The organism is Paenibacillus sp. cl130 (assembly GCF_900116035.1).
Taxonomy (GTDB): domain Bacteria; phylum Bacillota; class Bacilli; order Paenibacillales; family Paenibacillaceae; genus Paenibacillus; species Paenibacillus polymyxa_B.
In genome coordinates, this window is the sequence record NZ_FOYG01000004.1 from 230687 (window position 1) to 288357 (window position 57671).

The 57671-nt window shown below is 46.8% G+C and carries 44 protein-coding genes (2 of these 44 running past the window's edge); 24 read left to right on the plus strand and 20 right to left on the minus strand.

Annotated elements, in window-relative coordinates:
- Positions 1-516, minus strand: the 5' portion of a protein-coding gene (locus tag BM358_RS13455; RefSeq protein ID WP_028540865.1) for a PadR family transcriptional regulator. It extends 21 nt beyond the left edge of the window; only the first 516 of its 537 coding nucleotides appear in the window; its start codon is at positions 514-516; its stop codon lies beyond the left edge, outside the window.
- Between the two features lie 212 nt (positions 517-728).
- Between BM358_RS13455 and BM358_RS13460 the strand changes: the two genes are divergently transcribed.
- On the plus strand, positions 729-2000 hold the full coding sequence (locus BM358_RS13460) for an L-lactate MFS transporter (RefSeq protein ID WP_023990960.1): 1272 nt from the start codon (positions 729-731) through the stop codon (positions 1998-2000).
- A 36-nt stretch (positions 2001-2036) separates the two neighbouring features.
- The gene (locus BM358_RS13465) at positions 2037-3986 is read left to right on the plus strand and encodes an oxidoreductase (protein WP_023990959.1); all 1950 of its coding nucleotides are present in this window, start codon (positions 2037-2039) and stop codon (positions 3984-3986) included.
- A 172-nt stretch (positions 3987-4158) separates the two neighbouring features.
- Here BM358_RS13465 and BM358_RS13470 read toward each other — a convergent pair whose 3' ends face one another.
- On the minus strand, positions 4159-5700 hold the full coding sequence (locus BM358_RS13470) for a family 43 glycosylhydrolase (RefSeq protein WP_028540864.1): 1542 nt from the start codon (positions 5698-5700) through the stop codon (positions 4159-4161).
- Positions 5701-6102: 402 nt separating this feature from the next.
- Between BM358_RS13470 and hmpA the strand changes: the two genes are divergently transcribed.
- The gene (gene hmpA, locus BM358_RS13475; protein WP_028540863.1) at positions 6103-7332 is read left to right on the plus strand and encodes an NO-inducible flavohemoprotein; all 1230 of its coding nucleotides are present in this window, start codon (positions 6103-6105) and stop codon (positions 7330-7332) included.
- A gap of 104 nt (positions 7333-7436) precedes the next feature.
- Here the strand turns inward: hmpA and serS are convergent, their stop codons facing one another.
- Positions 7437-8726, minus strand: a complete 1290-nt coding sequence (serS, locus tag BM358_RS13480) for a serine--tRNA ligase (RefSeq protein WP_023990956.1) — start codon at positions 8724-8726, stop codon at positions 7437-7439.
- Positions 8727-9317: 591 nt separating this feature from the next.
- Here serS and BM358_RS13485 point away from each other — a divergent pair.
- The 4 genes from BM358_RS13485 to BM358_RS13500 all read left to right on the plus strand — a co-directional run bounded on the left by BM358_RS13485 (position 9318) and on the right by BM358_RS13500 (position 16769).
- Complete coding sequence (locus BM358_RS13485) at positions 9318-11870, plus strand: DUF2339 domain-containing protein (RefSeq protein WP_028540862.1); 2553 nt, start codon at positions 9318-9320, stop codon at positions 11868-11870.
- A 162-nt stretch (positions 11871-12032) separates the two neighbouring features.
- Complete coding sequence (locus BM358_RS13490; protein ID WP_013312591.1) at positions 12033-13382, plus strand: sodium-dependent transporter; 1350 nt, start codon at positions 12033-12035, stop codon at positions 13380-13382.
- A 276-nt stretch (positions 13383-13658) separates the two neighbouring features.
- Complete coding sequence (locus BM358_RS13495; protein WP_023990954.1) at positions 13659-15617, plus strand: acyltransferase family protein; 1959 nt, start codon at positions 13659-13661, stop codon at positions 15615-15617.
- Between the two features lie 195 nt (positions 15618-15812).
- Complete coding sequence (locus BM358_RS13500; protein WP_028540861.1) at positions 15813-16769, plus strand: polysaccharide deacetylase family protein; 957 nt, start codon at positions 15813-15815, stop codon at positions 16767-16769.
- A gap of 77 nt (positions 16770-16846) precedes the next feature.
- On the opposite strand, the gene BM358_RS13505 is transcribed toward BM358_RS13500, so the two are convergent.
- The 3 genes from BM358_RS13505 to BM358_RS13515 all read right to left on the minus strand — a co-directional run bounded on the left by BM358_RS13505 (position 16847) and on the right by BM358_RS13515 (position 21021).
- Positions 16847-17974: a glycoside hydrolase family 88/105 protein gene (locus BM358_RS13505; RefSeq protein WP_023990952.1), complete on the minus strand. Its 1128-nt coding sequence runs from the start codon at positions 17972-17974 to the stop codon at positions 16847-16849.
- Between the two features lie 49 nt (positions 17975-18023).
- On the minus strand, positions 18024-19556 hold the full coding sequence (locus tag BM358_RS13510) for an MFS transporter (RefSeq protein WP_028540860.1): 1533 nt from the start codon (positions 19554-19556) through the stop codon (positions 18024-18026).
- 112 nt (positions 19557-19668) lie between these two features.
- The gene (locus BM358_RS13515; protein ID WP_028540859.1) at positions 19669-21021 is read right to left on the minus strand and encodes a right-handed parallel beta-helix repeat-containing protein; all 1353 of its coding nucleotides are present in this window, start codon (positions 21019-21021) and stop codon (positions 19669-19671) included.
- 331 nt (positions 21022-21352) lie between these two features.
- Between BM358_RS13515 and lepB the strand changes: the two genes are divergently transcribed.
- On the plus strand, positions 21353-21973 hold the full coding sequence (gene lepB, locus BM358_RS13520) for a signal peptidase I (RefSeq protein ID WP_028540858.1): 621 nt from the start codon (positions 21353-21355) through the stop codon (positions 21971-21973).
- A gap of 60 nt (positions 21974-22033) precedes the next feature.
- Here lepB and BM358_RS13525 read toward each other — a convergent pair whose 3' ends face one another.
- Entirely contained in the window at positions 22034-23236 is a 1203-nt protein-coding gene (locus BM358_RS13525) for a GTP-binding protein (protein ID WP_028540857.1), read from the minus strand.
- Positions 23237-23563: 327 nt separating this feature from the next.
- Between BM358_RS13525 and BM358_RS13530 the strand changes: the two genes are divergently transcribed.
- Entirely contained in the window at positions 23564-25252 is a 1689-nt protein-coding gene (locus BM358_RS13530) for a methyl-accepting chemotaxis protein (RefSeq protein WP_028540856.1), read from the plus strand.
- Between the two features lie 104 nt (positions 25253-25356).
- On the opposite strand, the gene BM358_RS13535 is transcribed toward BM358_RS13530, so the two are convergent.
- Together BM358_RS13535 and BM358_RS13540 are read right to left on the minus strand one after the other, a co-directional pair.
- Positions 25357-26187: a carbohydrate ABC transporter permease gene (locus BM358_RS13535; RefSeq protein ID WP_013312583.1), complete on the minus strand. Its 831-nt coding sequence runs from the start codon at positions 26185-26187 to the stop codon at positions 25357-25359.
- Positions 26187-27083, minus strand: a complete 897-nt coding sequence (locus BM358_RS13540; RefSeq protein WP_013312582.1) for a carbohydrate ABC transporter permease — start codon at positions 27081-27083, stop codon at positions 26187-26189. The genes BM358_RS13535 and BM358_RS13540 overlap by 1 nt, the downstream gene beginning before the upstream one ends.
- A 122-nt stretch (positions 27084-27205) precedes the next feature.
- On the opposite strand from BM358_RS13540, the gene BM358_RS13545 reads away from it, so the two are divergent.
- From BM358_RS13545 to BM358_RS13560, 4 genes are all read left to right on the plus strand, one after another.
- Positions 27206-29065 carry a cache domain-containing sensor histidine kinase gene (locus BM358_RS13545; RefSeq protein ID WP_023990949.1) on the plus strand — a complete coding sequence of 620 codons (1860 nt, stop codon included), beginning with the start codon at positions 27206-27208 and terminating at the stop codon, positions 29063-29065.
- On the plus strand, positions 29058-30704 hold the full coding sequence (locus tag BM358_RS13550) for a response regulator transcription factor (RefSeq protein ID WP_028540855.1): 1647 nt from the start codon (positions 29058-29060) through the stop codon (positions 30702-30704). Before BM358_RS13545 ends, BM358_RS13550 begins: the two co-directional genes overlap by 8 nt.
- 106 nt (positions 30705-30810) lie before the next feature.
- Positions 30811-32115 carry an ABC transporter substrate-binding protein gene (locus BM358_RS13555; RefSeq protein ID WP_028540854.1) on the plus strand — a complete coding sequence of 435 codons (1305 nt, stop codon included), beginning with the start codon at positions 30811-30813 and terminating at the stop codon, positions 32113-32115.
- Positions 32116-32433: 318 nt separating this feature from the next.
- Entirely contained in the window at positions 32434-33462 is a 1029-nt protein-coding gene (locus BM358_RS13560; RefSeq protein WP_028540853.1) for an NADH:flavin oxidoreductase/NADH oxidase, read from the plus strand.
- A 392-nt stretch (positions 33463-33854) separates the two neighbouring features.
- Here the strand turns inward: BM358_RS13560 and BM358_RS13565 are convergent, their stop codons facing one another.
- The 3 genes from BM358_RS13565 to BM358_RS13575 form a co-directional block, all read right to left on the minus strand.
- On the minus strand, positions 33855-37448 hold the full coding sequence (locus BM358_RS13565) for a family 14 glycosylhydrolase (RefSeq protein ID WP_028540852.1): 3594 nt from the start codon (positions 37446-37448) through the stop codon (positions 33855-33857).
- Positions 37449-37767: 319 nt separating this feature from the next.
- On the minus strand, positions 37768-39936 hold the full coding sequence (locus BM358_RS13570) for an alpha-glucuronidase family glycosyl hydrolase (RefSeq protein WP_028540851.1): 2169 nt from the start codon (positions 39934-39936) through the stop codon (positions 37768-37770).
- A 35-nt stretch (positions 39937-39971) separates the two neighbouring features.
- Entirely contained in the window at positions 39972-42170 is a 2199-nt protein-coding gene (locus tag BM358_RS13575) for a glycoside hydrolase family 52 protein (RefSeq protein ID WP_028540850.1), read from the minus strand.
- 162 nt (positions 42171-42332) lie between these two features.
- On the opposite strand from BM358_RS13575, the gene BM358_RS13580 reads away from it, so the two are divergent.
- Positions 42333-43277 carry a helix-turn-helix domain-containing protein gene (locus BM358_RS13580; RefSeq protein WP_028540849.1) on the plus strand — a complete coding sequence of 315 codons (945 nt, stop codon included), beginning with the start codon at positions 42333-42335 and terminating at the stop codon, positions 43275-43277.
- Positions 43278-43336: 59 nt separating this feature from the next.
- Positions 43337-44044: an SDR family oxidoreductase gene (locus BM358_RS13585; RefSeq protein ID WP_023990938.1), complete on the plus strand. Its 708-nt coding sequence runs from the start codon at positions 43337-43339 to the stop codon at positions 44042-44044.
- 134 nt (positions 44045-44178) lie between these two features.
- Here BM358_RS13585 and BM358_RS13590 read toward each other — a convergent pair whose 3' ends face one another.
- Positions 44179-45357, minus strand: a complete 1179-nt coding sequence (locus BM358_RS13590) for an MFS transporter (protein WP_049828354.1) — start codon at positions 45355-45357, stop codon at positions 44179-44181.
- 156 nt (positions 45358-45513) lie between these two features.
- Here BM358_RS13590 and BM358_RS13595 point away from each other — a divergent pair, with 156 nt between their 5' ends.
- Positions 45514-45957 carry an Lrp/AsnC family transcriptional regulator gene (locus BM358_RS13595; protein ID WP_028540848.1) on the plus strand — a complete coding sequence of 148 codons (444 nt, stop codon included), beginning with the start codon at positions 45514-45516 and terminating at the stop codon, positions 45955-45957.
- Here BM358_RS13595 and BM358_RS13600 read toward each other — a convergent pair.
- The gene (locus BM358_RS13600) at positions 45943-47124 is read right to left on the minus strand and encodes a serine hydrolase domain-containing protein (protein WP_028540847.1); all 1182 of its coding nucleotides are present in this window, start codon (positions 47122-47124) and stop codon (positions 45943-45945) included. The genes BM358_RS13595 and BM358_RS13600 overlap by 15 nt on opposite strands.
- Positions 47125-47380: 256 nt before the next feature.
- Between BM358_RS13600 and BM358_RS13605 the strand changes: the two genes are divergently transcribed.
- From BM358_RS13605 to BM358_RS13615, 3 genes are all read left to right on the plus strand, one after another.
- Complete coding sequence (locus BM358_RS13605; RefSeq protein WP_028540846.1) at positions 47381-47884, plus strand: hypothetical protein; 504 nt, start codon at positions 47381-47383, stop codon at positions 47882-47884.
- 483 nt (positions 47885-48367) lie between these two features.
- A complete protein-coding gene (locus BM358_RS26490; protein WP_023990932.1) occupies positions 48368-48541 on the plus strand; it encodes a hypothetical protein in 174 nt (57 codons plus the stop codon).
- Entirely contained in the window at positions 48538-49143 is a 606-nt protein-coding gene (locus BM358_RS13615; RefSeq protein ID WP_028540845.1) for an ATPase, read from the plus strand. The genes BM358_RS26490 and BM358_RS13615 overlap by 4 nt, the downstream gene beginning before the upstream one ends.
- Before the next feature lie 192 nt (positions 49144-49335).
- Here the strand turns inward: BM358_RS13615 and BM358_RS13620 are convergent, their stop codons facing one another.
- The 5 genes from BM358_RS13620 to BM358_RS13640 all read right to left on the minus strand — a co-directional run bounded on the left by BM358_RS13620 (position 49336) and on the right by BM358_RS13640 (position 52881).
- Entirely contained in the window at positions 49336-50238 is a 903-nt protein-coding gene (locus tag BM358_RS13620; protein ID WP_023990930.1) for an AraC family transcriptional regulator, read from the minus strand.
- 134 nt (positions 50239-50372) lie between these two features.
- Positions 50373-50669 (minus strand): hypothetical protein, encoded by a 297-nt coding sequence (locus BM358_RS13625; protein WP_028540844.1) that lies wholly within the window; start codon positions 50667-50669, stop codon positions 50373-50375.
- 241 nt (positions 50670-50910) lie between these two features.
- Positions 50911-51258, minus strand: a complete 348-nt coding sequence (locus tag BM358_RS13630) for a KGG domain-containing protein (RefSeq protein WP_028540843.1) — start codon at positions 51256-51258, stop codon at positions 50911-50913.
- Positions 51259-51382: 124 nt separating this feature from the next.
- Positions 51383-52144 (minus strand): ABC transporter permease, encoded by a 762-nt coding sequence (fetB, locus tag BM358_RS13635; RefSeq protein WP_023990927.1) that lies wholly within the window; start codon positions 52142-52144, stop codon positions 51383-51385.
- Entirely contained in the window at positions 52141-52881 is a 741-nt protein-coding gene (locus BM358_RS13640) for an ABC transporter ATP-binding protein (protein WP_028540842.1), read from the minus strand. Before BM358_RS13640 ends, fetB begins: the two co-directional genes overlap by 4 nt.
- A gap of 243 nt (positions 52882-53124) precedes the next feature.
- Here BM358_RS13640 and BM358_RS13645 point away from each other — a divergent pair, with 243 nt between their 5' ends.
- On the plus strand, positions 53125-53724 hold the full coding sequence (locus BM358_RS13645) for a TetR/AcrR family transcriptional regulator (RefSeq protein WP_028540841.1): 600 nt from the start codon (positions 53125-53127) through the stop codon (positions 53722-53724).
- Between the two features lie 100 nt (positions 53725-53824).
- Entirely contained in the window at positions 53825-54466 is a 642-nt protein-coding gene (locus BM358_RS13650; protein ID WP_028540840.1) for an SDR family oxidoreductase, read from the plus strand.
- A 91-nt stretch (positions 54467-54557) separates the two neighbouring features.
- Here the strand turns inward: BM358_RS13650 and BM358_RS13655 are convergent, their stop codons facing one another.
- Positions 54558-55232: an SDR family NAD(P)-dependent oxidoreductase gene (locus BM358_RS13655; RefSeq protein WP_028540839.1), complete on the minus strand. Its 675-nt coding sequence runs from the start codon at positions 55230-55232 to the stop codon at positions 54558-54560.
- 153 nt (positions 55233-55385) lie between these two features.
- Here BM358_RS13655 and BM358_RS13660 point away from each other — a divergent pair, with 153 nt between their 5' ends.
- The 3 genes from BM358_RS13660 to BM358_RS13670 all read left to right on the plus strand — a co-directional run.
- Positions 55386-55940 (plus strand): TetR/AcrR family transcriptional regulator, encoded by a 555-nt coding sequence (locus tag BM358_RS13660; protein ID WP_023990922.1) that lies wholly within the window; start codon positions 55386-55388, stop codon positions 55938-55940.
- 195 nt (positions 55941-56135) lie between these two features.
- Positions 56136-56846: an MBL fold metallo-hydrolase gene (locus BM358_RS13665; RefSeq protein WP_023990921.1), complete on the plus strand. Its 711-nt coding sequence runs from the start codon at positions 56136-56138 to the stop codon at positions 56844-56846.
- Positions 56847-56945: 99 nt separating this feature from the next.
- On the plus strand, positions 56946-57671 hold the beginning of the coding sequence (locus BM358_RS13670; protein WP_028540838.1) for a glycosyltransferase 87 family protein. It continues 1035 nt past the right edge of the window; 726 of the gene's 1761 nt are visible here — the first part of the coding sequence; its start codon is at positions 56946-56948; its stop codon lies beyond the right edge, outside the window.

A 57671-nucleotide genomic window follows, 5' to 3' on the forward strand; every position in this document is an offset into this window, starting at 1 on the left:
AAAACTTTCTATCCATTGTATGGTTATAGTTTCGCGTAAAATAGCACCATCTAATACAAGATAATCGCCAAAATTATCACTATCAAGAGGAGGAATAGTTTCATAACGTTCTTTATTTTTGCGTAAATGTTCCAGCCTATCTTGATGTTGAAGCAGCTGATGTTCCAACAAATATAATCGGGTTGTTATATCCAGATGATTAGAAAAATACATTCTCAGCCTAAACACATCTTTGGGAGTGGGTTCAATAGGCTCTGCTTTTTTTAGCCATTGTAAAAAATCTTCTTTGCCATTCTCCGTAATCGAATACAATTTTTTTTCTAAAATTTCTCCGCTAATTTGGATCTCGTAGACGATAAGTCCCTCATTAAGCAGTTTTTTTAATTCTGGATAGATCTGACTATGCTTTGCAGTCCAAAATTCGCCTAAATCTTTACTGAATTCTTTACCTATATCATAACCAGTCATAGGTTCTTTATTTAACAAGCCCAGAATGGCATATTTTAAAGTTCTCATAAGGCACTCTTCCTAACATTTTCGTCGTTTATTGGTTAAGTATAACATATTTAGCGAGTCCACAATAAGATTGATATATTATTGAAAACATATTTAATAAAACATATAACTACATACATGTTCCTGTTGATATATTGCAAAGCACGTGTTAATATTATTTCGAAATATGTGAATGATTTCACAATACAACGACGAGGGAGAAGAAGATCTCAGTGGAACTTACAAAAAAGAGATGGATTATTCTGATTGCAAGCTGTTTTATTAATCTGTGTATTGGATCAATTTACGCGTGGAGTGTATTTTCTGCCCCAATGGCAGAATATTTGAGCAGCGTCACAGGACTTAGTTTAACACCGGGGAATTTGGCTATTGCATTTACGATTACAAATTCGGTAGGTCCTATCACGATGATTTCAGGTGGCTGGATTAATGATCGATTCGGGCCCAAGAAAGTGATCTTTGTAGGGGGCTTGCTATTTGGAGGCGGTATGATTTTATCAGGATTTGCAACATCTGTAGGTTACCTGGTATTGGCTTACGGTATCGTACTCGGCCTAGGAACGGGAATGGTTTACGGATGCACAATTAGCAACTCTATTAAGTTTTTCCCTGACAAAAGAGGATTAGTTGGCGGTATAACAACGGCTGCTTATGGAATAAGCTCAGTTATTATACCTCCTATTGCCAATAGTTTAATCAGTAGGTCTGGTGTGACATCAGCATTCATTATCATCGGTATAGCATTTCTTATTATTGTATGTGCTGCTTCTTTCTTCATTGAGAAATGTCCATCTGACTTTGTTCCTGCAGGATGGACACCCAAGACTGTAAATGTTGGCCGTTCTATTCAGAACGACAAAGACTGGAAAGGCATGCTCTCAAGCCCTCTGTTTTATATCATGATCTTGTTATTAATGTGTGGTGCTTTTGCCGGACTCATGTGTACATCACAAGCTTCTCCTATAGCTCAGAAAATGATTGGTATGTCTGCGGCAGCCGCTACGACAGTTGTTTCCGTATTGGCATTGTTTAACACGGGCGGACGAATCGTTGCAGGCTATATTTCGGACAAAATCGGTCGAATCAATACCCTGGCTTTTTCTTCTGTCTTTTCGGTCATAGGGCTCACATTGCTTTATTTTTCAGGCGAAGGTAGTGTGTTGACATTCTATATTGGTATTTCAGTTATTGGTTTATGTTTTGGTGCACTGATGGGGGTATTTCCTGGATTTACTGCCGATCAGTTTGGTGTGAGAAATAATAGTGTGAATTATGGAATTATGTTTATTGGATTTGCAACAGCAGGATACTTTGGCCCATCGATTATGAGTCATGTTTACAGCACAGACAGTAGCTATCAGAGAGCCTTTGTCATTGCGGCCGTACTTGGCATAACCGGACTTGTTCTAACATTTGTATATAAGTTCACTACCCGAAAAAATCAGAAGATGGCTGTGGATATGAATCAGAAAGCTATCAATTAACCCATAGCAATAAATACAGATAAGGAGCATGAGATCATGCAAAGAAAATATCCCAATCTATGTAAACCAATTACAATTGGAAATGTGACTTTCAGAAATAGAATGTTTGGCTCTCCTATGGGAGGTACAGATATTACAGCTGACTGCACTATTGGACCGAAATCTACAGCTTTTTATGAATTAAGAGCAAAAGGCGGTGCTGCGTCAGTTACGGTCAGCGAAGTCGTGGTTCATCCTGAGACGGAAGCTTCCCATATGTACCATCTGGATCTGGGGACAGTAGATTCTCTTGCTAGTTTTACCTATACTGCAGACGCTATTCGCCGTCACGGGGCAATTGCCAGTGTGGAATTGTCTCATTCTGGACAGTATGCAGGAACTTATCTGACTGACAAAAATAAGAAACAAGGACTTGCTCAGTGGGGACCCAGTCCAGGAGTACGTCCAGACGGCAGAGAAGTAAAGGAACTTACGCAAGAACTAATTGCTGACATTGTAGCAGCTTATGGTAGATGTGCTGGACTGGCCAAGAGAGCAGGTTACGAAATGATTATGGTTCATGGCGGACATGGATGGTTAATTAATCAGTTTTTTTCTCCTTATTTCAACCGCAGAACAGACAAGTATGGCGGATCTTTGGAAAACAGGGTACGTTTTGCACAGGAGGTTCTTGACTGTGTTCGTAAAGCTGTGGGTTCTGGCTTCCCAATCGAGTTTAGAATGAGTGGCTCAGAGTTATTTGAAGGCGGCTATGGTCTGACAGAAGGTATAGAAATTGCTAAATTAATCGAATCAAGAGTCGACTTGCTTCATGTATCTGCAGGAACCTATCAGACAGGATTTGGTATCACACACCCTTCGATGTTCTTGCCTCATGGAAGTAATGTTTATCTTGCAGCAGAGATTAAGAAGCATGTAAGTGTTCCGGTTGCAACGGTCGGCGGATTAAATGACCCGGCACAAATGGAAGAAATCATTGCCAGCGGTCAGGCGGATGTTGTTGAAATGGCTCGCGCACTGCTTGCTGATCCAGAGCTTCCAAGAAAGGTGATGAGCAACCGCGACGAGGACATTATTAAATGTCTGAGATGCTTCACCTGTATGGCAGAACGTGCAGAAACATCCACAAGACGCTGTACAGTTAACCCATTAATTGGTCGTGAGATGGATGGAACAGAAATTTACCCTTCCCCTAATCCACGCAAGGTTTTAGTAGCCGGTGGAGGCCCAGGCGGGCTTTATGCAGCTCTTACTGCAGCCAAACGCGGACATAAAGTTATTCTATGTGAGAAGGCTGACGAGATAGGCGGTATTTTGAGGGGAGAGCAGGCGATTCCTTTTAAATATGAGATGTATGAATTAGGTGTTACTCTCGGAAAGCTGGCTAAAGACGCTGGCGTTGAGATCCGTTTGAATACACCTGTTACTAAAGAGTATGCAGAGAAAGAAAATGCTGATGCGTTAATTATCGCAGCTGGTTCCGCAGCAATTGTTCCTCCAATTCCTGGATTGAATGGTGATAACGTAGTCATTGTTAATAACTACTATCTGGAGAAGGATAGGGTCAGCGATAGCGTAGTCGTATTGGGAGGCGGTCTGGCAGGCTGTGAAGCAGCAATTCACCTTGCCCAGGAAGGTAAGACGGTTCATCTGGTAGAGATGAGAACGGAGCTGGCTCCGGATGCTAATATTAGACATCGTCCGATTATGCTAAAAGAAATCGAAAAGAATAACATTCAGGTTCATTTAGGATTTAAAGGGCTGAGTGTTACACAAGAAGGTGTTGCTTGCGCTGATCAAAATGGTGAAGAACATTTTGTTCCAGGTACTTCAGTTATTTGTGCGCTTGGACAACGTCCAAGAAGAAACGTAGTAGATGAGTTAATTGATTGTGCACCTTATGTTGCACAAATCGGAGATTGCGTTAAGGCATCTACTATCACGACTGCAATATATCAAGGATATCATGCAGCGCTTGATATCTGATTATCTGCGACTCACTATCATTGCCCGGCATGGGACACTTCAGGAGTCTAAGAGAGGTACTCGAACATAGCGGTTCAACACAAATTGCACAGCTCCTGCAAATGGGTACAACATTGCGCAAGAGCTGTGCGATATTTTTTTAAGGATTAAGGCAATATTCCAAGTGTGAAAGTTAATTGCCAAGCAATCTTACTTCATGCACCGTCGGGGTATACCAGTTGTTCGGGTTATTGAATAGCACTGCATTTACAAGGTTGATTCGCACGTAGCGAGCTTGAAAATTGACTTTGTCACTGGTAAAACCATACGTGGTATTACCTGTACGATCAATCGTGGAGTAGTTAACTCCATCCATGCTGTATTCAATTTTATATTTGTAATACGCTTCAGATCCTTTGTACATAAACCATGAAATATCCACTTCGCTGATGGTCTTGGTACTGCCTAAATCGACCTGCCACCAAGCGGGCCAGGATGCGGAGGCAGCCTTCCACGAGGTTTGGGCGTTGCCGTCGTTCGCCAGTGAAGCTGGAGAACTGGATGCGGCTGAGCTAGCAGTCGCTGTTTTGCCCTGTGCGTGATTCACAAGGGACGGCAGGATTACTGTGCCTGTCGCAGCATCCAGATCCCAGCTACTGTACCAGTTCAGGGTTGCTGTTTTGTTGGAGTCATTCAGAGTTAGTGGCAACCAGATGAATTTGTGGTCGCTCAGATTGAGCGGATTCCAGCGATCGCCCATATAGATGTAGCTGGTTCCTGCGCTACCTGTAATCGTGGCGATGGAATGGATTTGCGAGCCGTAAGCCGCCGGATCACCGAAGGGTGACAGAGCAGACCAGCTTCCAGTCATGGAACTGGCGGTTGCGTAAGCGCCCTGATTCGGATACCAGCCAGATGCCTGCGAGGTGAACAGATAGTAGGTATTGTTCTTTTTCACAACAGCAGGAGCTTCGCGATAGCCATTTTCAAAAATCCAGCCAACGAACGACTGCACGCCTGTATAATCGGCTGTCAGCTTGAAGATCGCCATCGTATCGTTGGCACCGCCATTTTTACGGGAAGCTGTAATAAGGTAGCCGCTACCGTCCGTATCCGTGAACACCGTCATATCACGAGACTCGTAATTCAGTGGGCGGAAGCTGCCTTGGTAGGCAAAATTTCCGTCGGGTGTATCGCTGGTAGCGACGGCTACACGACCTAGTGAGTAGTCCGTGCCATTTTCATAGTGCGCCCATAGTACATATTTTCCGGTGGTTTTGTTGTAGATAACTTTGGGACGCTCGATTTTGCTCGAATTCAGCTCAGGGGCGGAATCTTTGGTGAGAATACTGCTGCGGAAGGACCAATTTTTCAAATCGGTTGAGGTATATACGTTCACTTTTTCAAATTTCCAGTTTTCGGCGTGCTCGCCGTACCAATAATAAGTAGAACCTACTTTTAGAATATTACCGCTGTTCGCCTGAATCGGGTTACCTGCGGTGTCTTTCCAATCCGCTCCGTTCGTAATGGCTGTGCTTGCTGTTGCGCTCAGGGATAGTTCAGCATTGGCGACGTCCAAACCATTCAGCGCTTGGTTCACCTCGGTCCCGTAGGTTGCTTGCGTAACGCCTGTTGTATTGGCGTGTGCTGTATCGGGTTGAAGACCCGCACTGGCCACTGCGAATAGGATACAAATCCATGCGGCTAACCATTTGCTGCTGTTGATCCACTTCACGATATCATCTGCCTCCTTTAACACGGATAGGATGGGTCGGAATGGCTTGTCCGGCACCTCATTTTCGATTTTACCCTAATTGGAAGCGTTTACAAGTGGAATAAATTGAAGTCTTTAGCATGGTGAAACTGTTGTTACGAGAAAGGACAAATCTGATCACTGCATACAAAATAGGTATATAGATATTTGAAACTTTGGGGAAAGCTCGTCAGTTATGTGGGAAGCGTTTGTAATTGTGCGTTTTGTCATTGACACGTTCACATTATTTTAAATTTAAAGTGACTGGAATCACATAAACGGTTACTTTATGTGGGTATACTTGCTTTAAATTGAGGGTTACAAATGGGACATATATTGAAATACCCTTTGTTATCTTATTTTGGAGAGAAGAGGGATACAAAGATGCTAAGTGAGCAAACCATTGCAACGATCAAATCGACTGTACCTGTTTTGGAGGTACACGGAACTACAATCACCAAGCGTTTTTACCAGATGATGTTTGAGGCCCATCCCGAGCTTCTCAATATATTCAATCACGCGAATCAGAAACAAGGACGTCAACAGGGAGCGCTGGCCAATGCTGTATACGCGGCTGCACAGCACATTGACCGTCTGGAGGAAATTCTTCCGGTGGTACGTCAGATTGCACATAAGCATCGCAGTTTGGGAATTAAGCCCGAGCATTACCCTATCGTCGGAAAATATCTGCTCGCTGCGATCAAGGACGTACTGGGAGATGCGGCTACAGACGAGATCATTGCCGCATGGGCCGAGGCCTATGGTGTGATCGCTAATGTATTTATAGACATGGAAGCTGAAATGTACAAGGAGGCTGGACAGCAGCAGGGAGGCTGGTCAGATTTTAAGAGCTTTGTTGTGCAGAAAAAGGTTAAAGAAAGCGACCAGATTACGTCCTTTTATCTGGTGCCGCAGGATGGACAGGTGTTGCCTGAATTCGAACCTGGGCAATATATAAGCTTAAAAATGGAAATTCCGGGTGAACATAATACCCACATTCGTCAATACAGTCTTTCGGATGCCCCGGGCCACTCCCACTACCGGATATCTGTAAAGCGAGAGGATGCTGTAGAGTCCCGTCCGGCAGGTAAAGTATCCGTGTATCTGCATGAGCAGGTGCAAGAGGGCGATGTGCTTCAGGTATCTGCACCGGCGGGTGATTTTACGCTGGATCGGGCAGATCGCAGACCTGTCGTGCTGATCAGTGGCGGGGTCGGGCTAACCCCGATGGTCAGTATGCTGGCTTCCTTGGTGAAATCTGCTCCGCATCGGCCTATCACCTTTGTCCACGCAGCAGTCAACGGGGATAACCATGCTCTGCGTAATGAGGTAGAAAAGCTGGTCGCCACACATGCACAGGCTGCAGTTCGCTGGTGTTACAGCAGACCAACGGAGCAGGATCGGCTGGCACAGGCTTTTCACAAGGAAGGCCGTTTGGATCTGGCCTGGTTACAATCCGTGATACCGGAACGTAACGCACAATATTACTTTTGCGGCCCTGAGGGATTCATGCAATCGGTATACGGCCTGTTGAAGGAGTGGAATATCCCTGCTTCGGATATCCACTATGAATTCTTTAGTCCTGCTAGCGCATGGGAAGCAGAAGCACAATGACACATCAAAAAAGACGAAGGATATTTATCCTTCGTCTTTTTTGCGATGATTACAATGGGAAATCCTGCTCATTGGGTACTACTTTTCAAAGTGCGATCCTGTTTTCATAACAAGGGAGTACGCAAAAATTCCATACCTTGCGGCATGTATGGGCGTAAAGCCTCCGGAATACGGATCGAACCGTCCTCTTGCTGGTGATGCTCCAGCAACGGGATCAGAATCCGGGGCGAAGCGACCGCTGTGTTATTGAGCGTGTAACAATATTTCAGCTTGCCGTCCGCATTGCGGTACCGGATGTTGGAACGGCGCGCCTGGAAATCAAGCAGCTGGGACGACGAATGTGTCTCGCCGTAAGCCTGGCGGCTGGGCATCCATGTCTCAATGTCCACCTGCTTGTAGGTTTTTTGCGCCATGTCGCCTGTACAGACAGCCATCTTACGGTAGGGCAGCTCCAGCAGTTGAAGCAGGTCTTCCGCATTGCGCGTAATCTCCTGAAACATCTGTTCCGAAGCGTCCAGGCTGGCTTCGCAGATGACGACCTGCTCAACCTTGGCAAACTGGTGCACACGATACAGTCCGTGCACATCCCTTCCGGCCGAGCCAACCTCATTGCGGAAGCATACGGACACGGCTGCCAGCCGAATCGGGTCCGTAACATCCACGATCTCACCGCTGTAATACGAGACCAGAGGCACTTCCGAAGTGCCTACAAGCCACTGATCCTCACCTGTAATGCGGTACGTCTGATCCAGTCCGAGCGGGAAAAAACCAGTGCTGCGCATGGCCTCTGCACGTACCATCAGCGGAACATCCAGCAACTGGAATCCACGTTCAGTCAGCAGATCCACCGCAAGCTGCTGCACAGCCCGATGCAATGCAACCCCTGCTCCCGTCAAATAGTAGTTACGGGTACCGGCTGTTTTGACACCCCGAGGGACGTCGATTAGCTTATGAAGCTCACCGAGCGTCATATGATCCTTTGGTTCAAATCCGAAGTTCGGAACCGGCCCGACCTGCTCCAGTTCTACATTATCCTCATCCGATCTCCCCCGTGGCGTATCTGGCGATACGATATTAGGCATCAGAAGCAAGAGTTGTTGAAACTGTTCCTCTACTTCCTGTTGCGGGGCTTCCAGAAGATCTACTCGTCCGTTAATTTCTTTGACCTGCCGCTTTGCCACTTCTGCCTGTTCACTCTGGCCGGCATGGATTAGCGCGCCAATATCCTGACTACATTGATTACGCTTCTGCCGAAGCTGTTCCACTTCCTGAAGTAGCTGTTTTCTCCGATCATCCAGGGTCAACAGCTCTGCGACCGATACCTGTATTCCTTTGCCGTCTGCTGCTGTCTGAACCTGTTCTTGATGCTCTCTGATCCATTTGATATCCAACATGACACCGCACTCCTTTTCGGATAAAAATACAAAAAGCGCCCTCATCCACATGGGACGAGGAGCGCTTTGGTCTCGCGGTGCCACCCAAATTGACCAGACAGCATGACAGATGTCATAACTCTCCAATCCACTTTGCTCCGCTGTAACGGGCGGGTCCGGTTTACTTAGGTACATATCGCCATATCCTACGCTAACGTATGGTCCTTGGCGTAAACGCCTCCGAGTTGGATGCTCTTCATAGGCATAATATCGTTTGCTTTTTTGTAAGTATACGGATTTTCGGCAGGTTAATCAAGGGCATGAGTCTGTACATTGGATTACTTAGTTTTTTCATCATGATCTTTCCAATAAAAATAAATACACAGCGTAGACTCTGCAACACATCCATGCGGGTTTCATGTTTGCGAAGGGAAGAGGTAGTCTTTATTTCTTATGTATATCTGTCCTACTTCATCTGCGATCATGAAACTGGAAGAATATTTAAGTAAAAGCCCCAATTTAACGTCCAAAATGGGCTATAGTCTCTATAATGCCTTTTTAATTTCATGTAAAATGTAATGATTACCAAAATGGACAGCGATGGAGGAGAACATGGAGGATTTTAAAGATCGTTTACATACGATCCGCCAAGAACAGAACAAGCTGCTCAAGGAGTATCAAACATTAATCGCGGACTATGAAGCCTCAGATATCATTCTGGAGAATGAGGTTCTGCGAAAAAAGTTCGAGGATTATCAGGCTCGCTGCATTCACTTGGAAGAGCGAGTACGACATATTGAGCAGGAAAATGGAAAGCTGCGCACTGCGCTGACGGAGCAAATGCTGAGTGAAAAAGCGAATATGATCCGCATTTCGCGTGAAAAGCTGGAGACCTATTTTGCCTCCAGAACTACAGAAGGGGAAAATCGGCTGACAGCCTTTGAATATGGGGCTAAAAACCGGGTGGACCAGCTTATTCAGCAAACTACGCATGAGCTTAAAGAAGATCAGGACGAGATCGTCGCCAGATTACGACTGTTCTCAGAGGAGATTCGTGACCGAATCATGGAGCAACGCGGGCGGTTTCAGGAGGCCGAGCGCAAATTGCTTCATCAGACGGCAAGCGAGTTCCAGCAGTTCGGAGAAGAAGAGATCAGCGAAGAAACGATGCAGAAGCGCATGAAGCAAAATCAGTTTGAAATGAAGCTAGGCTTGAACTGGATCAACAAGCTGGGGATTTTGCTCATTATATTGGGTGTGGGAGCCGCTTTTAAATACTCATACTCGAACTGGTTTACAGGAAATATGAAGGGCGTGGCCTTCTTTCTGCTAGGAGCGTTGATGCTGGGCGGCGGGGAGTGGCTGTACCGTAAGCAGAAGCAGACCTTTGCGCTCGGTATTTTGGGCGGCGGTATTTCTGTGTTGTACGGATCGATTTTTTACAGCTACTTTTTGTTAGAAATCATAGGAATGTATACAGGCATAGGCTTATCCGTACTCGTTACGGTGACCGCTGTGCTCCTGTCATTAAGGTATGAATCCCGAACGATATGCTCTTTTGGTTTAGTAGGGGGATATCTCCCGCTCTTTTCCTATATGGCAGCGAACGGACTGGAAGGGAACGCCGTGTATATCGCCATGGGCTATTTGTTCCTGTTAAATTTGCTGATTCTGCTTGTATCCTTCCGCAAACGGTGGGTCGTCGTGCAATATATCAGCTTTTTACTTAATACGCCCTTGATGATTGTGCTGGCGTGGTTATCGGAAAGTGCCGTAGCGAGCATGCTGTATGCAGTCATTACATTTGCGATGTACCTCGGGATGACGCTGTGGGTGCCGTTCCGTTTAAAATCAAAACTGTCATGGCTGGATTTCTCCCTTTTGGCTCTGAATACAGTCGTGAGCTGTTCCGTTCTGTATTCTCTGTTCGGCGATGCAGGCCTGGATGATTATAAAGGCTTGCTGGCTCTCGTCTTTTGCTTGGTGTACGGGGGTCTGGGACAATGGGTCCGTCGATATATTCCAGAGGAGAAACAAACCAAAATATTATTTTATGCGACTTCGTTGACCTTTGCCATCCTTATGGTGCCGTTCCAGTTTGGAGTTAGATGGTTATCCATGGGCTGGTTGATCGAAGCGGTTCTTCTTACATTATATGGGCGCCGTTACCGGTTGAAGGAATTGGAACGAGCTGGCTGGGGCATTTTATTACTGTGTCTGGGCGCATTCTTTTTCGTCGATTTCCCTATATATCTGTTGTCAGGATTTGAGACAGACTATTTTGGACTCAAATATACGCTCATTACACTGGGAATGTTGATCGTTACCGTCTTCTATGCGATTCAATTTAGCCGTCCGAATGCTTTCAAAAACAATCGTTTGTACGAAATGCATATCATGCAAGGATTTAAATATGTAGCTTTGGTGAACGTGTATTTCTACCTTTTGTATGAAGCCGGGCATTGGTATAACATCGTTGTATCCGACGGGTTTGTCCATTACACCTTGTACAAAGTGTTGTTGTACACCTGCGTATCGCTGGTGTTGGCTTATTTCCTGCCTAAGGTGAGGTTGCTGTATGATCGGGTGATTAAATACTACAGCTTGGCGTTGTACGTCATAGGCTACGCGCTGGCACTGGTGATCACCGTAACGGTTCCAACCTTGCATGAAAATTATGCACAAAATACGGCTGCTGATTATGTGGCGTTAGTGGTACTCGCAGCCTTTAATGTGCTGGTATTCTTCAGCAGCAGGGATTTTCTGAACGCACTGATGACCCGACATTATAGAAGCAATGAGTTGTATCCGGTCATTATGGGTGTATATTTGCTGGGTATCATAACCGCCTTTCTCGGAGTTCAGTTCCGCCTGGGGGATGCTGGTCTTGTGTTCAGTCTGGTGTATTTGCTGCTGGCCATTTTGTATATTGTATACGGCTTCCTCAAGCGAGTGGTCTACATTCGCAGATTTGGATTGGGCTTGACCTTGCTGTCGACAGGTAAGCTGCTGTTGTATGATCTGCACCTGTTAACGACGGGGAGCACGATTGTAGCCTACTTCTCTTTTGGTGTTGTACTGTTGGCGATTTCGTATATTTATCAAAAAGTATCTAATCGCATGGGAGAGACCATAATAAAGAAGGATGTTGAAGAAAATATGTAGTTTTCTGTTGTATTTTGTAGATACGGAACATTATGAAAATAAATCCGGTAATAGTGAAAAATTATGCATGACCTTACATCCTACTTACGCTATAATGAGTAAAAATTATTTATGTACGCATGCTCATGTTTATGCGTAAGTAGAGAGAATGAGGGGGATATAATGAATTTGAGCAAGGGGCAGAATAGCCTGTCTGATAAAAATGAACGCTTCTCGTCTGCTGGATTCATATTGGCGGCGATCGGGAGTGCGGCAGGACTAGGTAACATATGGAAATTTCCGTATATTACAGGACAATATGGCGGAGCTGCATTTTTCTTATTGTTTATTGTCTGCCTGTTGCTTGTTGGTTTGCCTGTACTTTTAGCAGAGCTTGCGCTTGGTCGTGCAGGTCGAGGAAGTGCTGCTTCTGCAATGGTAAAAGTAGGCGGTCACCCGATTTGGGGCAAGATGAGCATTATGTTTGTTATCGTGCCTTTTGTTATCTTATCGTTCTATGCCATTGTAGGAGGCTGGACACTGCATTATGCCGTAGAGGCATTTAGCGGAAATCTGTTTTCAAATAATGATTTTGCTGGACAGTTCGCTTCTTTTTCCTCCGGGTATGCGCCGTTGGTTTGGCTGTTAGTTGTTTTTGCATTTACAGCAGTCGTGGTTACTCTTGGGGTATCAAACGGGATTGAAAAGTTCAATAAAATTTTGATTCCTGCCAAGGTCATCCTGTTGCTCGTGTTGATGATTAACGCTCTTATGCTGCCAGGCTCTGGTGCGGGCGTATCCTTCTTTCTGAATCCCGACTTCTCTAAGCTAAGCATAGAGTCTGCATTGGTTGCTTTGGGACATGCCTTCTTCTCACTCTCACTGGGGATGGGAATTATGATCACGTACGGTGCGTACGTGGATCGCCGTCAATCGCTGGGTGGAGCCATGCTGGCAGTTGGTGGCGGAGATTTAATCTATGCGTTTATCGCAGGTATGATTATTTTCCCTACAACCTTCTCCTTCGGAATTAACCCAGCTCAAGGACCATCTCTGGTTTTCATTGCTTTACCGGCTGCTTTCTCGGCAATGCCTTTTGGTGCATTCTTCGGCGGTTTGTTCTTTGTACTGCTGGCGGTTGCTGCATTAGGTTCTATGGTATCCTTGCTGGAAGTTCCAGTAGCCTATGTCATGGAGCGTATGCGTTGGAGCCGGGTTCGCTCTGTTATCGTCGTATCGGTCCTGTGCTTGATGCTGGGCGTCCCTTCTGCATTGTCCATGGGCCTGGTGCCGGAATTAAAAGTGGGGGATAAATCATTCTTTGATTTCGTAGACTTCACCGCTTCCAACATCTTCTTACCGTTAGGCGGTTTGTTGATTGTTATATTCACAGGTTATTACTGGAAGACTGCCGCTGAGCATGCGAACATCAAACCCTTCTGGTTCAACGTGTGGTTATTCGGTCTCCGGTATGTTGCACCGATCCTGATGTTGTTGGTCTTCCTTCATACCTCAGGTATCATCAAATTTTAAGAGCATAGAATACTAATAAAAAGGCATTTTCTTCCTAAGGGAAGAGATGCCTTTTTTTGTATATCTATCAGTGGTTACCTAACTGTGGAAAGGAATGATATAATAAAAACATTGTCATTAATTTTAACTTCATTGAAATCATTACGATTATGAAGTTTTATATAATGAATGAAAAGGCTACAGGGCATCGCACAGACGATGTGCAGGAGAGGGAAAGGGCAGAAGAGCATTGAAACAGACAGGGAGCTTGAATTTGCAAGAAGGACGGCGGCTGAAATGAAGTCTAAACAATTGCCGTCACAACGTCGTTATATGCCAGGTTTGGATGGATTAAGAGCGCTGGCGGTCATCGCAGTCATTGTGTATCATCTGAATCCGGATTGGTTGCCGGGTGGTTTGTTGGGTGTAGGCGTGTTTTTTACTTTGTCGGGGTATCTGATTACAGATATTTTGGTGAGTCAGTGGGATACATATCATAGTTTTAAAATGAAAGATTTCTGGTTGCGTCGTGCCAGAAGGTTGCTGCCTGCCATGTTGACGGTTGTGGCTGTCATTGTCCTGTGCTCGTTGCTTTTCGATCCGTCGCGGCTAACGGCCTTGCGCGGAGATGTACCTGCCGCATTGGTGTATATGAGCAATTGGTGGTTTATCTTCCATCAGGTTTCGTATTTTGAAAGTTTCGGCCCACCTTCTCCGCTTGGGCATCTGTGGTCGCTGGCGGTGGAGGAGCAGTTTTATATCTTGTGGCCTTTACTACTGGCGCTTGGGCTAAAATTCATGCCCAAGCGTATTGTGCTCGCAGGCTGGGTGACTTGTCTGGCGTTAATATCTGCACTCCTGATGGCAGTGATTTACGTACCAGGAAGCGACCCGAGCCGGGTGTATTATGGCACGGATACGCGCGGATTTGCTTTGCTGATTGGTGCGGCGCTGGCCTTGGTATGGCCAAGCGGCAAACTGAAAGAGCAAGCTTCTCCTAAGGCGCGTATGCTTCTGGACAGCATCGGTGCAATAAGCTTGCTGCTGCTTTGTCACTGGGCGTGGGCCTCGAATGAATATGACCCATCTCTGTACCGGGGCGGCCTGCTGGGCATAGCTTTGGTCACTGCTATTGTGGTCGCAGCGTTGGCACATCCGGTAAGCCACCTTGGTCGTCTCCTTGGAATCAAGCCGCTACGCTGGATTGGAGCCCGTTCCTATGGACTGTATCTGTGGCATGTTCCGGTTATTACGCTAACGACGCCTCAAGTAGATACCGATGGCGTGCATGTGATGCGTATCATTTTACAATTGCTAGCTACCGTATTGCTGGCGTCTCTCTCATTTAAATATATCGAGGAGCCGATTCGCCGTGGAGGATTCCGCCACTGGATCACAGAAATCCGTTCAGCGGTTCGTAGACAGGCGCGGTGGAGATGGATGCCTACAACTACAGCGGCTGTGCTTTTTGCAGGTATTCTCGTGGGTACCGTCCACCTGTACGTGGCGTCTCCTGACGCAACGATTCAGGCGGCATCAAGTGATGAGAAGCCAGTCGCAAAGGCAAAAGCGATGCCGCCGCTTCACGGAACGGTATCCGTGGCTTCCAAGGAGCCCAAAGCCATCAAGCTGCAAGGGTCCGAGGGCAGCAAGGTGCAGATCCCAGTCCCGTCTCAAGCCCAGACGCCTAAAAACACGGCGGTCCAGGCTGGTACTACGGACGATGTTACGAAACCGTCGGAACCTTCGGACAAACCCAAAAAAGCTACGCCTATTACAGGTGATGGGTCGAGTGTGACCGCCATTGGAGACTCTGTCATGTTGGATGTACAGTCGTACATTCAGGATTCCTTCCCGGGAGCTGTTGTAGATGGACGGATCGGCCGTCAGATGGCGGAGGCGCCTGCCGTACTGGAGCAGCTAAGACAGAACGGACAGCTGGGTAAGACAGTTATTATTGAGCTGGGCACGAACGGCGCTTTCACCAAGGATCAGTTAGCGAATTTGCTGGCCAGTCTGAAGGATACGAAGCATATTATACTCGTGAATACCCGTGTGCCTCGGCCGTGGGAGAGTATTGTGAACAAGCATCTTGCCGAAGCAGCGTTGCAGGACCCGCGAATTACAATGATTGACTGGTATGCAGCTAGCTCTGGTAAAAATTCATATTTCGAGCATGACGGAGTACATTTAAAACCTAGTGGTGCTAAAGCTTATGCGTCCTTGTTGGCTCAGGCCTTAACGAAGCAATCGTAATAAACTGCAATGATACTCATAAATTATGCAAATGCAAGACAAGAAAGCCACCAGGAGTAGGTTGTCCTCTGGTTGAAGTGCATCCCTAAATTTTCATCGGCTAAACCTAAGGGTTTTTCCCATGTCCATTCTAAGGTGTGTACATCAACCCTGATCCGGTGGTTTTTCTTATTTTAGTGGGAGGTACATAAGCTAATGGAAAAGGGCTATTCACATAGTAGGACAAGAGAACACCGCTTGAAGAGGAACAGAAAAAGACTAATTTTACTTGCTATTATATTATTTGTGGCAGGCTGTATTACTTTCATTGCGATAAAGGTCTCAGATAACAAAACGCATGCGCCAACACAGGAGCTTGCTAAAAAAACAGATTCCGTATCCAAGGACTCATCAAAAGGTAAAGTAAATGGGGGAGCAAATGGTAAAGCAGTCTCTCCAAAAAGCGACCCCGAAGTAGAAGATGGTGCCTTTGTCGAAAAATATTTAAAACAGCAAATGCTAGGGCAGATGCCCGATGGAGCCGATGGTAAAAAAGTGGCCTACTTATCCTTTGATGATGGTCCATCCGTGACGGTAACACCTAAAATATTAGACATTCTGAAAAAACAGAAGGTCAAGGCAACCTTTTTTATCGTAGGAAAAGAAGCCGATGAAAATGAACATACCAGGAACATTATCAAAAGAATTGTTAAAGAAGGTCATGCGATAGGAAACCACACGTACTCTCATAATTATAAGTATTTATATCCTAACAAGCGGGTAAGCACGGACCATGTTATGCAGGATATTGAGAGGAACAATAAGGTGTTAAAAAGTATTCTGGGGCCAGAGTTCACCACAAGAATGATCCGGTTTCCGGGGGGCCACATGACATGGAATAGCAGAGATCCACAGGGGATGGCTGCTTTGGATAAAGTTTTACATCAAAAGGACTATCATCAGGTAGATTGGAATGTATTAACGAAGGATGCAGAGGGGAAATCCAAGAAGGCACCGGCACTAATCAACCAGTTTATAAGGTCAGTCAAAGGTCGTGAAAAAGCAATCATACTCATGCATGACACCTATGGTAAAGAAGAAACCGCAAAAGCGTTGCCTCAAATTATAGAATTCCTAAAGAAACAGGGATATGAGTTTAAGGTTATGAAGTAGGATATGTTTATATGTAAGAAAAGGACGGGGCTGATGGCCACCGTCCTTTTTGCAATTAAGGTTTATACTTCGCGTGTTTAGATGCGTTCTGCTTCACCCATCGCCTGAATGAAAGCTCCGATACCTTTGGGATCGTTGGTTATAATCGGCTCGCTGATATAGTAAGCGAAGGTGCCATCCCGACGATCTTTACCACCCAAACCGCTTACTTGCACCGTTTTGTTCAGATTCACAAGTCCTTCTTCAGTAATCGTGATAAATTCATCGATAATTCCCTTACGGATAATTTCTGCCTCTTGACGATATTGCTCTGGCAGATAGCCTTTGCGAACGCCCTTGGCAATAGCATAGAGAATCATGCAGGAAGCAGAGGCTTCCAGATAGTTGCCTTTCACATGGCCCAGGTTGAGCACTTGATAAAAGACACCACTTTCTTTATCACGCACTTTCAGCAGGGCTTCCAGTGTTTCCGTCAGCATATCAATCAGGACGGGACGGTCTGCATGATCCTCTGGAATATAGTCCAGCACATCAACGAGTGCCATAACGAACCAACCCATCGAGCGTCCCCAGAAATTTTTGGAGCAGCCTGTTTCCGGGTTGCACCAATGCTGCTCACCTTTCTCATCCCAGGCATGGTAGAGCAGGCCTGTTTTAGGATCACGTGTATGTTCATAGCAGAGCTTGAATTGCAGGGTCACATCGTCAAACTCTGACGGATCTCCGAATTCACGGATAAATTCAGCGTAGAACGGGGCACCCATGTACAAGCCGTCGAGCCAAATTTGATACGGATAAATTTGCTTATGCCAGAATGCGCCTTCGCTTGTGCGCGGGTGTTTTTCCAGCTGACTGCGTAATTGGTAGGCAGCCTTCTTATATCGTTCATCTCCTGTAGCACGATACAGAGAGAAGAGCAGTTTGCCGTTATTCACATGGTCAATATTGTACTCATCTACTTTATAGCGCTGAATAACGCCATTTTCGTCAACAAAATGATCCATATGTTTCTTTATATATTCCATATACTTGGGATCGCCTGTCAGTTCGCCAACCCATTCCAGACCTCTGTAAATGACGCCGTGGTCATATTCCCATTTTTCGTAAAATTCTGGACTCCGTTGTAGAACGGAATCGCTCATACGTACTGCCCAAGAATCTGTTTTTGTAGGACTGGTTGTTGGTTGTGATGTTGGATTTGCCATGATACAGTCACCTCTTTAGTAAATGTTTAATCTGTATTTGTTATTGTTATTACATAGACGGAGTGTGTGTTTTAGGGTCAACAGGTTTGTTCTTGAAGCCCACGTTATTGTTGCCCCAGCACCGATCGTAATGGAAACCTGTCAGTTCCTCGAATACCTTTCGTGCTTCCGGTTTGGCTGATTTCATGGAGCCACCGTTTTTGAGGCGGTCAATTTCGGCGATTAGCTTCTTGTGGCTGTCAATATCCAGCTTCATCACGACAGACGCAATCATACCGATGATCGCGAGAACGATGGTACCGACCACGAGTACATAAAAGATGGCGTGCTGAGCAGCGACTGGCTGACTATCAGCCCCGGATACAAAGCCAAAATGCTGTAATACCCAGCCAAGAATGAAGACGACAACGGCCCGCACCATTTTTCCGGCAAAAGTCATCATACCTGCATAAATACCTTCCCGGCGACGGCCGGTCAACGCTTCATCCACATCGGCAAGGAACGTGTATTGATTCCAAGGGATGTAGTAGACGCCCCCAGTACCAAGCCCCATGAACAGGGTGATGACATATAGCCATACCATCGTATTCGAGGCTCCCGTTATATAGAGCAGGCCATAACCAGCTACGCTAAAGCAAACGACAACGAGTGCGGCGATGAAAGGCATACGGAACCCTTTACGCACGCAGAATTGGATGAAGAAATAGGTAGAAATCAATTGAATGACAGAGTTAAAGCTGTTCAAATTGGATACCATCTCCGAGCTTTGGAACAAGGAGAAGACAATAAAGTACGTAAAAGCAGAAGTAAACAGCCACTCAGCTGAAAAGCCGCCCAGGTACATCCCGAGATGATGACGGAACGTCTTGACTCGGAAGGTAGAGGAAATGTCGACAAACAACTTTTTCATCGAATCTATAAAGGAAAGCGGAGCTTCACCTTCCAGTTCCTTTTGCAGTTCCTCACTTGGACGTTCCCAGGAGTTTTTGTATAAGAATGCCATCGCAATCAGCAGAATAGCTGCAAAAACGAGACCGGTATAAAAGAAAGGCAATGGAGAGTCTTTGCCATACTCGGCAATAAAGCGACCAGGGATAAAAGCGGCAGCGAAATTGGCAATTTTGCCAAACATGGCCTTCCATCCAGTCAATCTGGAGCGTGCGCCGAAGTCCCGGGTCATCTCCGACGCTAGTGCTTCATACGGCACCATGACAGAGGTATACACCAGTTCAAACAGCACATACGTACTCAGGTAATACCAGAAGCCCAACCCATCTACCCAAAGCATCGGATACACGAGCATCAGCGGGATACCCATCATGATGAAAAAGCGACGTCTGCCGAATTTACGGCCCAAGCGGGTCCGGTGAAAGTTATCGCTGATAAAGCCCATGACCGGATTGCTGATCGCATCTATGATGCTGGCAACAGAGAAAATGGCCGCGGCCTGAACGGGAGACAGTCCGCAAAAGGTTGTATAAAAGTACATTAACCACGCACCGCTAATAGCAAGTGCGCCACTTCCCAGCATGTTACCGCTTCCATAGGCGAGTGTATGTTTCAGTGTGATTCTTCGTTCCATGATCTGTTCACCTCATATTTTGTCTGGTTATGAGGACAATCACCGGTCGCTATATTATGCAGAATTGTCTAAGTTGGTAGATGGGCCAGGGCGTCCTGATTAGGCGGGGCTTTTAACGTGCCCCTATATTTTTTCCGCTCGGAGTACCCGAGCCGATCAGATCGCTTCCTTTGGCCAGCTTAAGGAAATCACCTAGCTGGATGGAACCGTCTGCACTTCGAGTGATAGAAGGCGTGAGACTAACAAAGTCGTCTGCACTGACTACCAGACCTTTGGCATTCGTCGATTTTTTGTTTTTCCACCAAACGCTAGAGTTGTCTTGATCTGTACCACTTGTTTTGTCACTGGCACTTCCCTCAAAGGAAAGATTGTTAATGAACACGTGATCACCCTTGTCAAAAGCAAAATTACTTTGTCCATTGTCCCACGAGGTATTATTGGTCAACGTAATGCTGCCGGGATTGCTATTGTAGGTGAAGCCGTGTTTTTTGTTCTGGAAAGCAATACTGTTTTTCACAATATGGTTGACTTTGATTTTGTCTCCACCCAGCTTAAAGCCGTTGCCGTCGCTGTTCGCGGTAGACGTTCCATCTGAGGTCTGCCCGTTGTGGTGGGCCACACTGTTCAAAATGGTTACTTCGCCGATGGGACCCGTTTCGGTTTTGCTATACAAATCCCAGCCATCGTCTACGTTGTACGCAGCCAAGCAGTTATCAAACACATTGCCTGATCCTACAGTTAATTTAGCCGCGAAGCCATCGGCATCCTCACCATTATCGGGATCAGCGTTATCGTGAGAGTAAGAATTCAAAATCAAATTGTTCGAAGGCCACTCACTAGTGGAAGCGTTAGGCGAGTAACGTCCAAGCTGGAGTCCAGTATCCCGGTTGTGGTGGGTTTCCACGTTTTCGATTCGGTTATTGCTGCCGCCGATATAGATACCATTATCTCCGGCACCCTTTACTTCAAGGCCCTTTACTAGCCAAAAGTCTCCGTTAAGCTGAAGTCCACGATTGGCTGAACCAAAGGCTTGAGCAGAGAAATCAAGTACCGGCTTTTCACTACCGTAAGCGACCAACCCTTTGAGTGAGCCGTTATTGCCGCTGTTTTCACGCTGAATTGTAATCGTTGAGGAGTAAGTGTAGTTACCACCGCGCAGATAAATAGTTTTACCAGGAGCAATTTGTGTAAGTGCTGCTTCGAGCGTGGTAGGACTGGATATTGTACCCGGATTGGACACGTTACCATTTGGTGACACATACAAATCTCCTGCCGCTAACGTTGTGGAGACAGCTGTTGCGTCGGTTGTACTAACTGCCTCTTCTGTGAGTGCAGAAGAAGGGATGTTGTTGGATGACGTATCTGCGTAAGCGGTTCCAATAAGACAAGAAGAAGCGAAAACAAAAGAAACACCGAGCCTTAGAGCGTTAAATCCGTTTTTTGGACGATCATTTCGTTTAAACATGTAATTTCCTCCTTATTTGAGCTCATATTTTAAAAGAAGATAGCATCTATAAAAGTGACTCATGCTGTCTTTCCACTAAAAACAGGACACCTCCTGGGGGGACAGATTGATCTACCATTAGTCCAAAACGCTCTAAGAAGTATATGCACAGTGTAATATATGTTAACGTTTGCATCAACAGTTTTTTACTGTTTTTTTGATATTGTGAAAAAAAGTTCACACTTTTGTTTCAACTAAAAATGCAATTTTGCCAGACTGGGAAAATTTGATTATACTTAAACATTATACATATAATAGGAATGAAAACTGTGAGAAAGGGTGGGTTTAGTGCATGGAGAGTGGAAATCATTTGACGGATTCAACTGTCGAACAATTGCAGGAAAAGCAGCCACGAGTGAAAAATGAGATGATCGATTGGCTTAAGGCCATTATTGTAGCCATTGTGCTCGTGTTCATTATACGTTGGCTATTATTTGCGCCATTTATTGTTGAGGGAGCGTCCATGGAACCGAATTTCAAGACAGATGAACGAGTGGTCGTGAACAAGGTGATTTACGATTTTCGTGATCCCAAGCCGAGTGAGGTTGTTGTATTCCATGTGAGAAAGGAACAAAAAGACTTTATTAAGCGTGTTATTGGAGTGGCTGGAGATACGATTCAGTATCAAGGAGATCATCTTTATGTGAACGGTAAGAAAGTAGAGGAGTCATACATTCAGGGAGCTATTCAGGATGCGCACGCCAAGGGAGAACTATATAACAATGTCGATTTTCCAAATGGAACCATAACCGATTCCAAGGTACCTGAGGGTTATATTTTTGTGATGGGCGACCACCGCAATAATAGTAGGGATAGTCGTGCTATTGGCTTTGTTTCTATTAAAGATATCGTTGGCCGTGCGGATGTGATTTTTTGGCCGGTGGATAGCGCGCAATGGGTTAAGCATAAATAATATAAGAGCGCCTAAGAGGGGGGGATTCTCCCTTAAGGCGCTTTTTACTTTATAATCTCATTATATTTTTTTCGTAAACGGGTCAGGCAGCTTGCGCCAATCCTGCTCCATTTCTTCAGGGGTCAGCAGTGTCTCATCCAGGGTGCGCTCGATTTCTTCCCGGTTCATATCGATACCAATAAATACGAGTTTGGTCACCCGGTCACCATACTTTTCGTCCCAGTCAGGTGTCTTTTCGAAATCTTCGCCAAGATAGTATTGGCGTTCTTCTTCAGTCAAAGCAGATACCCACAGTCCTGCGCGTGCGAATTGTTTAGAGCTACCCGCCTGACTGAATGTAAAAGCAGTGCGGTTCTGCGTGGCGAGCCACACCAATCCCTTGGAACGTACAACCTCAGCAGGCCATTGAGCCAGCCATTTCAACAAACGTTCAGGATGAAATGGGATTTTGCGCTTGTACACAAACGAAGCAATGCCATATTCTTCTGTCTCCGGTACGTGCTCTTCTTTTTTCATTTCCTGTATCCAGCCTGCCGCCTGACTAGCTGTTTCAAAATCGAAGCGATGCGTGTTCAAAATCTCTTTTGGGTCCACCTTACCGTACTCGGAACGGATGATTTTGGCGTTTGGTTGAAGGCCGCGTAACGCTTTTTCCAATCGTTCCAGCTCCTCTGGGGATACCAGATCGCATTTGTTAATGATCAGCACATCACAAAATTCCACCTGTTCTATGAGCAGATCAACGATGCCGCGTGCATCCTCTTCTGCCACTTCCTGTCCGCGATCCCTGAGGGAGTCCCTAGAGTAGAAGTCTTTCCAAAATTCCGGTGCATTCACGACGGTGACCATAGTATCCAGTCGGGTCAGCTTGGTCAAATCAATTCCATTTTCCTCATCTACATAACTGAAGGTCTGTGCTACCGGAATGGGCTCACCTATACCCGTGGACTCGATAAGAATATAGTCAAACCTTTTGTCGAGTGCCAGTCGTTCTACCTCTTTTAATAAATCTTCCCGCAGGGTACAGCAGATGCAACCGTTGGACATTTCCACCAGCTTCTCATCCACACGAGATAATCCTCCACCGTCACGAACGAGATCAGCATCAATGTTTACCTCACTCATATCATTGACAATGACGGCTACCCGCAAGCTTTCCCGGTTGTTCAGCACATAGTTCAGCAGTGTGGTTTTGCCGGAGCCGAGGTACCCGCTTAGTACCGTGACCGGTATTTTCTTTTCCAATTCCATAGCGTTTGCCAACGTAATCACTCTTCCCTTCGAAAGTATCATGAAATGTCGAATGTGCTGTAGTGGTTATCATGTGAGATAGGAAAGCCGAGGTGCTTTCTTTATTCTACCTTAATCGTAATAATTACGAATAGTAAAATTAGTAAATCATTATTAAGAGGAATTGTCAAGGAAGGTAAGGTCACCTGATAAGAACTGTATTAATTTTCAAATCGATAAATAATTAAAATTTTAGGTAATTTGTACGATAAAATAAGTATCCATGATGGAACAGATTCGGCTTAAGTTGTATAGAGTTGTGACGGCATGGCGTCAGATTAGAGAGGACGTATCCAATACATGCGGACAATAGGAATAGGCACAAAAATTAGTGGTATGGTGATCGGCATTTTGATAGTGTTGTCTGTCGTGATCGCTTATGTGGCTACTAGCCGAATGCAGGAGGGTATTGAGGCTTTTGCTACCGAAAAGGCTAAAAATGACTTGAATATGGCAACCCGCCTAGTGGACTACAAGTATAGCGGGGCATGGCAGATCAAGGACGGGCAATTATATAAGGGGAGCCAACGGATTAACAATAATGAGGAAATCGTCGATGAAATTGGCGAGGCAACAGGCGATACAGTGACTTTCTTTCAAGGGGAGCAACGGGTAGCGACGAATGTCATGCTGGAGGGCAAACGAGCTGTAGGCACGAAAGTATCGGAGAAGGTGGCTACCGTTGTCTTAAAGCAGGGTCAGCCCTATTATGGTCAAGCGGTAGTAGTTGGCAAAACGTATCAAGCTGCGTACACACCCATCCGCAGTGCGGACGGTGCTGTGATTGGCATTCTGTATGTAGGTGCATCGCAATCGATTATTGACGGGATCATTAGCGGGTTTATCCGCCAGTTTATGATTGTGATTGTAATTGCTATTGCGGTGTCGCTAGCCGTGATTCTCTGGTACATGAGCAGGGTAAACCGCAGGCTGGGCCGTGTAGGCCAAGCGCTCGCCAAGGCAGGTCAGGGAGATTTTACTTCTGTCCTGCTTGACCGGAGTGGAGATGAGCTTGGGCGGCTGAGTGTCAACTATAATGAAATGCGAGAAAATTTGAGCATTTTGATTTCCGAGGGCATGCATGCTTGTGGAGCGGTAGCCGATTCAACGGGGCGGCTTGCTGTCATTGCTGAAGCATCGACCAGGCAGGCCAATAGGATTGCAGACACCATACGGCAGGTTGCAGACGGAGCCGGAGCGCAGACCCGAAGCGTGTTGGAAAATCAGACGGCGATGGAAGAGATGGCTCAGGGCATTCAGAATGTCGCGGAAAATGCTTCTGAGATTGCGGAAGCTGCTATCTACTCCAAGCAGCAGGCGGAGGCAGGAGCGGAAACGGCGCGCCTCACGGTGGAACAGATGGGGGAGCTGCATTCGTCCATCCAGCATACGGAGGCTCTGATTCAAGCGCTTCACCGTCAATCAGGTGAAATTACCGGAATCATGCAGGTTATTCAGGAAATATCTGAACAGACGGGACTGCTGGCGCTGAATGCCTCTATTGAAGCTGCTCGCGCAGGTGAGCAGGGACGAGGATTCGAGGTTGTAGCATCCGAGGTGCGGAAGCTAGCAGATCAATCGGGAATAGCCTCCCGCCAAGTGGCGCAGCTTATCCAAAACATTGATGGAGATGTACAGCGCTCGGCAGAAGCGATTGGACATGTGGTAACGCATGTGGACAGCGGGCTGCGGATGATGAACGAGACACATGACAGCTTCGAACATATCGTAGAAAGAAGCACTCACATTGCGGAACGGATCGAAAGCATGGCAGCAACCGCAGAACAAATGTCAGCAGGTGTGCAGGAAGTTACCGCTTCTGCTACTGAAATTATTGTCATCGCCCGCAGGACGAGCGGCGGCTCACAGGAAGTATCGGTTGCAGCCTCTGACCAGATGGAAGAGATTAACCGTCTAAATACCTGCTCTGCTGACCTACAGCTTGCTATGGAAGAGATGCTGAAAGCGCTAGGCCAGTTTAAGGCTTAATGAATACTGTACAGAAGCCCATGATGGATATCACGAAGACAAGAGGACTTGCGCGAACAACACGCAAGTCCTCTTTTTTTTGCATCTGGCTTCGAATACTTGACTCAGCCTTTGACGGCTCCGGCGACGACGCCTTTGACAATGTATTTTTGCAGAAAAATAAATACGATAATGGAAGGCAGCACAGCCATTACCATCGCGGTCATGGCATATTGCCAGTCTGACGTATACTGTCCAACGAAGGTGTAGGCGGCCAGCGTCAGCGTTTTGGTGCTGGGTGAGCCGTTGACCATGAGAAGCGGAAGCAGAAAATCGTTCCAAATCCACATCACGTCGATAATGACAATGGTGGCGGTGACTGATTTCAGCAAGGGGAAAATCACGGAAAAGAAAAGCCGGAAGCCCGAGGCTCCATCGATTTTGGCGCTTTCGTCAATCTCAGCCGGAATACCTTTCACGAAGCCGTGATAGATAAACACTGCCAGCGGTGCGCCGAAGCCCCAATACAGCAAGCCAAGTCCCCAAGTGCTGTCTGCCAGATTTAAGTCTTTCGCCAGTCGCAAGACAGTGAGCATGATGGACTGAAACGGGATCAGCATCGGCATAATGCACAGCATGTAAATCACGGAGCTCCATTTGCTTTTGGTTCTTGCCAGCTTGTAGGCCGCGATGGAAGATATCAGCACGATACCTGCCAGGCCGACGACGGTAATAATGGTGTTATTGAGAAATAGGCGTGGATAGTCGATGAATTTCCATACATATACGTAATTATCCAGCGAAAGCTGCTTGGGCAGCGCAATGACGTCGGTCATGACCTCAGCGAAGCTTTTGAACGAATTGTTAATGGCGAGAAACAGCGGGTACAAAAATAATAGTGATAATACAATCATGCCCGCTTCTAGCAAAATACGTCCCGTACGGCTGCGTTGCATCAGGCTTCAACCTCCCTGCGTTTGAAAATAGACAATTGAATAATCGTAATGATCAGGACTGCAACGAATAAAATCAATGCTTTGGCTGTTCCGTAGCCATACAGATTGTTCTGGAATGTGTCCCGGTAAATATCATACGCAATGCTGTATGTCGTACCTCCCGGTCCACCGCCGGTCAGAGATAAAATGACGTCAAACACTTTGATCGAGTTGGTCAGTGCCATGAAGACTGAGATCGTAATGGAAGGTGCGAGCATCGGTAGAATAATACTGAAAAATCTCCGAATCGGCCCCGCGCCATCAACAATGGCAGCTTCTTTTAGATCCTCTGGCACAGATTGTAAGCCTGCAATATAAATGACCATGTAAAAGCCAATGGATTGCCAGATCGATACTGCCAAAATGGAAACAAACGCGAGCCCTTCCTCACCCAGCCAGCTCAGCTGGAAGATGCCCCAGCCTGTACTGTGTCCCAGTGACTCAAAGCCTTGCATGAAGATGAATTTCCATATAAAGCCGACAATCACGAGACTGAGGATATACGGGATAAAGAAGGCCGCCCGCAGCCAAGCCGAGCTTTTCAGCTTCATATCGAGAACGAGCGCCAGCAAAATGGCCAGCACATTCACCAATACAATGTACAGGATGGCATACTTGACGGTAAACCAGGCTGCATGTGCAAAATTGGCGTCCCCAAGCAGGATTTGCTTGAAGTTATCCAAACCTACAAATTTCGGATGTTTGGATATGCCGTTCCACTTGGTCAGGGAATAGCGTATCGTCATCAAAAACGGAATATAAAATGCAATCGTAATGCACAAGATTACGGGCAGTGTGAATAAACCGAATTCCAGTTTACTACCCTTGTCGCCCCAGGTTCCCCTTTTTTTCAGCATAACGCACCTCTTTTTCTCAACATTTTCCGCTCTTTCGCTCCAAGCTGTTTAAGATATAATGAAAGTATAGGATAGCCCCTAGGGCCGGACCAATGGATTTAAGAAAACAGTTGAGGGTAAAAATGTGTACGCTTTCAAAAGGGGCGGTTATCATGATGTCAGAGCGCGTAGGAACGATTCTTCGCTCCATGTGGAGGAGGATCACGCAAAAATTAGTGAACAAACTCATTCTTCTTTTTACCTCGGTGATTATTCTGGTGGTGGGCTCACTTACAATTATTTCCTATCAGATGATTGAAAAGGAGTCGGTTAACCATAGCATCGCCAGCACGACCAATAATCTGCTGCTGGTCAATCAGAATTTGGAGGATTACTTGGAGGGAATGCAGCAGTTGGCTCTTCCACAGCTACGTTATAACGATATCATGAACGCGATTGCCAATGAGAACCGGGACTATGCTTCGCGAATGGTCATTGAAGATTACTTGCGCAGCATGTTTTATTCACGTAATGATCTGGAAGCGATCTATCTGTACGTGGCGGACCGACATCAATACTATGTGGTTACCAGGGAGACGTACAACATTACGGTGCGCAAAGGAATAAACACGGATATTCCCAAGCTTCCTTGGTATAAAGAGGCGATGGCTAGTACCACGAACGAATCATTTCAATCCTTTGTAGGGTCCCGTTCTGATATGGGCTATGTGGCGCCACAAGCCAGCTTTATGGCATACCATCGAGTGCTGAGGTCGATTGCATCCCGTCACCCGCAGGCGGTGCTGTCCTTTTATTACAATACGAGCGCCGTGGATGAAATCATGCAGAACATCCCACTGGGCAAAGGGGACCAATTGATGCTAATGAGCCCTAAAGGGGTTCCCTTTTATGTGAATAGCTTTCCGCTCTATGAGCGGATGCGTGATTCCGGAGTGTTGGCACAGATCGGCAAGGGAGGAAGCGGGCGAGTAACGTGGTCAGATAGCAGTGGCAATCAGGAGTATTTGGTCGTCTATGATGCTGGTGAAAAAGATGGGTGGCAGCTCATCAAGCCCATCCCATACCGCCAGATTTATGAAGCAGCTACGACAACACGGAATTGGAGCTATGCCATCGGGGCTTTGTTTTTAGGTGTGTCTATTATATTAGTGACACTGACCTCGAACGCCATTACCCGACCTTTACATAAGCTGTCCACCCAGATGAAGCGGTTTAGCACCGGAGATTTTGGAGCAACAGCTCCTGTGAAGGGACATGACGAGATTGCATATTTGTCGCTGCATTTTAACGAAATGGTCCAAAGAACCGAAGAACTTATTAATGAGCGCTATCGCATGAAGCTGGTCGAAAAGAATGCCATACTCAAGGCGTTGGAGGCTGAAATTAATCCTCATTTTCTGTACAATGCCCTGCAAGCCATATCCACACAGGCATTAAAGCGGGAGATGTTCGACATGGCGGATATGGTGGATGCATTGGCCCAAACGTTGCGGTATTCCATCAACGGCAAGGATATCGTAGTTGCCCGCGAAGAGCTCAAGCACATTGAACGGTATATAGGTCTGCAAAAAGCAAGGTTCGGGGCGAGACTGCGGGTCGAAGTGGTATGGGAGGAAACGCTGATGGAGTTGCCGATCCCGAGATTATCTGTGCAGACGTTGGTGGAAAACGCTATCAAGCATGCGTTGGAAAAAGTATCAAGCGATATTCTGATCGTCATTTCAGCCGAATCGAGTTCTACAAATGCCACAATTGCAGTCAGGGACAACGGACCTGGAATTTCAGAGGACAAGCTGAGAATGGTGCTGGATTCATTCCATGAAAAATGGGAAGAACGGGAGAGCGAGCATATTGGTTTGAAAAATCTGAACACACGGCTGAAGCTTTTGTACGGAGATCAGGCAGGATTATTCATACTTACGGATGAAACGGGAACGGAAATGAGAATGCAAATTCCCCGGGGAGGAAGTAGTCATGTATAACGTATTGATTATTGACGATGAAGAGCCGTTGCGCGAAGCCATTCGTATTATCGGGGACTGGGACCGTCTGGGCATCGAACATATTTATGAGGCGACGAATGGAAGGTTGGGACTGGAGCTGTTGGGTCAGCACCATATAGATGTGGTGATGGTCGATATGAAAATGCCTGAGCTGAACGGTATCGAATTTCTTCGTGCGATCGAAAAGGCATATCCCCATCTGCTGACGATTGTCATTAGCGGCTACAACGACTTTGAATTTACACGGCAGGCGATACAATCCCGGGTGGTGGACTATCTGCTCAAACCTATCAATCGTCAGGATCTGAACCAGGCACTGCGCAAAGCAGTGGACATTCTGGAAAGCCGAGAGCAAAGCAAAAACAAGTTCATTAGCCAGAACATTACGCTGAATATGTCACTGCCGAAGCTGAAAGAGAAGCTATATTTGTCCATTTTGGACGGTAGCTTTAAAAGGCAGGCCAATACGGCGTTGCTCCCATTGATCGGAGCGGATCAGAAGGGGAATCGCTTTGGGGTGATCGTGCTGCGGCTGCTGAACAGGGATGAGATTCGTAGGACGCGTTTTCATGGCGATGCCGATCTGATGGATTTTGCCGTGACCAATGTGTTAGCTCAGACGTCAGATGAACGGTTGAGTTGTTTTAGCTTCTCCCATCCGCGACGGGAGCGTGAGGTCGTTTCGATCTGTACCTTGGCCCCAGGACAAGAAGAACATATGGCCTTACTATTGGCACAAGTGACGCAGAAGGCGGTGGCGAACCTGCATGGGCTGTTCAGCATGGTGGTAGTTGCCGGATTGGGTAAGCTCTGCACAGATGTATTGGAGCTAGCGTCTGCTTATATGGATGCCAAGACGCTCATTCACAGCACGGATGTGTTAAAGCTGGAAGGGGAATACATTCTTCATACAGTGCCACGGCAAATGGGTACGTTAGAGGAAATGTCATGGACGGAGCGACTGTTGTCGATCCAAAAGGATGCTCAGACAGGTCAGGCGAACCGGGCAAAGGTACTGCTGGGCGATCTGCTGAAACAATTGGCATCAGGCCCTATTTTCCGTTTACAGGATGCGGATCGAATGATGAAGGAGTTCCATTTTTTACTGAGAGAAGCTGCGATTGAGTTGGGTGCGTCTACGTCAGCGTTGAATCAAGATGGAGCTTTGGAAGATCTGGAGCAAGTGGGGGAAAGCGATTTGTCTGCTGATTTTACGAGCTTTGTCCACTACGGTCAGAGATTGAATCGAATGCTGGAGCTTTACATTGCTGGGGTCCAACATGCTCAAGCGGGGAACCAGCCCTTTGACATAACGGACATCAAAAGGCACATCGACCGTTATTATTTTGAGGATATCAAAATTTCGTTTTTTGCCGAAACCTATTTTTTGAGTCGGGAATACCTGATGAAGCTGTTCAAGCAGCAGTTTGGTTACGGTATTCACGAATATGTGCAGAAGGTTAGAATGGACAAGGCGAAGGAGCTGCTGGGTGATTCTAGCCTGAAAATACAGGAAATCTCGGATATGCTTGGCTACAAAGATAAAAATTATTTCAGTAAGGCTTTTCGTAATTATTATCAGGTGTCACCGTCTGAGTATCGGGTGAGCCTGCAATAAACCACTTTTTTACCCTTAACGCTTCACTAATCTGCCTTTTTAAATTGGAGTATATTTTTTAGAATGAGCGCATGGACGTTGATCACAAACAAATGGGGGAGTATCCATGTTAAAGAAGATGATGGCGTTATCCGGCAGTTTGCTTTTGACGGTCGGTTTGTTGAGCGGATGTGGAAGCAGCGGCGGCACGGATGCGTCGAAAGAAAGTGCTGGCGGCAAAGAAGATTTGAAAACGGTTACAATAAACATGTTCACAGCTTCACCAGAGTATACCGATGCTTTTAACGCGTATATTGAGGAGTATAAGAAGGTCAAACCTAACGTGAAGATCAATCTGGAGATCATGCAGGCAGACTACAACACGATTCTGAAGTCGAAAATAGCCTCAGGTAGTACACCGGATGTATTCCAAACGACGGCTGGAGGCGACATCGACACGTATGCGGATTATAGCGCCGATCTGACCAATGAGCCACTGGCAGCAGCCATGACGGATGCTGTTCGAGCGAATATGAGTTCCAGTGACGGTAAAGTGCTGGGATTCCCGGTGAAGGGGAACCTGTTTACGCTGATTTACAATAAGGATTTGCTTACCAAGGCTGGGGTAACCTCCCCGCCGAAGACGATTGCAGAAATGCAGGATGCGGTCACCAAGCTAGAGGCGAAGGGCATTACTCCATTTGCCAATGCATATAAAGAGTGGTGGGTATGGAAGCATATCTTCCAACACTATGTAGATGCTGCTGCGCAGGATGCGGGCGTGGAACCGAAGCAACTCGTTAGCGATTTTATCGCAGGCAAAGCAAAAATCAAGGACTACCCAGTGCTGTACAACAACTTCTTTAACTTCATTGATTTGACGGTGAAACATGGCACAGATAAGCCGCTGGAACGGGACAGCAATGCGGAAGTAAGTGATTTTGCATCCGGAAAAGCTGCGTTTATGACGGGTAAAGGTGCGTGGGATGAGGAAGCAATCAAGAAAATTAATCCTGATCTTAAAATTGGCATCATGGGATATCCGGTGAGTGACAAAGCTGATCAATCGGTCATCATTACCGGTGCAGATCAGGCGCTGCGTATCAACAAGGATTCCGAAGTATCGAAGGAAACGATTGAATTTTTCAACTGGCTGTACACTTCGGAATACGGCAAGAACTGGTTCTCCCAGGTAGCGAAGGTGATTCCTCCAATTAAGGATGCACCGCTTCCTGATCTGGAAATGCCTAAGGAAATGGAAAGCATTTTGAAAACGTCGAAGTCCGGTGATCTGTCTGTTAACTACTCGCTGGATACGTTCCACCAAAAATTTGGCGAGCTGATGCAGGCATATATCAGCGGCAACATGAACAAGGATCAGGCGGTTGCAGAGATTGAGAAGGCATGGGTGCAATTAGGTTCAGCACAATAAGATTAGTTCTGCAGAGGCGTCCGTAAGGGCGTCTTTTTGTGTTATAGCTAGGAGGCGAAGAGGGCGTGGATAAAAAAATATTTAATAATAATTAAATATTTACTTGCAAAAAGTTATTGAGTTGTGGATAATAGGTTGTGTGCAATATATCTACAACGTACGACATACATAATGACTGCAAGTTGCAAATGTGAGAGATCCCCCGTTTGAGGGAATCTCTTTATTCCGTTTGGACTATGCCGATCATGTTTATAATAGACCGTGTAATTTGGAACGCATTTTCATTGATGTGGTAAAGGTAAAAAGGAGATGAACGTTTTGACGAATTCGTTGTTTACACCGTATACACTGAAAGATTTGGAATTAAAGAATCGTGTGGTGATGCCCCCGATGTGCCAATACTCGGTGACAGCCAAGGACGGGATTCCGAATGATTGGCATCATGTTCATTACCTGAGTCGGGCTATTGGAGGTACGGGCCTGATTATTATAGAAATGACAGACGTGGAACCAGATGGACGGATTACAGATTATGATCTGGGTCTTTGGTCAGACGAGCATGTCCCAGCTTATAAGAAGCTGGTTGATGGCATTCATGCGCACGGGTCCAAGGTAGGCATCCAGATTGCTCACGCGGGCCGTAAAGCTGAGGATGCAGCTGAGCCAGTTGCTCCTTCGGCCATTGCATACCCGGATGCGAATTATAAACAGCCACGCGCGCTTACGACGGAGGAAGTCCGTGGCATGGTGCAGAAATTCGCAGACGCTACCCGGCGTGCAGTTCAAGCGGGCGTGGATACGATTGAACTTCACGGGGCACATGGTTACTTGATTCACCAATTCCATTCGCCAGTTACAAACAAGCGGGACGACGAGTACGGTAAGGATTTATCCCGTTTCGGTGTTGAAGTCATTCAGGCTGTACGCAAGGAAATGCCTGCGGGTATGCCGTTAATCTTACGCATCAGCGCGGTGGAATACGTAGATGGTGGGTACGATGTGGATCATGCCATTGAGCTGAGCCGTGCATATCAGGCGGCAGGCGTAGACGTGATCCATGTTAGCTCGGGCGGGGAAGGACCTGCAGGCACCAGGAAGCCGGGCAACTATCCGGGCTATCAAGTGCCGTTCGCACGCCAAATCCGCGAGGCACTGAACATCCCGGTGATCGCTGTCGGCGCACTGGATGACCCAGCCTTGGCGCAGTCCGTTATCGGCAACGAGGATGCCGATCTGGTCGCTGTGGGACGCGGATTGCTGCGCGATCCATATTGGGCGATTCATGCAGCAGTGACGCTGCACGGCGAGAAGCCTTCCATACCTGAACAATATCAACGTGGCTACTGAGGCCTAAGTAATCCCCACGTTGTTTATATATAAACAAGGCACCTGCAACGAAGTGTACGCTTCGTCAGGTGCCTGTTTTGTTTTATGGACAGATGGTACAGTGTAAGCAATCTTACACGTAGTAGTGGTTATATTTTGTATATCATATAGAACGCTATTAGTAGCGTTGATCGGATTAATCGTTACGATTGTTATTGCGTTGAACCAAAACAAAAAGAAATAGACCGCCCTGGACAAGGGAAAACGGTCTATTTCTAATAGAGCTAGCCCTGTTCAGCCGACCGCTCTTCAAAGCGGCTGTTGCCAAGAGTAGGGATGTTACCAGCATCCTTGCTCTTTTTTAGTATATCCTTCTATCATTTATTTTAGCACAATTGAATAATCGATGTAACTCATTTGGTGAAAACTTTAACTTCCTTTGGAGCGAGGGTCACGGTGATCGAACCGTTGTTGATCTGAATGGAGTCGTTGCTTAATTGGTTGGTCAGGCGAGTGCCGTTGGACAGATTGTCGAAGTTGCCAATCGTGCGGGTTTGACTGCTCCAGGAGTTGTTGATAAGTACGATGGCCTCGTCGCCATTTTTAGAGCGCTGGAAGCTGTAAAAGGAGTCGTCTACCCACTTTTCCTTTTGGCTCCCGTTTTGCAGGGCAGGGTGGCTGTTGCGCACACGGTTCAGCTTAGCGATGTACTGATACAGATCATGATTGGCGTTAAACACAACGTTTTCCCGGTTGGCAGGATCATCTCCGCCACTAAAGCCTTGCTCGGTGCCTTGATAGATGATAGGAATCCCGCGTGAGGTCAAAGTAAAGCCCAAGGCGGCCTTGAGCTGAGGCCATTTGTCATAGTTAGCACCCGGCTTGCCAGAGGCGTCATTCAGGAAACGTTTTACATCATGATTGTCGATAAATACGCCGTTGGTCTGGGCATCGCGATAGTGACGATCATCTGAGTAGCGTTCCTTGATTTTCCTCATAGATTGATCGTGTCCAAACACATCCTTGATTGTATAATACATCGGAAAATCCAGTGCGGCATCGAGATACCGGGTGTAATCACCCACATAAGCAGGATCGCCACTGTAAATTTCACCGAGAGTGAAGGTATTGGCGGCCTGGTCAAAATCCTTCAAAAACCCTTTGGGTACATGCTTCACAGTGTCCACCCGCAGTCCGTCGACCCCCGACTCGTTCAGCAGCCATTTGATCCAGTTTTTGAGTTCATTCGCTGTATCTGGGTTGTCCTGATTCAGGTCGTCCAATCCGGCAACGTCACCGTTTTCGATTTTCCACTGATTGTTTGAGTTGTAGTCTGCTCCTGTGATGTCGCCATTGTGATGATACCAGTCCGCTTTGTCAAAAGGAGCCTTGGCGATGCCGTTCCCAGGTTGAAAATCGCCAGTGTGATTGGGAACTACGTCCAGCATCACAGCGATATTTTTGTCGTGTGCCTTACCAACCAGCTCTTTGAACTTGTCCATGGTACCAAGATGCCCGTCTACCGCATAAAAATCATACGTATGATAGCCGTGGTAAGCGTATTCGCTCTTTTGCATCGTTACCGGAGTAATCCAGATGGCGGTAAACCCCATATTTTTAATGTAGTCGAGTTGGTTAATAATACCTTGAAAATCGCCACCATGCCACTTGCGCTGATCGTTGTTGTTGGAATTGAAGCCACCGTAATTATCGTTGGATGGATCTCCGTTGCTAAATCGGTCTGTCATGATAAAATAAATGCTCTGTTTGCTCCAGTCTGTGTTGAGGGGAGTGGGCTTGGAGAGGGTACCTAGATCTATAGGAGTGAAGGCGCCCGAAGGCGCCCCCGTTTGAATAGTTACTTCAACTCCGTTAGAGTTGGGTACGTACGTAGAAGTGCCTACGTTTAAGGATGCACCCGAAAGTTCCACTGTTTGGATAGGTCCTGCAACTTCGTTGAGGTTGGTTGTGTAGGTGGAAGTCCCTACGCTGAGGATGCTCCCCGAAGGTGCCCCCGTTCGGATAGTTCCTGCGGCTCCGTTAGAGCCGGGCGTGTAGGTAGAAGTTCCCGCGCTGAAAAGGTAGTTCTTCGTGTTATTGCTGTCCCAGCTGTTATTGCCGTCATTAAAAGCGGCTTCCAGTTGGGAGGCAGACCCGATATCGACGGTAATTTTAGCATAGCCGCTAATCTCGGCATCCTGCATTTTCACACCGGGTACGGCAGTCCAGTTTCCGCCAGCCGGGCGGTAGTGAATGTAAGGCGAGTTAAAGCCTTTTTTGTAGTATACCGTTACCTTATTAGTTGTACCGCCGCCATCCCCGGGAACCGTGCCCGATGGAGCGCCTGATGTGATCGTTCCCGCATTGCCGCTGTTACCGGGCGTGTAAGTAGAAGTGCCCGTGCTGAAGGAGTAGTTTTTGGTGTTGTTGCTGTCCCAGCTGTTATTACCGTCATTAAAAGCAGCTTCCAATTGGGAGGCAGACCCGATATCGACGGTAATTTTGGCATAGCCGCTAATCTCGGCATCCTGCATTTTCACACCAGGCGCAGCAGTCCAGCTTCCGCCAGCCGGACGGTAGTGAATGTAAGGTGAGTTGAAGCCTTTTTTGTAGTATACCGTTACCTTGTTGCCTGTACCGCCACCGTTATCGCCGGGCTTGGCCTTGTTTACGATATACTGTTTGAATCCACTCATCTCACCGGTTGGTGAGCCGTCGTTGTTGACGAGATTGTTGAGGCGTAAAAGTGTAAAGCCGTGATAACCGAACTTTGTGATTTTTTCTTCGATTTTTTGAAAGCCGCTACCGCCTGTTGGGAGTGCATTTTCACCATTTAGGCGAACACCCTTGGCATTAGCGATCGAGGAGACAGTATCTACTAATGTGGACGGCAAGGAATAATTCGGTGCTGTACCACTGTCGTTCATCTCCAGAGCAGTAAAGGTCAAATCCAGATCCGCATCTTTGAACTTCTCGATGAGACGGTTGTAATCATAATATCCACCTGCTTGCTCTGTGCTGTGAGGCATGGCAGGATTGTTCATCTGCCAGTGCAGACCGGAAATCTTGGCTCCGATACGGACACCGAACACGGAATCGAAGTTTTTGTGTGCAGCAGCTCCGATGACGCCCAGATGCTTCTCAAGCACGCTTTGGTACCACGACAGAAAATCCTTCCCATACGTGGAAGTATACCCGCCGTTCGTGTAAAATCCGTCCCCGTCGGTCGGTGGATTGATTTGGCCAAGGCTGCTCAGCTTGGTACCCCAGGCTGCATTAATCTTGTCCATTGATCCATACTTTTCATTCATGGCCGTGCGGAACGCATTTTTGGCTGTTTCAGTGTAGGCTTGGAATTTGCCCCGTGCAGGATAACTCCATCCCGCTGCCGGATAGTATGAAGGATATCGCAATTCTCCAGAGGGCCCACCGCTTAAATAAATTTTGGGAATGATGCTTTTGTAGCTAGCAAAGGTTTGAGCAAATGAGGCATATAGCTCGTCATATTGTTTACCAGTCCCGCTCCATAATGGAGAGAGGGCTTCGTTATTGGCAAAACCGCTTTCGTCCTTGAACTGCATTTCATCTGCACTGCCCTTGCTAGACAGCCAGCTTGGTAGCGGGATGTTGCAATCATCCCCCACATTTCCCCCACACTTATGCGTAGAGATAATAGGAACCCACTTCAATCCCACTTCTTTTACTGCATCTGCATAGGTCTTGTAGTAGCTCCAATCGAACTGGTTATCTCCTGCGCTCTCCACATGGCCCCACCAGACGTCGGTGGTAATAGCATACACACCGTTACTTTTCAGCGTTTGCAGTTGCTTTTTGAAGGCACCCCAGTCATTAATTTTCGCCAGCGGCCCCATGACAGAAGCCTGAAAATCATCAGCAACCGCTGCGCTTGCCGTATTGGAGGGTGAGCCAATAAAGGCGGTCAGAGATAGCACAATGCTTAATAGCATCAGGCACCCTTTTTTCCATAGACTTCGATACAAGGTCAAACCGATCATCCTCCCCAAAGCATAGTCTAATTCGACAACATTTTGTAAACGTCTACAAAAATAGTATAAAGCAAGCGGTTGCATAAAAAGAAGAATTTATTGCACACTCAGGGTGGACAAATATGACATTTTACGTAAGCAACCGTGTGCTTAAAAGTATTCAGACAAAAAAATAAGGCATAGGTCTGAGTAAGACGCATGCCTTTTAGTGATGTGCGAGCCAATGCCAGTATAGGAGAAAGTGAACCTAAGCGTATAAAAGCCTTGTTCCAGTCTGTATGAAAGTATTGCCGAGGCAGCTTGTTTAATAGTTGCTTACTTAATAAATAGGGCGATCCTTCTGGTCGGAAATGCCGCTTTTACGGTAGAAATACGTATTGATCCGATCCCGCCATTCTTTGGCATGCTCTGCCTGATGCTCCAGCCGCTCCAGCACCTGTTCATACATGGCAGCATTCAGTTGCCCTCGTAGACTAACCCATGTGTCTCGGAGATGGGCCGCACGTTCTGCACCTTCAAAATGGGTATCATAAATGTGCTGTATGACAGTTTGGCCGGAGTGGAGCAAGTGTGTATAAGGAACATGGTGAAAGAATAAGAGCAGCTCATCCGGGCAGGTGTCCGTAGATTCGTAGATATCAGTATTGGGAGAAAAATATTGTCCTGCATAGCCCGTTCCGGTTGCGGTCGTGCGATCTACCCCGATCCCCCTGCAATCAGCAAAATGGTAGGTGCCCCACATGGAATATTCGTACCCGTCTACATCCGGCCCATAGTGGTGATCGGGACTGACCATCCAGCCGACCCCGAGAGGGGCGGTGTAGGATTCGTAGACATTCCATGAATCGAGCAGCATCTGCTTAAGGGTAGAAATTAAATCTGTGCCGCCGTCGCTATTCCCTTGTCTGCCAAACGTCAGCCGAACCCACTCATCAGCGATTTCGTCTGCGGACAGATCCGGGTCCCATGCCAGCCGACCATAGCCATAAAGATTGGATTGGGCGAGCAAATGTCCGGTCCAATTGGTGTCTGCACCAATATTGGATACAGCGGCTATTCCATAGTTGGTATGCTTGGGAGAATGCAGAGCGCCACTCACGATACGCTTGATGGTGGAGCCTTTTCCTTGGGCGTAGGTGTCAAAATCCAATACTTCCTTCCATTGGGGAACAAGGTAACATAGATGTTTCTGTTGCCCGGTGTACTCTTGCGCAATTTGAAATTCCAGCAGTATCTGAGTGGATTCCAGCGCACCGAACAGGGGGGAGACAGGCTCCCGCACCTGAAAATCCATGGGACCATTTTTGATCTGTAAAATGACATTTTCCCGAAATAATCCATCCAGCGGTTTAAAATGGTCAAAGGCTGCGCAGGCCCGATCCGTCTTGCGATCGCGCCAGTCCTGCTTGCAGTTGTAGACAAAGCAGCGCCAAATCACACGTCCGCCATAGGGCTGCAACGCATCTGCCAGCATATTGGCTCCATCGGCGTGATGGCGCCCGTAGCTGAACGGTCCAGGCCGATTTTCGGAATCGGCTTTGACCACAAAACCACCCAGATCAGGAACAGCGGCGTAAACTTCCTGGGCTTTGGTCCGCCACCATTCAGCTACAGCTGGTTCCAGGGGATCGGCGGTGGTTAACCCACCGAGCTGAATAGGACTGGCATAGTTAATGCTCAAGTAGATCTGTATGCCATAGGCGCGAAATACCGCAGCTACTTTAGCCACATCCGGTAGGAATTTATCTGTAATCAGCTCGGTCTCTACCTGATGGACATTCACGTTGTTAATGGATAGTGCTTGAATGCCTACAGAAGCGAGTAGACGGGCATAGTCTCGCAGGCGCTCCATATTTGTAGTAAAGGCATTATTATCATAGAAAATAGAGCCACCCGCATACCCGCGTTCAATACTACCATCCATGTTATCCCAGTGATTGATCATGCGGATGGAATTAGCAGGGTTGGATAATTGGTCTAGAATGGGGACGTGCACTGATTCGGTGGTGGGCTTCAACTTCCCGTCTAGTCCTCCCTGCAGGTAGCGCAGCAGATGAAAGACTCCGTACAATACGCCTTTGGAGGTCTGCCCCGCGATTGTAACGTACTGTCCCTTGATATCATCGTTACCGTGCGAAGCTGAATATGCCGGATCTGGCATCTCTATCCCGCGAATTCGGTAGCCTTCTGCGCTCACTTCTGCCTGTTCTTTTGCGCTGAATCGTTCTGCGACCAAAGGATGCGCTGGGAACGTACCCAGCGCAATGAATGGCGTATTCACAGGAACGGCGCTGATCTTCGGCTGCTGTCCAAACATAGAGGTCAATCCGTGCTGAAGCTCACTCGCAGCCGATTGAAGCACTTCATCTGTCCCATGGACCACGATGACCCTGCACCAAGCGGGCAGCTTTTCTACCTTACTATTGCGGCGGTAATGCAGCCAAGCCGCATAGCCGCTCTCTTTTGGCATATCCATAAGCTTGCTCATATTGGAGCCTCCTTTTGGGCAGGTGAAGATGATCCTCAGACATGCTGTTCCTGATCCTGACTCATATGCTCAGGGAGAGTCAGACGGTTGCCCTTGCCTTCATACATCCACAAAATAGCGGTAACTCCGCGCGGATAATATTTACTGCCGTGAGCAATACCGGAGAGTATCTGATCGCTCCAGCACCAATAGGATTCTTCAGGGTGAAGGAGCCATGAGGCATGGGCAGCGTCTGCGGCCTGCCCAGCTTCTTCCCAAGGCAGCTCCAGCAACTCGCGGGCAATAAACTGTGACAGATAGATTTTGCTCAGCCAGGAGTTGTTACTGGTCGAGGACAGCTTCCAGCCTCCGTCTTCGAACAGACAAACTCCTGGTACCAGTACAGTTTCCAAATGACGCCACAGTGCTTGGATATATCCACCGAACCGTCCATCAGGCTTAAGCGCAGCCTCACATCCTGTAAAGTAAGGGAAGATCAGCCCCTCAATGGCAGGAATAATCTGCGAATCATTACCTTCCTTGATAACTGCAGGAATATAGCCTTTGTCTGTCATATGTGCTGTGATCGCTGCTGCGCATTTGTCCGCCTGTAAGCCAGCCTCCTGTGAGAGGGAGTTAAGCCCTTTTGAGGCAAATATCTTTTCCAGTGCAACATATACTGCCCAGCATTTGCTGCCTAGATAAATGTTGTTGCGAGACTGACCCAGAGATACGTCCAGACTGTCGTAGGTCGTAATTTCCGCGCCTCCCCGGGTTCTAGAGCTGTCCAAGCCCATCAAGCCGTTTCGTTGTGCCGGGTCGGGGTGATCCCGCCGCAGCATGCTTTCGAAGCAGTCACACAAGACAGGCAGCATACGTGTCGTAAATGACTGATCCTGTGTCTGCTCGATATATACCGTGGCGCAGCAAAGCCAGTTCACCAGTTCCTCATGGCTCATGTAAGAGAAGCAGTCGTCAATCCCAGCCAGCTCATAACAGGAGTACCCCTGCCGGGAGAACACGTTTGCCACGCCCATATCATGCGTAAACGTGATACCACCGGTATAGGTATGTTCCTCTCCCGGAAAGCGTACCTCATCCCGATAGCTGTACCTTTGGACAAACCACTCCAGCTCGTTGCGTACCGTCCATGGATTTAAAATCAATTCATAGTAGAGCTGATCTGCCGTCAAATCGAGTGTATTCATCATCCGATACTCGCCTTCGTTCACAACCCAGATCGGTTCTCCATCCGCTTGGTGACTAAGCAGTTGGGTGCTGCCATAGTAGCTGTGGATCGCCTGAGCGAGCATAAATTCCTGGTCCGGGCTCAAGTCGGCCGACTCCATCCAGCGATTAGCCTGAACACAGGCTGCGGTCAGGTTTGAAAAATGCTTCAACGCATAGCTTCCCACGTCTTCAATATCCTTGAACAGCTGGGTATAGTAATACGACGCTTCAATGCCTGTTGTCACAATGCCGCCGCGATAGAAGCATATGGCGAAAGCATATGTGCGCTTCTCACCTGCGGGAACGTCCATCAGAAGCGCACCCGTCGCGCCCAGGCCAAAGGATAAATTCTCGGCCATGGTCTCCCCAAGCAGCTTCTCCATTGCAAATCCGCTGGCAGGTACCGCTTCACTGCTGTTGGTCACAATGGCTGTGCTGCGTCCTTGGCCGATGCCTGTAAGTCTTTCTTCTAATTGGGTAGAATCAGTAGCGTCCCTGCGCGGATCTTCTCCTATAATGCGTATGCCGCTATACGGATCACTGCCCTGATATCCGAAAAAAGCTCTTCGCGCTGCAGTCCCCAGTGTGTTATCGACGGTTAGCTCGGCGAATACCGCCGGGACCAACGCTGCCCGCAGCTCATCCATACCCGCGGTTCCCGGCTCGGGCACTGGGCGAACAGGAGAGTACAGCCGGAACGTCAAATCGCCAGCCTGCCATGTATCCGTTCCTGCTTTTAGCTCACGGGTAATGTCTGAATCGGCAAAGGGCATAAGCTGCGGTTCCGTTCGTTTACCCTTTTTCTCCACGTCGTAGCGGGCACTTTCATCCTGTGTGGATGCAAAAAAGGGGAGCGCCTCGTATACTCCGCCATCTCTGGATTGCAGCCCGATATATACATTTTCATCGGCAGGCTTGCCCAGCTCCAAACCAAGTCCGCCGCGATTATCCTTAAACCCAAGTGTAAAGCTGGAAAAAGAACCGATAGGTGCATGCTGTGTGTTATAAAATATATTTTTCGACATATAATGAAACCCCTTTCATGATAAAGTTTAACTTTGAGTAACTTCACTTAGAGCCTAGCATGTCATGTGGTGGGGAACCATTGTCAAATCGCTCAACTATTTATCCAAATCGCGCTGAAAGCGATATACTGGAGTATATCGATATAAGCCAGGAGGGAAAACATGTCGACACCACGTTTACCGAAGAGCCCCCATCATCCAGACCTTACAGTTGCCGGAGAGGAATTCTTTTTTCCCGATGTGCGAACCACAGTCAATTTGTTTGCTATTCATACACGAAGTGTCGGAAGAGAGTGGAGCTATCCGCTACACGAGCATCCTCAATATGAGATTAACATCGTGCTTGCGGGAGAACAGATCATGGTTGTAGATGGTCGCAGCTATACCCAGCGACAGGGTGATCTGGTGCTGCTGCGACCGGGGATTGTCCACTCCAGCCATAGTAACGGAGAGGGATTTACGTATTTTTGTATGCATTTCGACATTGATGATAAGCTGTTTCTCTCGCTCCTGAGTCGTCTGGAGCAGGTGCTGTTTCCAGCTGAAGGAACAGTGGCAGGGCAGATGGGACCAGCGCTGGGCAAGTTGCTCGATCTTTCAGCGCCGGAAGACATAGGAGTAGGTAGTGATTCGGTGGCAAAGCGAATGCGGATTCAATCTGCTGTGTTTGAACTGTTCGCAACGTTATGGGAGGCTGTATCCAGTGAAGCGGCCCATCTGCCGGGGCGTGGATATGTGCAGGCAGAGCTTGCCCATCAGATTGCCAGTCGTCTTCAGGGCAGAGTGAATCAGCCTTATGGACAGGCCGGCTCGGTGGAAAAGCAGGATGGGATCGAGGGGATTTCATCCGAGCTAGGTATTAGCGTGTCCCATTGTAATCGTGTATTCCGTAGCGTTTTCGGCGTATCTCCCCGTGTATATCTATCCGGGCTTGTGCTGCATGAGGCCAAGTTGCTGTTGGCTGATCCGCAATGGTCGGTGCAACAAATTGCCGATATGCTCGGCTATGGGGATATTGCGCATTTTAGCAGACAGTTCAAGCGCTGGTCGGGCCAATCGCCGACATCCTATCGCAAAAGCACGGTGCAGGAAAGCCTATTCGAATAAAAATAAGTATGTCTTTAAAATAGTTATGATATAATCCTTATAAAGGAGCTGAGAATAATATGAATTTACATAATCAACGTGTCGTCGTGATTGGCGGCAGTGCAGGTATAGGGCTGGCAACAGCCATAGAAGCAGCAAAGCAAGGGGCAAGCATTGTGATCGCTGGGCGTTCCGCAGAAAAACTGGAGCAGGCGAAGAAGGTCATCCCTGCCGAATCGGTGGAAACCTTCCAACTGAATAATCAGATAGAGGAAGAGGTTCAAGCGTTTTTTGAAAAAGTTGGAGCATTCGACCATCTGTTTACACCGGGTGCCAGCTACACGCGTGGTCCGATCACGATAGATACGGAAAAGGCTAAAACCCCGTTCGAAGGGAAATTCTGGCCGCAATATTTTGCTGCCAAGCATGCGGTACCGCATATCTCCAAGGACGGCTCGATCGTCCTTATGTCCGGGGCCTTCAGTCAACGACCGATGGGATTTGGTGCTACATATGGAGCGGCTAACGGCGCGATTGAAAGCTTGGGCAAGGCGTTGGCAGTAGAATTGGCCCCCGTACGGGTTAATGTCGTATCCCCCGGCACAATTTGGAGAGACGGCCCTGAGGGTGAGCAGCGGGCGCAGGCTTTTGAGGAATACAAGGAAGTAACCTTGCTCCGTCGAGTGGGGTATAATGAGGAAATCGCACATACTGTGTTGTATCTGATGACGAACAAGTTTACCACCGGAAGCGTGCTGTTCCCGGATGGCGGTTATACGCTGATCTAATTCGCAACGAAGTGTGTGTTTCATTCTGATCCAATCCGACAGGCAGGAATCAATTTTTAAACAAAAACCGGTTCAACACCATACAAAGTGTTGAACCGGTTTTTTATGATAACAGGTTTGCCTCTTGCAACTCTTTAGCTTTGCACATCTAACCCTTTATATTTTCGCAAAATACGTGGATAAATCACTTTAGACCCGATGCATACCATCGCCAGCATGGCGAACAGCAAACCGCTCCACAGCGTCCCATGGATCCCCGCTCTGGCAATAAACCACCCCCCTGCCAGTGAGCCCAGTGAGACCCCTAGGTTAATAAACGAGATATAAAGACTGTTGGCAAACGCGGGAGCTTCTTTGGCCTCATCAATCACCCAAATCTGGGCGACAATCAGTCCGCTGGTATGAACGGCCCCCCACACGATAATGATGAAGAGCGTAGGGATAAATGAGGAACTGATCCCGTACAACAGCAAATAGGTGCCTCCCAAGGCTACTGGATGAAAAAGAGCGGTGCGTACCTTATGCAAGCCCATGAGCTTGCCAGCCAACAGATTGCCGAGCATTCCGCCGATGCCGAAAATAATAAGCAGAAAGCTGATAACATTGCTGCTCATCCCTGTATTTTGCCCCAAATATTCGGCAGAATAGCTATACACCGAGAACATGGCTGCAAAAATAAAAGTAGCCGCCCCGATATTGAGCCACAGCGATACCTTACGCAAAATGCCAAGCTGCTTCCGATAGGAGGACATTTCGGCTTGTCGTGTATCCGGCAGCATAAATAAAATACCGATCCCTGCAATCCCATTCGCTACCGCAGTAAACCAGAAGGAGGCCTCATATGAAAATTGATTGGCGATATAGGCTGTAATTGGAATACCGAGTACCATTCCCATGCTCGTGCCGAGAAAGGCTTTGGCAGAAGCTTGCGTTGCTTTTTCCGGGGGATACAACGCAGTGGCAGCGACAAAGGCAAGCGAGAAATACACCGGGTGAAACAGAGCCGGAATGATACGTAAAATGACTAGTAGATAAAAGTTGGATGTATAGGCTGACAGCAAGCTTGTTATGGCAAAAACAAACAACGACATTGTCATGATTCGCTTGCGGTTAAATCTGGACATCCATAGCACCATGAAGGGACCGAATAGCGCGATGATCAATGCAAATGAACTGACAAGAAACCCGGCCTGAGCTGCCGTAATATGAAAACGTTCAATGATGACTGGCAAAATGCCAACCACACCGAACTCGATCGTGTATACACCAAATAGGCCAAGCGCAATGAAAAGCAGGGGCTTACTATATTTCATTAGTTTCATTCCTTCTCCACTTCTTCCTGCTTTACGTCCTTGATTTTGCGTGCTAATATTTCATTAAATCATAAAATAATAAGGCAATATTCGGAATAATACATAATAATAATTGTGTTTTTGTAATATTACCTTGGACTTAAGGAGATGGATTTGATGGATCAAGTGGATCATAAAATTTTGTTGTGTCTACAAAACCAGGCGCGTATCTCCATGACCGAGCTGGGTAAGGAGGTTGGGCTTTCCCAGCCTGCCGTAACGGAAAGAGTGCGGCGCATGGAGGATAAAGGTATTATCGCCGGGTATCGTGCCATAGTTTCACATGAGAAAGTTGGAAAGCCGATCATGGCTCACGTGCTCGTGCATACGAATCAATGCAATTCATTTGTTGAGTTTTGCCAATCTGCACCCGAAGTCATTGAATGCCATAGAATCAGCGGTGAGCAAAATTACTTACTGAAAGTCATGGTTGAGTCTATGCTCAAGCTGGAGCAGTTCGGGGATGAGTGTGGAAAGCACGGGCACTCTACCACGTTAATTGTCCTGTCCTCGCCTGTAGACCATAAACATGTAACCCCCACTTTATTAGACCCTATTTGAGCTACCGTAAATGGCTTGGCAAAGCTCAGTTGTAAACGGACCTGACATCCCTTCGAATGCTGTATTGGTAAAGGCGACCACACTAAGTCTTAGTGTGGGATCAACGAACCACGAATGGCCGTAAGCTCCTCCGAGTCGCCACGTTCCGGGTGATTCTGCTGTTCCACTTTCGTCGGGATTTTGGAGTACGGTGAATCCCAGTCCAAAACCCCGCCCCGGCCAGCCTGCCAAGGGGAGGTTCCCGGTCTGGATGGTGCCCATTTCACGGACCCATTCCTCTGAAAGTAACGGATTGCCGCCGTTTCGCAGTGTTTCCAGCAGCCGCATGAAATCTTTTGCGCTGCCAATCATACCCGAGCCACCAGAGTGGAAAGCCGTGGGATCAAAGGCTCGTGCAGGCTGAAAACGAAGTCCTGCAGTGCCTTCAAAAACCTGCGCAACCTCAAGCTCGCGCATCCGCCGGGGTTCTGATATATCGTTGACATAAGGAGCCGCAAGCCGTCCAGCATCCGCGACCGTGAAACTGGTGTCGTGCATACCGAGAGGTTCTGTAACGAGCTTTTTAACAGCTGCATCAAGGGTTGTGCCACATACACGGCTAATGATCGCGCCTAGCACATCAGTAGCAATCGAATATCCCCATGCTTTACCCGGTGCATATAACAGAGGCACAGAAGCCAAACGTTGCAAGTTCTCTTCCAGCGTAAGATTTGAAAAATCCATGCCATCTGATACGCCTGCACGATGATAGGGACCGCCGCCTTCTTCCTCTAAAAAGCCATAGGTCAACCCGGCAGTATGTGTCAGCAATTGGCGTACTGTAATGGAGGGCTGCTCACCACTGATTAATCGGGGGCGAAAATCGGGCAACCAGCGTTCAATAGATTCATCGAGCTTAATCAATCCTTGGGCTGCCAAAACCAAAGCCGCAGTCGATACAATTGGTTTGGATACAGAAGAAAGCCGAAATAAAGCATCCTCATGCATAGGACGTTGTTCTTCTCGATCAGCCAGCCCCGCCGCTCGGACATACACGGGTGAACCATCCATATATATCATGACGACTGCGCCGACCAGGCGCTTCTCGGCAAGGGTTTGATCTATAACTGCATTTACACGTCCGTCCAGATCAGCTTGTATCGCAAAAACTCTATTATCCAAACTCATAAATATCTCATCCTCTCTATGATCCAGCGGTTATCGCTTGATGGAACTTAGTTTACAGGATGGGAAGGCGACATTACATAAGGTAACAAAGGTGTTCAGTGAGTATTAACGTTAAAATAAAATTATATTAAAAGAATGGCTTTGGATTTAAATGAATGGGGTTTTACAAAAAGTTATACTGCGTTTTACAGTGGCTTTTTAAGTTGAGATACGTTGAAAATAGGTGGTAAAATTTACAACAAAGGGGTTTTATTTATTGAGGCTTGTATCGCGTAATAAGTTGGCTTGCTTGGTTGTCCTCGGAGGGATTTTGACTGTAATTGCTACAGGTTTTGGAGGGGATAAGGAAACTTATAAGCTTCCTGATAAGCCCAAAGAGGCTGCTGTCTCGACATTTTCAGAATATATGAACGCTTCTATGAGTCGCGATTACGATAAGATGCTTTCACTGTCTGATGATTATCGCTTTAAAACAGAACAGGCACGGCTTAACTTTCTAAAAGCTCAGGGAACACCGATTGATTATCGTATCGTGTCTGTGGATGATTCTAACCCTTCCAAGATTGTTGTTTCGTCGATAACGAAGTATGAGGATATGGAGTTACCTTCCATTAAGCATGTTCTTGCTTTTGAGGAAGGAAAGTACAAGCTACAAATGAGAAATGTTGTGATCAATATGATTCCTTCATCACCTGACTACAGAACGATCGAGTACGAGCCTGAGAAGGTAGACAATATTTTGGAAGATAATTTCAAGTGATTTTAATTTTTCAATTTTCTAATCATACGGTCCAAAGCGTATCCAATGAGATACCAGAAAACTAGGGTAGTGAAGTAAACAATGGCTATGGGGATGTCTGCCTCTCGCACAAATCAAAATGATTCATACATCCAAACTAGCGGGCTAATGGTAGCAATAGTATATTATAGTCGTCATACCCCGTAATATTTACAGTAATAACTAGACATGAGAGTAGGACCAGCCAAAAACGAAAAGATTTCATTGCCTATACCTCCGCAAGTGTATTTGTTGTTATAGACGAATCAAAAAGCTGGAAGTAGCATTTATTCCAAATTTATTTATTAAAATGTATTAAAAAGAACGATATTTCGATCCTATTTACTTGTCACGATTTTTAGACGTACGGTATTCGTGTGGTTTTGAGTGACGCTGGATTCTTTCAGACTTTTCGATTTGTGATATACTCTCGATATATGAATTGTATGGGATGGTGATGACTGAATGAATCGTACACACGATCTAGGCAAGCTAATCAAACTAACTGGAGATAGAGCAAAACTGGACGCTAAAGCAAATGGCACATATATTGTCTACAAAACGCCGGATGGTCAATTTGTTAAAGAGTACAGTAATGGTCAAGTCGAACGAATTAAAGAACAGGATATTTTATCATGAGTGAGCCGTTTGCTACTATGTTTGTATTCGCAGGAAACAACGGAAGTGGTAAGAGTACAATTCGTAATCTAATCGTTGATAAACTTGGTGTAAGTGTTAATATCGATCCAGATGCGTTAGCGCGAGGGATTGATCGTGAAAACCCTGATCGACACAAAGTATCGGCAGGAAAGGAAGCGATTAAGCTAGCGCGGGATTGTATAAGAAATAAACGAGATTTTACTGTAGAGACGACACTTGCTGGTGGCAATGTGATTCGACAAATGCGAGTGGCAAAAGAAAAGGGCTTTGAAGTTATTATGTTTTATGTGGGCCTTGGTGATTATCGTCTTAATATCGAGCGAGTTGCTGCACGAGTTCGAAATGGGGGTCACCACATTGATACCGCTGATATTATAAGACGGCATCAGACCTCACTGGACAATCTTCTCTTACATCTTAAACTTATCGATCATTTAATTGTCATTGACAACAGCAGCTCAGATGGCGTGATTGTATTGGAATCAGATAGTGAAACGATAAAACACCATGTGGCGTTGTTACCGGATTGGGTTAAAATCATTGATAGTTACTTGCAAAATAAAAATACTGATCAAGAATAAACCGACAACTGTATGATTCAGTGATCGGTTTATTCTATATTTACATCGTATTGTGTCCACAATGTCAATTCGATGTGTATTGCACCTCAAAATGGGACCCGTTAGTAATAGACTGTTATTATTTTTCAACAGACTTTAGCAAGACGATGAACAGCCTCCTGAATCGTAGCGGCTTCTTCGGATTCTTTTTCTCTACACTTTTTTCACTGGACGTAACACTGCGTAGCCGTATCCTTCTGGGAAATGCCGCTGATAATCCTGCTTCGTTTCCTCATCCCATTCATACCCCAGGCTGCTAGGGTCAAAGTTCCAAGCCTTCTCCTCCACCATTCTCATAACGTCTCCATTGTTTTTTAAATAATTAAAGGGCGGGTGAAAAAACACCAGGTAATCTGATTCGGGGATGTCCCGGCACTTCATTCCTGCGGGAATCTCTCCGGCATAGTCAGCGGCGACCGGTATTCCATAGAGATAGCCCTTCTGACCATCCTGATAGAACCAGCCCGCAGTTTGGCCCAATTGTTCGGGAAGCTTGAGATGAGACATGCTTTCCAATGTTCCGCAAATTTCATCACAATTGTGACCGTTTCTCCAGAAATCACCGTAGTTTCGTGAAGAAGTATCCCAAATTCCAATAAATTTGTGTGCTGGTATACGCTCGATTTTGACTTCAGCTTCTTGCAAATGATCCTTAACCATCTTATCCCGCTCCTTCAAATGGTAATGATAAGGAGAGAACACCTCAACGCGAATGGCCAACGGGATAGGTCGGGGCTCCTTCTGGTATACAGCCGGAGTTACCTCAAACGCTTTTACAAATGCCCGTGTAAAAGCCTCCTGTGAAGAAAACCCATACTTTACTGCAACATCGAGGATGCGGACATTGCTATCCCGGAGTTCCAGTGCAGCACGGCTAATCCGGCGCATCCACACATAATCCCTTAACGTCATTCCTGTAAGAGAATGAAACTGTTTTGTACAGTAGTAAGGGGAGTAGCCTAACTGATCGGACATTCTCAACAACGAAGGTGCTGAAGTAAGATTATTATCAATCCAATCGATCATGAGCTGGACCATTTCGTTCCATTCGTACACGAGGGTTCCCTCCTTTCGACTCCATCTTAACAGCCGGAATACAGGAATATTTGACTTGAGTTGCATGCACTCTTTTGTATTATTCATGAAGCTTTAGTTAAGGGCTATGTTAGTCCTTGTTGTCTTGTTCTATTTTACTCCTCTACATAACGGATATATGGGCGTTGAAAGTACCTTTGATCAGATACGAAATAATATTGTTTGCCTATAACCAGAGGAGGGATCACAGACTTTGAGGAAATATATAATTCTTTATATTCACCTCCGTTAGAAGCATCTCTCTGTATGACCAAGTAATCATCTGTAGTTTTAACTAATTTAGCGGTTTCTGCTGAGTGATAACCTGAATAATAATAAATCCAGCTGAAAATCAGTGAAAAAAATATAATTCTTAGAATAGTTGCAGCCGTTTTATTCTTTGTAATCAACATTCGCGCAAACCTCCCATAATCCATTCTTTCATTTGTAATAAAATATGTATGATTGGTTAATTAACCTGTTTATGTATATTGTAAGGTGTATGATCGGTTGACGAAAGTAACTTTCACACAAAAAGCCTATCTGCCAAAACAACGGCAGATAGGCTTTTATAACATAAACGTCCACTATACTTCGTGTTTATACGCAGTCTGTGCCTCTACATTACAATTGCACCGACCACATATCCTATTATCAGTTATCCCTACGCTGACGTGCGCGGGCTTCGCCGCCTTTACGGCCAGCTTCTTCCCTGCTCATTTTCCCGTCGCTATCACTCTGGTCTGAATTGCCACGGGCTTCACCGCCCTTGCGTCCGATTTCCTGATAGAAGTCCTTGTCATGGTTTTTGGAAGTGGCTTCGCCGCCTTTTTCACCGATTTCCTGGTAGAAGTCCTTGCCATGATTTTTGGAAGTGGCTTCGCCACCTTTTTCGCCAATCTCCTGATAAAATTCTTTGTCGTGATTTTTAGCAGTAGCTTCTCCACCTAAACGTCCTGCCTCTTCGCGACTCAGTTTGCCATTTTGGTTGTTGTTAGCCATGTTCAATCACTCCTCATCGAATTTTAGTAAAGCGTGTTCGTGTATCTATTAACCTTCATGTCAGGAATTAAACATGTCTACTTTTTTATAGAAGCTGGTAAATAACTGGATATATCCGCCTCGATCAGCGTTCCCATGCTTCTGTGTTCAATTGTTGCTGGCGGGTAAATAATGCCGGATAAATGAACAAGCTGAGCAGCACGCTGGTCAAAATAGCAGAGGTCATGGTAGTGAATACGATTAGCAATTGCAAACGCACGGCGGCAATCGGATTGGCACCTGCGATGATTTGTCCGGTCATCATGCCGGGAAGCTGGACAAGCCCCAGCGTTTTCTGCCCCTCAATGGTTGGAATCATACTGGAACGTATGCAATCCTTGAGTATAGGGAAGATGGCTTGTCTAGGCGTGCCGCCTAACGCCAGAATGAGCATGATTTCAGGCTTGCGCAGCAGGACTTCCGACTTGAGCCGGGACACCAGCAGGCTGGACAAAATCATGGAGCTGCCAATGATCATGCCGCTAATCGGAATCATATATCGGGCTGTCGCCGGAATAATATGCAGGCCAATCAGGAACGCCTGCGTAACGATTTCCACACACAGCAGCGTCAGGAATGACTTCCACATGAGACCGGGGATAAATCGTCCTTTGCGCGCAACATTTTGTGAGGCTACGGTAATCATGAGCAGAATGAATAATACGATAAATCCGTAGCTCTGCATCCCAAAAATTAAATGTAATACATATCCAATCGCCAGCAGTTGAATCGACGCTCTGATTGTGGCGATGATAATGTCTCGGTCCAGACCGAGTTTGAAGGATTTGGACATGACGATGGCGATAAATACAAAACCGAGAGAGAGAATCAAGGCAACAATCGTCATACCCATTCTCCTGCTACAAACCTGCGGGTCTCACTATGCTGTGGAGTATTAAAAAATGTCTCCGTATCCGCTTGTTCTACCAGTCTTCCGTCGATCATCAGCCATGTCTCGTGGCCTACCCTGCGGGCTTGTTCCATATGATGCGTAATCCAGATCATCGTTGTTCCCTCTTCTTTGTTCATTTGCAGCAGCAGTTCCTCAACCTCTTTGACCGAGGCGGGGTCCAGTGCAGAAGTAATCTCATCCAGCAGTAAAATATCCGGGCGGTTCGCGAGCGTCCGCGCCAAGGCCAAGCGCTGTCTTTGTCCACCGGACAGTTCCTGCGCCTTTTGTTCCAACAGATCGTGGGTGAGTCCTACGCGTTCCAACAGGCCGGCAGGATCATCCAGCACTGTACCGTGCAGCCGTTCTACGGTTTGGAGATTGTACAGGACAGTTCCCTGAAGCATGGGGGCATCCTGAAAAACCAATGCTACTCTCCGTCTTAGTTCAGGGATCTCCCACTCCGATAGCGGTTTGCCGAGGACACGGATGTCCCCTTCATCCGGTGTCATTAGGAGGTTGCACAGTGAAAGCAACGTGCTTTTACCAGACCCCGATGGACCGACCAACGTGGTGATTTTGCCGGGGGAAACTTTTGCCGTAATCCCGTTCAGAACAGCACGTTGCTGTCCAGACCCGGCGAAATATTTGATAATGTGATTGAATTCAATAGCTGGAAGTGGCTTGGATTCCATAGATATAGCTAGCTCCTTTGTAGGGGATCGAGAAAGGGATCAGATCCGTTCTATGATCTTATTTTTTTATTATATCAGTAATGACTGCTATGCTCTTCTATAAAGGTTCAATGCAGGCCGGCTGTTGTAAACGGCATCTTCTTTGTATAAACTAACAGGATTAGCTAAAATAGAATCTGGATCAATTCTGTATAGGTATAAGGAACCGGACTACATAGAAATTCGATGAAAGGAGACAGGATGATGTCGCCTAGAAACGGAGTAAAGTTGCAAGATATCCTGCGGGCTGCCGAGGACATTGCCAATGAACAAGGGATGGGGGATGTCACGCTCACCACGCTGGCTCAAAAACTCCACATTCGCCCTCCATCCTTGTATAACCACGTGCACGGATTGAACGGACTGCGCCAAGTACTGGCATTGCACAGCCTCGAACAGTTGGAGGAAGCTTTGATGAGCGCAGCGGTTGGTAGAGCGGGCGAAGATGCGCTGACCGCTATGGGGAAGGCGTATATGCGGTATGCTCGGGAGCGACCCGGTTTGTATGAAGCGATGCTGTATGCAACAGATCGAAATGATACCGAAATGAGGCAGGCTGCGGATCGCGTGGCCGAGCTGGTCATTACCGTCCTGTCCAGTGGTTATGGCTTCAAGGAAGAAGATTGCATTCATGCAGCGAGGGGATTCCGTAGTCTGCTTCATGGATTCGCCTCGCTTGAACAAAAGGGCGGCTTTGGTTTACCTGTGGAGGTGGACCGGAGTATTGAGGTGATGATGGCTACCTTTTTGGCAGGTCTGCGTGTGCGGCAAAAGCGAGATGTCGAGCTTACCAAAGAAGTCTGATTTCAACCTGATGCAGCTAATATGATTGCGTCGCAGACCCGAAGGGTAAAATACATCTGTATAATGTAGATGAGAGACTGCGAATACAGGAGGGGTATGAGTGAACGTACTGGTGATTGGTGCAAATGGAAAAGTAGGCAGACATCTTGTCCGTCTATTGGGGCAAAATGAATCGCATCGCGTAAAGGCGTTGATCCGAAATTCGGATCAGGCCGAAGCGCTTGAACGTTTGGGAGCAGAAACGGTGGTAGCTGACCTCGAAGGGACGGTTGGCGAAATTGCCGCAGCTATAAAAGGAAGCGATGCTGTCGTATTTACAGCAGGCTCTGGTGGGAAAACAGGTGCAGATAAAACGCTGCTTATCGACCTGGATGGAGCGGTCAAGGCGATGGAAGCCGCCGAACAAGCAGGTATCCAACGCTTCGTTATGGTCAGCGCCCTACATGCGGAGAATCGGGAGCAGTGGCCCGAATCCATTAAACCGTATTATGTGGCGAAGCATTACGCTGACCGCCTGTTGGAAGCGAGCAACCTAGACTACACGATTCTTCGTCCGGGTGGCCTGACGGATGATGTGGGCGCCGGCAAAGTTGCTACCGGTGAGGAGCTCACCAGCCAGACCATTTCCCGTGAAGATGTGGCGGCAGCGGTGGTAGCAGCGCTGGAGGAACAGCAGACGTATCATCGTGCAATTAATTTGGTGTCTGGCAGTACGCCTATTGCTGAGGCAATCCGGCTATAATTACGGATGAAGTTGTTGCACAGAGGACGCTTATAAATGACAAAAAAGCGAGAAGACGGCCATCCATGGTCATCTTCTCGCTTTAATAATTTTACAGCTTGGTTGGATCAATTCCTTTTGGGAATGTTTCTTCAAAGCTATGCTTTTTCTCGTATAAGTTGTACCAAGCTTCTGCGATGATATCTGGATCTCCTGCCGTACCAGCTTGTATGAAAGTGCCGATTGAAAGGTGTCCTACAAAAACTCCTTTTTCTTTCAGTTCATTATGCAGGTTAGTCGCATAGTTTCGAAGGCCGGACATCACGATACCACCATTCCCAAGACTGGGCAAAGGGAACATGGCAGATATGCCCGTTGTAAATAGAATCGCGCCTGAACCATTGCTGATCATGTCAGGCAATACTTCATTGACGGATAGAACTGCAGGAAGCACAATGCTGTTGACTTGTTCCAAGACGCTTGCGGGCGTTGTTTCTAAAATATCTGTGAAATTACTCCATCCTGCATAAGGACTGAATTCGAGTACATCAATACTGCCTAAGTCTTTTTTAGCAGCCAGTAAGGCTTGTTTTAAAGCGTTCAAATCCGTAATATCCGCGACATAAGAGCGCGCTACAATATTCAGGCTTTTTAGTTCATTTGTGATGATTTCCAATTTTTCTGGATTACGAGAAACTAAAGCTACCTTAAACCCTTGCGCCCCGAATTTTTTCGCGATAGATAAACCTAACCCGAGTCCTGCACCAATTATTGCAATAGTTTTCATCTTATATGAACTCCTTATTTGTGGTATATTTTAAAGCAACATATGTTGTTTTAGTAAGTATAAGCCCGCTTAATATATGGAACAACCAACAATTAAATGAGAATGTTGTTATAGAAACAAAAATAGAAATGTGCCAAATAAGGAGGGCAGAACGTGGGGACAAAAGTAAAAAATATGCGAATGACACATACAAAGAGATCATTGATTAACGCTTTTGTTAATTTAGTGAATGAAAAGGATTTTGAAAAGATAACAATAGCAGATCTAACAAAAGGGGCCCAAGTGAATCGTGCTACATTTTATGCACATTTTAATGATAAGTACGAAATGTTGGATTACATGATTGACGACTCTGCTTCGAACGTCATTGAAAAACGAACATTAGGAGTAGTAGAGTTCGATCAGGACACCATAAATCAACTCGTTCTAGCAGTATGTGACTTTCATCAACAACCGAAAATTCAATGTCGTCGTAGCTATTTAAGTCTTGCGCCTCTGTTGAAAGAAAAAATGTTAATTGAGCTGAAAAAATATTTAGTGAAAAGTTTAGATAACATATGTACAGACTCAGAGAAGAGTTTTTATGTACCTATTTATGCCAATATCATACATGAGGCTGGTTATTTATGGGCATCTGGAAATACTCCGTTTGATAAAGAGGAAATAGCCAAGAAGGCTTCGTTATTAATAACAGGAGGAAAAGGTTAATTCTTGTTGTGAGAGGCATCCCCGGGGGCAGAGTCCCGGGGATGCTTTTTGCTGTTTTCTCAGTATGATCGTCCCCGTAGCAGTTCCAGCTCCAACTCCGGCTGAATAGCAGCAAAAATATTTGCTTAAAACTAATTATATTATTTATAATACTAATATGATTAGTTTATAATTAAGACAAGGAGATGAGCTAAAATGCGTATTGTTCAGGTGCAGCATGTGTATCAATTGACGTTTATGCCCCGGCTGTTCCCGGTGAACTGTTATTTGGTGGAGGAGAAAGAGGGGCTCACCTTGGTAGATGCCGGATTGCCATACAGTACCCGTGGTATAGCGCAGGCTGCGGCGCAGATCGGGCAGCCGATTATTCGAATTGTACTTACCCATGCCCATGGGGATCATGTGGGTGCGTTGGATAAGCTCAAGGCAAGGTATCCTGACGCGCAAGTGTTCATTTCAAGGCGGGACGCACCGCTGCTACAGGGCGATGTATCGTTGGAGGCAGGAGAACCGGATACTCCTATTCGAGGCGATGTACCGAAGCATATCCTTACCCAGCCTGACGTTTTACTGGAGGATGGGGATCATGTAGGTTCGCTGTTGGCGATCAGCGCACCAGGACATACGCCGGGCTCGATGGCATTTTTGGATACTCGTACCCGTGCGTTGATTGCAGGCGACGCCTTCCAGACCCGAGGTGGTATAGCGGTATCGGGAAGGCTTAAGCCGCTGTTTCCTTTTCCGGCACTGGCTACCTGGAACAAGGGAATTTCGCTGAAAAGCGCCAAAAAGCTGGTGAGTTTCAATCCATCTTTATTAGCTGTCGGTCACGGTAACATGCTGAAGCATCCACAATCTCAGCTGGAAAGGGCGATTATGGAGCTGGAACGACAAACTTCAGTGTGATGATTCGGTATTCAGCCAACATTCAGCCAGAACTCACAAAGTCCTAAGCTAAGGCAGATACAATATGGGAAAATAGAAACAGAGAGAGGTGCATCGGATTTGAACGTTTGGAAAGCGAACGGTCTGAAATATATACTTCTATTTAGTCTCATATTGTGTGCTGTCGCTAGTGTCGTTTCGTTATGGAGTTATTCAGGTAGTTCTGCGTCCCAGTCTGCGGCTGTTAGACAGGGCCCATCCGGCGGGTTCGGAGGAGGAAGCGGACCTGGTGGAGGTATGGGAGGACCGGGGCAACCTACCAACTCCTCCACTGAGGGAACATCGACATCGGGTGACAAAGGTACAACGGCCGGGAATGATACGTCTTCGGGCGGCAGTGGTGTTGCCAGAGACGGACAGCACAGAGGCCCCGGTGGCATGTCTGGTAACGGATCTGGTATGGGCGGTCCTGGCGGTGGTATGGGTGGTGGAAGAAGTGGCAACTCCTCATCTGCTTATGCTACTCCGCTGGCGATTTTCGCCGCTTTGTTCTTCGGTGCATTCGTGTTTATTGCATACCGTTTTCGGGCTCGTGAATGGAAGCTCGGGGAACGTAATCGGGGACTGATGCTGTGGACAGTGCTGGGTGTGGGGTTCTTTTTAAGAATGGCGATCGCCCCATGGATCTCGGGTCATATGGATTTAATGCTATTCCGGAACTGGGCTACGACAGCAGCGGATAGCTTATCGGGCTTTTACACGAACGGATCAAGTGATTATCCGCCGTTCTATATTTATATTTTATATGTGATCGGTCAAATCGGCTCTACGGATGCTTTCAGTCCC

Coding starts and splice junctions, on each gene's coding strand:
- fetB (WP_023990927.1), bottom strand. CDS start 52,144: ATGACGATTGTTGCCTTGATTCTCTCTCTCGGTTTTGTATTTATCGCC.
- BM358_RS13555 (WP_028540854.1), top strand. CDS start 30,811: ATGTTAAAGAAGATGATGGCGTTATCCGGCAGTTTGCTTTTGACGGTC.
- BM358_RS13575 (WP_028540850.1), bottom strand. CDS start 42,170: ATGTCGAAAAATATATTTTATAACACACAGCATGCACCTATCGGTTCT.
- BM358_RS13500 (WP_028540861.1), top strand. CDS start 15,813: ATGGAAAAGGGCTATTCACATAGTAGGACAAGAGAACACCGCTTGAAG.
- BM358_RS13465 (WP_023990959.1), top strand. CDS start 2,037: ATGCAAAGAAAATATCCCAATCTATGTAAACCAATTACAATTGGAAAT.
- BM358_RS13510 (WP_028540860.1), bottom strand. CDS start 19,556: ATGGAACGAAGAATCACACTGAAACATACACTCGCCTATGGAAGCGGT.
- BM358_RS13570 (WP_028540851.1), bottom strand. CDS start 39,936: ATGAGCAAGCTTATGGATATGCCAAAAGAGAGCGGCTATGCGGCTTGG.
- BM358_RS13655 (WP_028540839.1), bottom strand. CDS start 55,232: ATGAAAACTATTGCAATAATTGGTGCAGGACTCGGGTTAGGTTTATCT.
- lepB (WP_028540858.1), top strand. CDS start 21,353: ATGGAGAGTGGAAATCATTTGACGGATTCAACTGTCGAACAATTGCAG.
- BM358_RS13530 (WP_028540856.1), top strand. CDS start 23,564: ATGCGGACAATAGGAATAGGCACAAAAATTAGTGGTATGGTGATCGGC.
- BM358_RS13485 (WP_028540862.1), top strand. CDS start 9,318: ATGGAGGATTTTAAAGATCGTTTACATACGATCCGCCAAGAACAGAAC.
- BM358_RS13590 (WP_049828354.1), bottom strand. CDS start 45,357: ATGAAATATAGTAAGCCCCTGCTTTTCATTGCGCTTGGCCTATTTGGT.
- BM358_RS13640 (WP_028540842.1), bottom strand. CDS start 52,881: ATGGAATCCAAGCCACTTCCAGCTATTGAATTCAATCACATTATCAAA.
- BM358_RS13595 (WP_028540848.1), top strand. CDS start 45,514: ATGGATCAAGTGGATCATAAAATTTTGTTGTGTCTACAAAACCAGGCG.
- BM358_RS13490 (WP_013312591.1), top strand. CDS start 12,033: ATGAATTTGAGCAAGGGGCAGAATAGCCTGTCTGATAAAAATGAACGC.
- BM358_RS13495 (WP_023990954.1), top strand. CDS start 13,659: ATGAAGTCTAAACAATTGCCGTCACAACGTCGTTATATGCCAGGTTTG.
- BM358_RS13630 (WP_028540843.1), bottom strand. CDS start 51,258: ATGGCTAACAACAACCAAAATGGCAAACTGAGTCGCGAAGAGGCAGGA.
- BM358_RS13625 (WP_028540844.1), bottom strand. CDS start 50,669: ATGTTGATTACAAAGAATAAAACGGCTGCAACTATTCTAAGAATTATA.
- BM358_RS13540 (WP_013312582.1), bottom strand. CDS start 27,083: ATGCTGAAAAAAAGGGGAACCTGGGGCGACAAGGGTAGTAAACTGGAA.
- BM358_RS13505 (WP_023990952.1), bottom strand. CDS start 17,974: ATGGCAAATCCAACATCACAACCAACAACCAGTCCTACAAAAACAGAT.
- BM358_RS13600 (WP_028540847.1), bottom strand. CDS start 47,124: ATGAGTTTGGATAATAGAGTTTTTGCGATACAAGCTGATCTGGACGGA.
- BM358_RS13645 (WP_028540841.1), top strand. CDS start 53,125: ATGTCGCCTAGAAACGGAGTAAAGTTGCAAGATATCCTGCGGGCTGCC.
- BM358_RS13515 (WP_028540859.1), bottom strand. CDS start 21,021: ATGTTTAAACGAAATGATCGTCCAAAAAACGGATTTAACGCTCTAAGG.
- BM358_RS13545 (WP_023990949.1), top strand. CDS start 27,206: ATGTGTACGCTTTCAAAAGGGGCGGTTATCATGATGTCAGAGCGCGTA.
- BM358_RS13665 (WP_023990921.1), top strand. CDS start 56,136: ATGCGTATTGTTCAGGTGCAGCATGTGTATCAATTGACGTTTATGCCC.
- serS (WP_023990956.1), bottom strand. CDS start 8,726: ATGTTGGATATCAAATGGATCAGAGAGCATCAAGAACAGGTTCAGACA.
- BM358_RS13585 (WP_023990938.1), top strand. CDS start 43,337: ATGAATTTACATAATCAACGTGTCGTCGTGATTGGCGGCAGTGCAGGT.
- BM358_RS26490 (WP_023990932.1), top strand. CDS start 48,368: ATGAATCGTACACACGATCTAGGCAAGCTAATCAAACTAACTGGAGAT.
- BM358_RS13615 (WP_028540845.1), top strand. CDS start 48,538: ATGAGTGAGCCGTTTGCTACTATGTTTGTATTCGCAGGAAACAACGGA.
- BM358_RS13580 (WP_028540849.1), top strand. CDS start 42,333: ATGTCGACACCACGTTTACCGAAGAGCCCCCATCATCCAGACCTTACA.
- hmpA (WP_028540863.1), top strand. CDS start 6,103: ATGCTAAGTGAGCAAACCATTGCAACGATCAAATCGACTGTACCTGTT.
- BM358_RS13550 (WP_028540855.1), top strand. CDS start 29,058: ATGTATAACGTATTGATTATTGACGATGAAGAGCCGTTGCGCGAAGCC.
- BM358_RS13535 (WP_013312583.1), bottom strand. CDS start 26,187: ATGCAACGCAGCCGTACGGGACGTATTTTGCTAGAAGCGGGCATGATT.